Source organism: Pedobacter xixiisoli (assembly GCF_900215335.1).
Taxonomy (GTDB): domain Bacteria; phylum Bacteroidota; class Bacteroidia; order Sphingobacteriales; family Sphingobacteriaceae; genus Pedobacter; species Pedobacter xixiisoli.
Map to the genome: position 1 here is coordinate 780658 of NZ_OCMT01000004.1, position 43554 is coordinate 824211.

The following is a 43554-nucleotide window of genomic DNA, read 5'->3' on the forward strand; positions in this document are numbered from 1 at the left end:
GAAAGGCTTTATCAACACTTCCATTTACTACGAGGTGGGCAATGGGCAAGAGCCTAGAAGAGAAATTACCTATTTAGAAGTTTTGCCCGGACAAGGAATTTACGCTTGGAATGATTATAATGGAAATGGTATCAAGGAACTAAACGAATTTGAGATTTCTCGTTTCCCAGACCAAGCCAAATATATCCGTATTTTTACCGCTGGAACAGAATATGTTCGTACTAATTTCACCGGCGTAAATCAGAGTATTCGTATTACGCCAAGTGCCATTTTAAAAGGCGGCAAAGGCTTTCAAAAATTTGTAAGCAGATTTACCAACCAACTTTCCTATAAAATAGATAGAAAGATTTTAGCAAGTGATGGCTTCGAGGTTTACAATCCTTTTCATACGGGTATAGACGCTGCAAATCTCATTTCTTTAAGTTCTTTTTTAAGGAATACACTTTTCTTTAATCGCAGTAATCCGAAGTTTGGTGTAGATTTTAATTATTTAGCGGATGGAGGTAAAAGCTTTTTGAGCAATGGATTTGATAGCCGTAAACGCAACGAAAGAGGACTGAGGATAAGAACCTCTCCTGTGAGAAGTACCAATATCAATTTCACGGTTAATCAAGGAAATAAGAATTACAATTCGGAGCTTTTTGCGCAGCGTAATTACCAAATCAATTACTTTGAGCTTTTACCAGAATTTAATTACCAGTTCAGCACCGATTTAAGATTGACATTTGCTGGCGTTTATGGAAGTCAGCGTAATGCTAGCGAGTTTGGTGGAGAGAAGAACCAGAATGTTACTTTTACTACGGAGACTCGCTATAATGTGCTTAAAAAAGGCGTGTTGACTGGTAAAGTGAGCTATATCAATAATCAATTTACAGGAGAAAGCAACAGTACCATTGGTTACGAAATGCTATCGGGTTTACAGATTGGAAATAATTATACTTGGGGTTTGGGCTTGCAGCGCACGATCGGTAATGGTATACAGTTAAACATTAGTTATGAAGGTCGTAAATCTCCACAAGTTAATGTAGTGCATACAGGTAATATGCAGGTAAGGGCTTATTTTTAGAAATCTTTCCGTCATTTCGACGATAGGAGAAATCTTTGAAGAGGACAAGGTATCTTTGTTTAGATAGAAATTACAAAGTTCAAAGATTTCTCCGCTCGCTATACTGCGGTCGAAATGACGATAAAAATTTACTTCCCCTCCTTATTATAACTCATCATCCAGTTAATTCCGAATTTATCGGTTAGCATGCCGAAATAATCTCCCCAAAAAGTGTCCATTAGTGGCATGGTAATTTGTCCATCTGTACTCAAAAAATTAAAAATTCGGTCGGCTTCTTCTCTGCTGTGTGCAGAAATAGAAACTGCAAAATTGTTTCCTTGCTTAAAAGTTGGAGCCCAGTCGCCGCCTACATCACTGCCCATTAAAACAGAACTTCCAATAGGTAATGATACGTGCATCACTTTGTTTTTATCGGTTTCTGGTACTTTATAGTCTTCGCTTGAAGGCATTTCTCCAAAACGACCGATGTAGGTAAATTCGCCGCCAAATACTGATTTGTAAAAATTGAATGCCTCTTCGCAGTTTCCATTGAAGTTTAAGTAGGTGTTGGTTGTTGTCATAAGATTCTAAAATTTGGTTACCTAAACTTATACAATTAAATCAGTAAAAATGTTAGCGAAGCTTTAAATTTCGATTAAACAAATTAGCGTCGTATCTATAATACTGCTATGATGAGTTTGATAAATAACTTCTATTATTTAGTTGGTAAACCTAAATTTGTATAGTCCCAAGCTCTATCGGCAGAAACTTGCCACTCACTATCTACAGCTGTAGTGCCTTTAGCCTTGTTCCAATCTGTTGTGGGGTTATTTACTGTAGCTTTTCTGAAGAAAGTCCTATTTCGGGTATCAGTTTCGCCAGCGATGGTCCACACGAAGTTGTTACGTGCGCTGCTAGAACCAGTACTGGTTACCCTAGCCACTTGCGGACTGCCAAATACGTCAATAATTTTGTAGTTGGCCGTTCCCAAAACAATAGTTCCGGCAGCATCTTTTTTAAGTAAGGCGATAGCACTGTTGCCGCTTAATTGCAGAGGATTGCTTGCATTTGTAGATGTTCCCCAAGTTATGTCTCTTTTTATCACTGTGGCATCTGCAGATTGAGCGGCAATTACATAGCATTTGCTTTTATCTAATTTTGATGTCAACACTAAAAAATTGCCTGCAGGAAATGTCCAATCTGTCAATGTAGCAGCATCTGTTGTTGCGAAATAGCCTATGGCATAATTGCTTAAATCAATACTTTCATTTGTGCCATTATAAATCTCTACGTAGTGAGGTCTAGTTCCGTTTGCATTAGCATCCGTATTTATCGCCGTTGATATTTCGGAAATCAACAAATCTGAATTTCCTGCTGGCGATGGAGGAGCTATAGGTGTAAATTCTATTTCCGAAGAGCAACCAAATGCAGTTGCAATACTTAAAAGTAGGACTGGAATATATCTTTTCATGTCTTGTATTTTTATGTTAGTAAACGATTTTCAATTCCTTACAAAAGAATTTGAACCGCAAAATTGTTAATCCATTTTTTGGTTTTGGCTACTGGCGAGTTGATTTCGATATAATTGGTATTGATACCAATGCGTAAAGCGTTATTCTTTAGAAATTTGTTTACACCGAACGTAGCCCATTTCTGATCTACTATCTTAGATCCAGTAACACCAAACTCGGGTTTAATAATAGCATATCGCCCATCAACAGCCCAGCCCGATTTAAATACATAAGAAGATTGTAGATTGTAGGCGCTTCCTAAATTATAGTAAGTGCTGGCTACTTCGGGAGTGAATTGGCTGGTAGCAGCTGCATTAGTGAACAAATCTTTGCCATTTACCGTGCTAACCACGTATTCTCCAACTAGCGCAAATCCATTGCTTTTGAAGGCAAAATCTGCAACTAATTTTCTATAGTCTGCAAGTGTTGCTACACCGCTATTGTCGAAAATACCTGTAATTAATCCTGTTTCGCTACCTATTGGACTACTTGCTTTTTGATTGTAACTTGCTGCCACACCAACTACTAATTTTGGCTTGGCTTCTCTATAAAGGTCATGTCCGATGAAAGCGTTGTTTTTAGTGAAATCACCAAGAGGCATAATATCTAATCTACCACCGTACTTAAATCCCTGCTTACTAGGTTGCGATGTAAAGAAATTTTGCCCTTCTCCAGTAGTTACCGATAAAGAAGGATAAATCCTCATTTGATGAATGTTAAAATTGGTTTCTACGAATAAACCGCCCTCACGTGTTGCACCAACAAAATTGTGCATCAAGCCCCCATACAAAATGCCGTCGCTTGATTTTCCTGCCAAGCTCTGCGCCATAGTTTGGGCATAACGTTCATCGGCCATGGCTAAACGATTATTGGTTTGGGTTTGCTTTTGTCCTAATACCAGTTTTACCCTTTTGTGCACATCAAAACCAATCCAGCCTTCTAGTATAGGCGATGTTCCGGTAAAATCGGTTACAAAACCAGCAGAAACCTTATGTCTGGCGTTGGTTGCGGTTAAAGCTATTCTCGCTAAGTTGATACTCATGCGAGTGTTGTTGGTTTTCTTAGATAGAGAATCTATTCTACCAAATTGAGCACCCGACTGTAAGGTGCTAAGCAAGTTAATTACCGTGCCTTCGCCTTTCCCGAGCCTTATGAAAGTGCCTTCGCCATTCACATACACAAACGTAGAATCGTTTTGTGCAAGCTGTGCTTTTGCGTTGTTACCGATGAACAACAAGCTAAAGCAAAAGAAGAATAATATTTTTTTCATCTGATTTTAGTTTTTAATGATTGGAAGCTTTAAGGTTTAGCAATCTGCCACCCATAACTTCATTTCAGTATATTTTATAGTTGAATGGTAAATTGTATCTGACTGTAATAAGTGCCATTTTGTGTGCTAGTTTTTAAACTTTGCCTCAACTGGCTATAACCTAATTCAAATTGTATTTTTAAGGCATGGGCCGATAGGTATTTGGTGGTTACAAAGGTGTAAGCCTTATCGTTGTCGGCGAAAGTTGCGGTAACATTGTCTTCTTTTAATGCCGAGAACCTACCGCCAAAAGCCCAGTTAGATTGGAGCAAATAACCTGCTTGTACATTAAATCCTCTACCTAAATTTAAGCGAGATAGTACCGTGTTTTTAATTTGATCGGCGGTTTGTGTAGAAGAATAAGGATTAAAAGTTCCATTTAGCCTAAATTCACCAGCAATGTTGTCTGGTACTTGTGCTTTAGTAATTACAAAACCACCCATAGAGTAAAAACCGTTGTATTTAAAGAGATAGTCTGCTGCGAGTTTGCTGTACTTAGGTAGTAAGATGTTTTGTTCGGCATCGCCATATAACCAACGGCCACCATTAGTGCCTTTGGCCGAAGTTGCACCGTCATTATAACTATAAGCTACCCCAACTACTAATTTTGGTTTTTCTTCACGGTAGAGGTCGTCCATATAGAACTCTCCACCACGAGAAAATTTGTCAAAAGGCAAATAGTCTAATCGAGCACCATATTTAAAGCCCCCAAAGTTTTTTTGTAGGGCGCTACGGCTATCTCCGGTAGTAATGGATAAGTAAGGTTTTAGTAAATGAGAACCACCAAGTCGGTAATTCCCTTTATATCTAATTCCGAAATCGAAAATAGCATCAAAAGCATCAGAAATTAAACTCCTGTCTATAAACCCCAAGCTTTCGCCCTCTATCCTTGTTTCCCTACCATCTACGTAATCAGCTCTTAAACCAAAGTTGAATACGTGGGTTCGGCTTGGTCGATATTCTATGTTCGCTTCTTGTAGTGTAGGGTTAAAGGTTCTAACTCCGGTGGTGGTACTGGTGTGGTTAGCGGCAAAGTTGATCCTTGCATTTAAGCTAATTTTGTTATCGAAGAGATTTGAAAATACATTTAATCTAGCTCTATTGATCGCAAACATTGCATTTGGATCAGATAAGTTCTTGTTGATTGAATTCACAGCATACAGCGTCTGCAATGAGGGGCTGAGATTAAAATTTCCCTTTCCAGAAATGAAAGTGATTCCGTCGCCCAACAAATATCCTTTCTTTAATCTCAAAAGGTGTGTATTGCCTGGGCTTTCGGTAAGGGTATAGGTAGAATCTCGGGTGTATAAATCGTCGCTTTGCGCATAGGCAAAATGACCTAAACTTATACCCAAAAAAGTACCTAGCAAGGTTAATAATTTTGGTTGATTTATCATTTGGTTTATTGTTGGATGTCCATAAAGAAATTAGCAAAAGCAAATTTTCCTATATTACCGTTTTCGTGACCCACATTCGGTACATAAATCTCAGTCCAATTCAAAGGCAATTTCATTTCTTCTGCTTTTGCCTTAACGGTTTTAAAATAGTTTTTGCCTCGGTCAAATCTTGTTTTACCTTGTGCTTCGGCATCATCGGTTACGTTATAAGATTTTTCGTCTGTAGAGGTGTCGTTCATACCCAATATCACGAAAGTTTTGGTCGCAAAGAACTTAGCGAGTTGCGGTTGGTCTATAGGCGCATTTTTTATCCCGTAAGGAAATTCGGTTTCCGTATTTGGTAATGTATACCAACCTGCATTGGCAAATGCTGCCTTTATGATTCGAGTTTGCTTTACAAACATCATGAAACGATGTACAAACTGTGCGCCCCCAGAGTGCCCGTACAGGTAGTAGCCCTTGCTGTTGCTTTTAGTTTGTGCAACTACGTGATCGAACAAGGGCTCAATTAACGAGAAACTCCACTTTTCTGGAGATAGGAATGTCTTTTTGTTCTTTTCGTAAACGTTGCCTAAGTTATATTTTTCCGCTCCACGATAATCCTCTTGATCAAACTCCGGAGCGATGATTTTACAGCCAAATACAGTAGCAGCATTAACCAAGTCGTCTAGGTAGGCAGAAGCATCTCGATTGGCACCATGCAACATCACTACCACTGGCATATCTGACGCATTGGCTTTAGGGCTAAAGTAAAACACTTTTATTGGGCTTCTTAATTTGCCATTATTATCAAAATAAAACATTTGCTTGCCCACCGTGCTGCTGTTGATTTGTGCAAATAATGAGGTGATACCAGAGAAAGTTAATAGGGTTAGGAACAAAATGTATTTCATTATATTCGGTTTTATGGTAATTAAAATAATAGTTAGCTGCTAATTTAATTAAGCTGCTCCAGTTTTCTCTACCAGTTGTTTATATTGTGCGATGTCAATTTCCTTTTCGCTTTTTGAAATTACAACAGTCGCTACGGTATTGCCAATAACGTTAATGATAGCTCTTCCTTCGCTCATGAACCTATCTACACCGACCAATAATGCCATGCCTTCTAGCGGAATAATATTTAAAATGGTTAGTGTTGAGGTGAGCACTAAAAAGCCACTACCAGTTACACCAGCGGCACCTTTACTGGTGAGCAGTAAAATGCCTATTACGGTAAGTTCTTGACCTAAAGTTAGGTTTACGCCAAATACTTGCGCTAGGAAAATAATGGCCAAGCTTAAATAGATACTGGTTCCGTCGAGGTTAAAACTGTAGCCAGAAGGGATAATTAAACCCACTACGTTACGACTACATCCTGCTTTTTCCAGTTTCTCCATGATGTTCGGTAATACTGCTTCACTACTGCTAGAACCCAAAACAATCAAAAGCTCGGCTTTAATGTAACCTAGAAGTTTCCACAAGCTAAAGCCATTGAATTTTAAGATGAGGTAAAGCACAACAAAAATGAACAAAAAGCCGGTTACATAAAAAGTGATCAGCAATTTACCTAATACAGCAAGTGTAGCAAAACCAAACTTCCCAATAGTATAAGCCATACCCCCAAAGGCACCTATAGGCGAGACTTTAATGACCATGTGCAATATGTTGAACAAGATTTTGTTGATCTTTTCTAAACCAACAATAACAGAAGTTCCTTTCTCACCCATTTTTGCTAAGGCAATGGCAAATAAGATCCCGAAGAAGAGAATTTGTATAATATCGCCTTTAGCAAAAGCTGCAATGGCATTGTCTGGTACAATATGTTTGATAAATTCTGTCCAATCAATACCTTGGGAAGAAGCAGCTGCTTTTGCTGCGGGTTGGGCTTGTACAGCTGCGCTATTTACGCCGCTTCCTGGTTTCACCCAATTACCAACTGCCAAGCCAATGATAATGGCACCAGTAGTTACTATTTCAAAATAAATTAAGCCTTTTATTCCTACACGCCCAACTTTTTTCAAGTCGCCAGCTCCAGCAATGCCCAGCACAATACTAATGAATATTACTGGTGCAATAATCATTTTGATCGCATTGATAAACATGTCTGCCAACAGCTTGGCGGTGGTAGAAAAGCCTGGGAAAAAGTGACCGACAATTACGCCTAGTACAATGGCAATAAGCACCTGTACATACAAGATTTTAAGATACTTCAAGATAAGTATAGTTTAAGTAAGTTAATATTTGGTTAACCTAGCCGCGGTTGTTGCATCGCTTTTAAGGAATGCTACGGTAGAGCAGGGCTTATCCTAAAGTTAGGACGATATTTGTTGTTAAAAGGCAAGAGCTGTCTTTTAGAAAGTTTATTTTTTATTTCTGAAATACATTTGAATTTTTCCGAAATAATTGTATCTTTTTGATAGTTAATGCTTTGATTCATTTTTTAGTGAGCTTTAAAAGCTTGAAAATGTAACAGTATGCATTAGCAGTATTATTGATATATTTAGCATCAACTTTCAGTTTATTAACGAATTTGCTGAAATTACAACGCATGTTGGCTAAGGGGTAAGAAATTTATATGGCTTTAAAATCTGGGAAAGATGAAATTGAGTATCTGTTAAGTCAGGTATTTAAAAAATACGAAACCGAAACTGGTAGTAAACTTAATCTGAATACCAATCGTAGAAACTACGAAGATATTGCAAGGATGCTAAGTAACATTAGCAATCAATTGCCTTTTACAGCGGAGGAATTAGGGCACGGGTATTATCCTGAAGACAGAAGCTCATCTAAGACTGAATATCCTTATCAAAAATATGATGTTACTGGCGGACAAATTAAAGACGCCTATAATGGCTTGGTGGCTAAGCCTCGCTCTTTTTTGGTTGATGCTTGCTATATTTATTTGTATGCCATGGGCAGAAATAGATTTGAGGAAAATATAGCTGATACAAATTTGCTAGAAACGGAAGAAGGTGCTCAGCCGCAAATTGTTAACCGAACGAAAGGTGCTAACGTAAAAATGCTAGCTATTGTTATGGTGTTGATAATGGTTCTTGCGATTGCTGTTTTTCAGTGGATGGCGAGTAAAAGTGAGTTGGCAACTTTGAAAAAAGATTTGGTTATTACACCGTATCAGCCAACACAAAAAGAAATTGCGAAATTAGAAGGTGTTTGGATGGTATATATCGGTTCTCCTCAGGCACGCAAGTCAGATAGTAATAGGTTCCATAAGTTTGTGAGGAACATTGTGAATGTGAAATATAAGGATGGTTATTTCTTGTTTAATCGGTATGGAGCAGGTTTTGATCATTATGGATATATGCAATACGAAAGTCCCGATGTCATTTCTATCCGCTCGTATGTTAAAGGCAGCGAAAATAAAATAGAAGCTCCAAGGCTATCACTTATGCGGCTATCGGGAAACAAAGACAAAATTATGGTGATTTCTGCCTCATGGAATTTTGATGCTGGAGCAAACAACGATATTATTGGAATTCGTGAAGTTTATATCAAACAAGGTAATGATGGCGAAATCAAAGAAGTCATTAATACCATGGAAAATCATGCCTGCAATTGTAAAATCGTACAATGGAAAACAGATAAGGGAGAAAAAGCTTTCTACCTCAGAAACGAATTTTTAGACACGATCAAAGACGAAGCACTAAAAAAACTGATTGATGAGAACAGTATTCTGTTGAGATACCCAGATAGCGTTACAGTGTTGAAACGCTAATGTATTTCTTTATTGGTCTTGTCATTCCGAAAATGGAGCTTCTTAAACTTATTTGGCCAGATCTTCAGAATGACAAGTACCCATTTTTCTATTTAAACTCGCTTGTGGTATGGAAATTAATATCTGGATAATCACGTTTAGTCATGTCAATCATGAAATCGTTATCAGATAAATAAACAGGATTTCCTTCTTTATCCGTACCAATGTGCTGTTGTTTGCGTTTCACAAACTCATCTAAGGTTTTCTTGTCATCGCTGGTTACCCAACGTGAACGGCTGTAGGTTAAAGTACGGAAACGACATTTTGCACCATATTCGTGCTCTAAACGGAAGTTAATTACCTCAAACTGTAACTCGCCCACAGCACCAATCACCTTACGGTTACCTGGCTGCATGACAAAAAGCTGCGCCACACCTTCATCAGTTAATTGTTCAATACCTTTTTCCAGTTGTTTGGTACGCATTGGGTCCATATTCTCTACTTCCTTGAAAATAGCGGGAGAGAAGCTAGGGATGCCTTTAAACTGCAATTTTTCCCCTTCGGTTAACGTATCCCCAATTTTAAAGTTGCCACTATCATACAAACCAACTACGTCGCCTGGCCAAGCTTCTTCTACTAAACTCTTCTCATTGGCCATAAAGTCCATTGGGTTGGCAAACTTCATTTTCTTGCCCTGACGGGTATGGTAATAAAATTTATTACGCTCAAATTTACCAGAACAGATACGCAAGAAAGCAATTCTATCACGGTGCTTAGGATCCAAGTTAGCGTGGATCTTGAAAACAAAACCACTGAAGTTCTTCTCTTCTACCAGCACATCACGCTCTTCCGCTTCGCGGTGTCTTGGGCTAGGAGCAATTTCAATGAAAGTATCCAAAAGTTCCTTGATACCGAAGTTATTAATGGCCGAACCAAAAAATACAGGTGCTAACAAGCCTTCCTTGTATAACGAAACATCTAAATCGCCGTATACGCCGTTTACCAATTCGGTTTCATCCTTTAAATTGCCAACTTCTTTTTCTTGTAGATAGTCAAGTAGGGCAGCATCATTTAAATCATTCACTTTTACTACCGAATCTGTTACTTTCGTTTTATCAGAGTGGAAGAGGTTTAGCTGATTGTGGTAGATACTGTAAACACCCTTAAAAGTATGTCCTTGTCCAATAGACCAAGATTGTGGGCACAAGCTGATGTTCAGTTTTTCTTCAATTTCATCCAATAAATCGAATGCTTCTTTACCCTCACGGTCCATCTTGTTGATGAAGATGATAACTGGAGTATTACGCATTCTACAAACCGACATCAATTTCTCCGTTTGTTCCTCCACACCTTTCACACAATCAACCACCAAAACAACGCTATCTACTGCCGAAAGTGTACGGTAAGTATCTTCCGCAAAATCCTTGTGACCAGGTGTATCCAAAATGTTGATACGCTTGCCGCTATACTCAAAACCCATTACCGATGTGGCCACCGAAATACCACGTTGGCGTTCAATCTCCATAAAATCAGAAGTATTGCTTTGGTTGGCCTTGTTACGTTTTACGGCGCCTGCGGTATTAATCGCACCTCCAAAAAGCAAAAACTTTTCAGTAAGTGTGGTTTTTCCCGCATCGGGGTGACTAATAATAGCAAAGGTTTTTCTTTTTTCTATCTCTGGGTGTAGCATATTTATGGAATTGTAAATGGAAACAAAAGGGAATTGGCTGCGGGGTTATAAAAACCTTAATGCGAATAATATAGCCGTGTAATGTTTCATTGGCGCAAATGTACATAAAAAGCATGAGGGTAGAAAATGGGTATAAATCTTTGTTTTGAAAAGCAATTGTAGAAGGTTTTCGGTTCCTAAAGTCCCACTTTCAGTTCAATCTTTTTGTTGGCACTGCCGCTCATAATTGTCATGCTGAGCTCGTCGAAGCATCTACTAATTAACAAACAACCCTTCGACAAGCTCAGGGTGACACCATCAAAAAGTATTTTCCTTCAATCGGGTTTAATTAACAACCTGTCGCACTGTAAACGTTGGCAGTTTTACCTGCTATATCGCATAATTGAAATTGACAATTTGAGGGAAGTAGTTTGCTATGCTTGTTGGCGGGAACGCCAACAAATACTGTAGAAGTGCTTACAATTCAATTTTGTGTTCTTTGTGACTTTGTGGTTATTTCAAGTTGCTGTGTTAAACACCCAAAAATTCCCGCTAATCTCGTATATTAGAGCTTAAATCAACTTATTATGATCATTTTAGGAATTATCGCTATTGTTATATTTCTTATTGGAATAGGCATTTACAACTCTCTTATTGGAAAGAAAAACCAAGTGACCAATGCTTTCTCTGCTATAGACGTAATGCTTAAAAAACGTTACGACTTAATCCCCAATTTAGTGGAAACCATTAAGCAGTATATGGCTTATGAAAGCGAAACACTAACCAAAATTACACAAATGCGTACACAAGCGGCTAATGGAAATATCACCGATGCTGAAAAAGTACAGCTAGACCAGCAATTAAGTACTACAGTTAGAGGAGTAATGGTTAATGTAGAGAACTATCCAGACTTAAAGGCAAACACCAACTTCTTAAACTTGCAAAGCACTTGGACAGAGAGCGAAGAACAAATTGCTGCTGCACGCAGAACTTACAATGCTGCGGTAACTACTTACAATAATGCGGTAATGATGTTCCCTAGTAGCATTTTCGCAGGTATGCTGGGTTATCAAGCTATGCCAGTATTAGAAACCCCAGCCGAAGAACGTAAGAATATTAGCGCAAAAGAATTATTCAATAACTAATGCAGCTACATAGTCAGCCAGAAATGGTTTCAGTTTTTAATGAACTGGAAACGTCACGACTGCACATTGCCAAGCAACATTCCAGAGCTTATTGGAGCATGGGCATTGGTGCAGCGTGCTTGCTCGGTGGTTTTTTGTTCGGTTTGATAGAAGTTGGTGTGGTATTGCTAATTGCTGGACTAGTCACTGGTTTGATCATATTGGCATTAGTAGGCAATAAAACCAATGCCTATAAGTTAGATTTTAAGCATAAAATTATCGGTGCAGCCTTAAAACAGTTGGATGATAGCTTGCAAATCAACCCACAGTCTGGAATTAGTCAGCGAGACTTTATAGATAGCTGCTTATTTTCACAAACGCCAGACAGGTACAAAACCGAGGATTTGGTTTACGGTAAGATCGATAAAACCCAAATTCATTTTGCGGAAGTACATGCCGAATATAAAACTGAAACCCAAACTAAAAATGGAAAGCAAACGCAGTGGCATGATATCTTTAAGGGAATTATCTTCTGCGCAGATTTCAATAAGAACTTTAATGGTTTAACTGTGGTGCGACCAAAAGGTTTTACAGGTGCATTTGGCAAATGGATTTCTCAGAATATTTTAGGCAACAAACGCATAGTTGAGCTGGAAAATGTGAATTTCGATAAGATGTTCACTACCGAAAGTGGCGACCAAGTAGAAGCTCGATATATTCTAACTCCATCATTAATGGAAAAACTGTTGGAGCTAAACCAATATGCAAATTCAACTATTTCGGTGTCATTTGTTTGGTCTAATGTTTACATTGCTTTTCCATTGAACCATAATTATTTCGAGGCGCCAATTTTCAAATCGTTGCTAAATGCAGAGGTCTTAGAAAAGGATTTAAACATGTTGAGATTGATGTGCCATGTAGTACAAGAATTAGATTTGAATACAAGAATTTGGACTAAGCAGTAAAACTATTCTTGCCGTCATTGCGAGCTGTTTTAGACTTACGAAGTTTCCAAAACTTCGTAAGTTTTCTAAATGCTTAGAACAGGTTTTCGTTAAGTAGACCTGATTGCAGCGGATCCCGATTTTTCATAGGGATAGCGAAAAGTAGGACTGCCCTTAATTAAAGCTGCTACATTTGCTCTTCTAAAAATAAAAAAGTCCCTTAACATTACGCTAAGGGACTTGGTCTTTATTCTTTGCTCTTTTATCCTTGTTCTATTTCGACAAATACATCGATTTATCTTTCACTAACTTCAAGAAGTAAGGATCTTCCAAATCTTTAATGAAACGGATAGCCTCTCCTGTAGATTTCATCTCTGGGCCTAATTCTTTGGTTATCTCTGGGAATTTATTGTGAGAGAAAACAGGCTCTTTAATTGCGTATCCCTTAAGCTTGCGCTCGATGTTAAAATCTTTTAATTTATTTACTCCAAGCATTACTCTGGCAGCAATGTTAATGTAAGGCACATCGTAAGCTTTAGCGATGAAAGGTACCGTACGAGAAGCACGTGGATTAGCTTCGATTACATACACCTTCTCATCTTTAACTGCAAACTGGATGTTTAATAGACCAATTACATTTAAAGCTTTTGCAATTTTCTTCGAGTAATTTTCCATGTCGGCAATTACCTTGTCAGATAAACTGAACGGAGGTAAAACCGCACTTGAATCTCCCGAGTGGATACCCGCAGGCTCGATGTGCTCCATTAAACCAACGATGTGTACATCAGTCCCATCGCAGATAGAGTCAGATTCTGTTTCTTCTGCTCTATCTAAGAAGTGGTCAATTAATACACGGTTGCCCGGTAGGTCGCCTAATAATTTAACTACTGCACTTTCTAAGTCTTCGTCGTTAATAACGATACTCATACCTTGTCCACCCAATACGTAACTAGGACGAACCAATACTGGGTAACCTACTTCGTTAGCTACCACAATAGCTTCCTCTGCGTTTTCGGCAACTCCGTATCTTGGGTAAGGAATGTCTAACTCTTTCAATAAGTCTGAGAAACTACCACGATCTTCTGCTTTATCCATGTCTTCATAAGAAGTACCGATAATGCGGATATTATTTTCGTGAAGTTTTTCAGCCATTTTCAAGGCTGTTTGACCACCTAACTGAACAATAACGCCAATTGGATTTTCTAAATCGATGATTTCACGTACATGCTCCCAGAAAACAGGCTCAAAATATAATTTATCAGCCATGTTAAAATCTGTACTTACCGTTTCTGGGTTACAGTTAATCATGATGGCTTCGAAACCATTTTCTTTTGCTGCCAATAATCCGTGTACACAAGAGTAATCAAACTCAATACCCTGACCAATACGGTTAGGTCCCGAGCCTAATACAATCACTTTCTTTCTGTCAGAAACTATAGATTCGTTGGAGCCCAGCTCGTCTCCATCAGATAAAACTTCTCCAGATACTAAAGAAATTTGTTGTGGAGCTTCTTCGAAAGTAGAGTAGAAGTAAGGCGTTTGTGCAGCAAATTCGGCAGCACAAGTATCCACCATTTTGTAAACTCTTCTAATGTTAAGCTCTTTACGGCGGTTATAAACTTCGTCTTCTGTAACGTTACCTAAAACGTATGCAATTTGTATGTCAGAGAAACCTTTTTGCTTCAAGTTGAAGAAGAAATCTCTCGGAATATTAGTTAGCGAGTAGCGTTTTAGTTCTGTTTCTAAAGCTACTAACTCTTGTATTTGATTTAAAAACCACTTGTCAATCTTAGTTACCTTGCGGATAGATTCTAATGGTACACCCATGCTCATCGCATCCTTAATTAAGAAAAGACGGTTCCAGCTTGGGTGCTGCAAGCCATACATAATTTCTTCGATATCACGTTTTTGACGACCATCTGCGCCTATACCGGCACGTCCAATCTCTAAACTCTGACATGCTTTTTGCAGTGCCTCGATAAAATTACGACCAATGGCCATTACCTCTCCAACAGCTTTCATCTGTAAACCAAGCTCCATGTTGGCGCCTTTAAATTTATCAAAGTTAAAGCGAGGGATTTTTACAATTACGTAATCTAAAGTTGGCTCAAAGTAAGCTGATGTAGTTTTGGTAATTTGATTTTCGATTTCATCTAAGTTATACCCGATAGCCAATTTTGCTGCAATTTTAGCGATTGGATATCCGGTTGCTTTACTTGCTAACGCTGATGAACGAGATACACGTGGATTAATCTCGATGGCAATAATATCGTCGTTATCTGGGTTTACCGAAAACTGTACGTTACAACCACCTGCGAAATTACCAATAGCACGCATCATTTTGATGGCTTGGTTACGCATTTCTTGGTAACAACGATCTGATAAGGTCATTGCAGGGGCAACTGTAATCGAGTCTCCAGTGTGGATACCCATTGGATCGAAGTTCTCGATAGAGCAAATGATGATTACGTTGTCGTTGCTATCTCTCAATAACTCTAACTCATATTCTTTCCAGCCTAAAACTGCTTGCTCTACCAAAACCTCATGGGTTGGCGAAGCTTCTAAACCGCGTTTAAGGGCTGCGTCAAAATCTTCTTTTTTATGTACAAAGCCACCACCATAACCACCTAGCGTGTACGAAGGGCGAATTACTAACGGAAATCCAATTTCTTGTGCTGCTTCTTTACCTTCTAAAAACGAGTTGGCAATTTTTGAAGTAGCTACGCCAACACCAATATCTACCATTAACTGACGGAAAGACTCTCTGTTTTCAGTTTTATCAATCGCAGCAACATCAACACCGATAATTCTAACATCGTGTTTTTTCCATAGACCTCTTTCCTCGGCATCAACGCAAAGGTTCAATGCTGTTTGTCCACCCATGGTAGGTAAAACTGCATCAATAGTAGGTAAATTAGGATTGTTTTTGTGCTCAATTAAAATCTCTTCAATCGATTCGAGTGTTAGAGGTTTTAAATAAACATGGTCACCAATTACCTTGTCGGTCATGATGGTAGCCGGGTTAGAGTTAATGATCGAAACTTTAACTCCTTCTTCTTTTAAAGAAAGTGCGGCTTGAGAACCAGAGTAGTCAAATTCGCAGGCTTGGCCAATAATAATAGGTCCAGATCCGATGATCAATACTGAATTGATGGAAGTGTCTTTAGGCATGTGGGGTTTTTAAAAAAAAGTCTAAAGTGATAGTCTAACTGACCGATAGCTGGGAGAGTTCCTCTTGCTATAAATGAAAATCCCAACTTCTCTGTCGGGATGCAAAGATACAATTTGCCGCTCAATTTTTGGATGATTATTTTAAAATATATTGAAGCTTTTAAAACCTCCATTATTCAATATAGTGCTAGATGTTTTAATGTAGTGCAATAGGACGAAAACAACTTGTTGTTGTAGCTGTTTAGATAAGCAGTGTTTAATCTAAAAAGAGATAATATGAAAATAAAATACTTAGGGCTTTTGGCAATGTCTGCTTCGCTTTTCGCCGCTTGTAATAGTGCTAACAAATCAGATAAAACGGCTGATACGGTGCATGCTACTACAGATGTAGATACTTTAAATCTTCCAGCGCCAGATACCACGGCATCAAAAAATAATTTTAGCAAGGTAATAGATTGGCCCGCTAACAAAATGCCAATTGCACCAGAGGGATTTGTAGTCAGCAAGTTTGCAGAGGGAATGAAAAGCCCTAGGAATATTGTTGTTGCTCCTAATGGCGATATTTTAGTGGCGCTTTCTAATTCTGAGCGTAGCACAAAAGAAGCCATTGCCAATGCCATTTCTGGTAAAGCTAAATCTGAAGTAGGCGGCAAGAGTGTGAATACCATTATGCTTTTTAGGGATAGTAACCAAGATGGTAAACCTGATTTAACTAGCACTTTTCTTTCAGGCCTAAATCAGCCTTATGGAATGGCTTTTATTGGAGATTCGTTTTATGTAGCTAATACAGATGGTTTGTGGATGTTTCCTTATAAATCTGGCGATACGAAAATCACTGGTGCAGGAAAGAAAATTGTGAGCTTACCAGCTGGCGGCTACAATAACCATTGGACTAGAAATCTGTTGGTGAGCAAAGCGAAAGATAAAATCTACATTTCGGTTGGTTCGGGTAGTAATGTTGGAGAAAATGGAATGGAGCACGAAGTAAGAAGAGCTGCGATTTTGGAAGTAAACCCAGATGGTACTACAGAAAGAACTTTTGCAAGCGGTCTGCGTAATCCAGTTGGGATGGATTGGGCACCAACTACCAATATGTTATGGACTGCCGTAAATGAAAGAGATGGTTTAGGAGATGAGTTAGTGCCGGATTATATTACCAGCGTTAAAGATGGCGGATTTTATGGATGGCCTTATGCTTATTTTGGTCAGCACGAAGACCCAAGGTTGAAAGGTGTAAATCCGGAATTGGTGAAGAAAACCTTAGTGCCTGATGTAGCCCTTGGTTCTCATACGGCTTCCCTAGGTTTGGCATTCTATACCAACAATAAATTTCCAGCTAAATATCAGGGTGGTGCCTTTATTGGTCAGCATGGTTCATGGAATAGGTCTCAATTAACTGGATATAAAGTTGCTTTTGTGCCATTTAAAGATGGCAAGCCAACTGGCCCAATGCAAGATTTTTTAACGGGCTTTATTGCTGATGCTTCAAAAAGCGAAGTTTATGGCAGGCCAGTGGGGGTGGCCGTAACACCAGATGGGGCATTGCTTGTTGCAGATGACGTAAGTGGAGTGATTTGGCGTATTTCGACTAAATGAAGCAGTATAACTAATTGATTGTTAGTTATTTATTTTATTTGTCTGTTTTATTGTACAGTGTATGTTTTACAGGCCTATAGTTAGAATAGTAAACGACGTTCATTGACTTAATATCATGCCATCATTACTAAAATAAAAAATAGCATAGTGTGATTTAAACACCAACTAGGGCAATAAAGGTCATGTTTACGTCATGAAACCTCTCTTTTAAAATTATTGGCAGAAATGTTGTAATAAAAGAAAACAATTGAAGTTAATTAGATGTTGTTGTTACAGATTGGATGATTGATACAACAGTTAAAATAAAAATTTTGATCTAAAGCATCCTCGAAAGAGGGTATTCTTCATAAATAGTTTGTTTGGTTTATTTTCCGGTAGGGGTTGTTCCCTACCGGATTTCTTTTTTATAGACCTTTTTTGGTTAGCCACAGATGCACAGATATCCCCTGTTAATGTTTGATTCCCTTTAAATTAGTGGTTAAAAATTGTAATAGTATAATACGTATTACTTGAGATTAACAAATAAAATCTGTGCATCCCGAAAATCGGGACAAGTACTGTGCTAAAAACAAATTACCGCTATATTTGATCAATGGTTTTACTCGAAGCCGCCGCTATTTGGCAACAATTAATTCAGCAACTTCAACAAACTTCTTGGTTAGAGTGGTTTGGCTTTATCAGTACCATTGCCTGTATTTATTTGGCGGCAAAGGAAAACATATGGAATTGGCCCATTTCTATATTAAGTATTGTCATTAGCGCCATTTTGTATTTTGAGAGCCATTTGTTTGGTGATTTTGCCTTGCAGTTCTATTTTCTGTTTACTGCTTTTTATGGTTGGTGGTTTTGGCTAAAGAAAAAAAAGGAGAACGAAAAACCCATAGTCCGGATTAAATCTCAAGATTGGATGATGATAGTAGGCATTGTCGCATTGCTTACCTTGGTTCTTGGATATTTATTGGATAAATATACACCAACAAACGTACCTTATGAAGATGGTTTTTGTACCGCAGTTAGTTTGGTGGCTCAAATTATGCTCACCAGAAAAATACTAGAGAATTGGATTTTATGGATTATTGTAGACATCTGCTACGTTCCATTGTTAATATATAAGAACCTCAATGTGTATGCAATTTTATATGCAGTTTTGGTAGTTATAGCTGTAAAAGGCTATTTAGATTGGAGAAAAACTTATCGTGGACAAAAGCGTGGAGAGCACTATAAAACAAATTAAGAAAATAGCCATTGTGGGGCCAGAAAGTACTGGGAAATCAACAATGGCTACATTGTTGGCGAAATACTACCTAGTACCTTGGGTGCCAGAATATGCCCGTTATTATTGTGAAGAATTAACAGAGCCTTGCACATTGCAAGACGAGACAAACATGTTTCATGGACAGTATGCATTAGAGCAGTCGGTGCTGGCAATGACCGAAACGGATTTTATTATTTGCGATACCACTTTTTTAACGGTGAAGATTTGGAGTGATGCTTTTTTTGGAGAAACACCCCAAATTGTATTGAATGCACTAAAGAAAAATCCTTACGATTTCTATGTGCTGTTAGATATTGATTTGCCTTGGCAGGATGATCCTTTGAGAGATTTTCCCAACCAACGTGAACATTTTATGGAGGTTTGGCACAAGGAATTGAAAGCACTGGGAGCAAACTATAAAGTTGTGTCCGGAGTAGGAGAAGAGCGATTTAAAAATGCGGTAGAAGCTATAGATGAATTTTTGCTAGCAACTGTTTAAGTTTTTTCGCATTGAAGTAGTGTATAAAAATGAAAAGGCGGTTAATCAATTAACCGCCTTTTCATTTTTATGTCTAATTTCCTTAAATAAATAAGGCAAGAATGTAATATAATATTGCTGCTAGGGCTGCCGAAACTGGGATAGTTAAAACCCAAGCCCAAACCAATTTAACTGTTACTCCCCATTTTACTGCAGAGGTACCTTTGGTTAAACCAGAACCAATAATAGATCCTGTAATGGTATGAGTTGTACTTACTGGAATTTTTAAGTGTTCTGTAAAGTAAAGCGTCAACGCACCTGCAGTCTCTGCAGTTACACCTTCAAATGGAGTTACTTTCGTGATTTTTGAGCCCATCGTTTTAACGATTTTCCAACCACCACTTAAAGTACCAACAGAGATAGCAGTATAACAAGCTAATGGAATCCAAGGTGGCATATGAGCTGCAATTTCTTCGCCATTAGCACCCTTACTAGGCAGTACTACGTGCAACCACTCCGGCATGCTTTCCATGGTAACGCCGCTTTGATGTACATAAACTAATACCGCTGCAGCAATAATACCCATTACCTTCTGCGAATCATTACCTCCATGACCTAAACTGAAAGCAGCAGAAGACAACAACTGCATTTTTCGAAGCCATTTTGTAGATTGGTGATGGCTCAAGAAACTGAATATTAAGCAGAATGAGCTAATCGTTAATACAATAAATGCTACTAAAAACCATTTGATGTTGTGAGATTCGAATACCACGCTCCAAAATTCAGACTCGAAACGAGGTTTAAGAATCTTGTCGTAAGGAACCATCTGGAAATACACAAACACAATTGTTGCAATCATCAGCGAAAGCGTAAAAACCTTTGGCCAAATGCTTTTCTTGGCCGAATGTAATAGCCATGCCGAAATTGCATAAGAAACAATTGCTCCAATAAGTGGTGCTAATACAATGAAGCCAACAATCACTAAAACACCAGACGGCATTTCTCCTGCCTTGCCTTCTTTGTACCAATTTACAACGTCCATGCCCGCATGGGCAACGGCAGCACCAGCAAAACCACCAATTAAGGTATGTGAAGAACTTGAAGGAATACCGAACCACCAAGTTAATAAATTCCATATAATGGCGGCAATAACCCCCGCTAAGATAACGGTCAGGTTAATTTCCATGGTATTGGCTGTCTTGGCAACGGTATCGGCAACGCCAAAACCAAATACCCAATAAGCCAAAAAGTTGAAAAATGCAGCCCATACCACAGCTTGGAAAGGTGTAAGTACTTTCGTAGCTACGATGGTTGCAATTGCATTAGCCGCATCATGAAAACCATTGATGTAATCAAAGATGAGCGCTAAAACAATAATTAGAATAAGTATCGTAAACATAGTGAATTACGCGTTTTTAACTAAGATAGATTCTAGCACATTTGCCGCATCTTCACATTTATCTGTAGCAATTTCTAAGGTTTGTAACACCTCCTTTTGCTTAATCAGTTCTATTGCATTAGTTTCAAATTCAAACAAGCGGGCAATAGCTAAGTTACAAGTGTAGTCAGCTTGGTTTTCTGCGCTATTGATTCTTACACAGGCATCTGCAATGATTCTGATGTTTTTAAAGCTTCTTAATTCTTTGATAGCTTTTTCAAGATCGGTACACATTTCAACTAATAACTCGGCCAGTTTTACCATTGGTTCGCCAATGTTGGTTACGTTGTAAAGTTCAATGTTTCCTGCCGATGCGTGAATGTAATCAGCGATATCGTCAATAGCACTAGCTAAAGAGTGGATGTCTTCTCTGTCGAAAGGTGTAATGAAGTTCTTGCTCAACTCGATAAAAATCGTGTGGGTAATGTCATCACCTACATGCTCAAGGCGTTCTACCTCTTTAATGGCCTCTTTTCTTTTTTCGATATCATCTGCAGTTACCACTACTAAAAGGGTCTCTGCAATTTTCCTAACATTGCTTCCTGCTTGTTCAAATAAAGGCTGGAATTTTTTGTCTTTAGGTGTAAAGAAGCTAAATATATTGCTCATACTCGTATTTAAATATGATGCAAAAGTAAAACCGCAATGTTAAGTTAATGTTAACTTTCGAGACAATTTTACGTGATTGTTAAGTGTTAACGAATTGTAGACAAGCGAAATGCCCTCCATTATGGTTAAATGGCTAAAACCAAGGATTATTTTTTACCGTAGTTCAACAAAGGTTCGTTGTTTTTTTGCAGCGTAAAGGCAAAGGTGGTACCAATATTGGGTGTACTACGTACCGAAATGGTTTGTTGGTGTGCTTCTAAAATATGTTTCACAATGGCTAAACCTAAGCCGGTGCCTCCTTCTTTTCTAGAACGATGAGAATCTATCCTGTAGAAACGTTCAAATAAACGAGGTAAGTGTTTTTCCTCAATTCCCATTCCGTCATCTGTAACTTCAATGAGGTATTGGTCGTGCAGTTCAAAAGTTTTAATAGATGTAGAACCATTTTCTCTTCCATATTTAATGGAGTTTTGAATGAGGTTCATCATTACCTGTCTAATTTTTTCACGATCGGCGTAAACCATGGTTGGAGCAGTGTATTTATCCTTGAAAATTAGCTTTGTTTTATTGGTAAGTGCTTTGTCTTCCAAAATTTCCATCACTTCCTTAACTAAAGGCACAAAGTCAAAACGTTGGTAGTTGATAGGAATTTCACCAGTTTCAAGTTTAGAAATAGAATCTAAATCATTAATCAGGTAGCTTAATCGCTCAATGTTATTCTCTGCTTTCTTTAAAAATTTAATCGCCATTTCTGGGTCGTCAACAATGCAATCTTGCAAAGTTTCTACATAACCCTGTATCGCAAATAATGGCGTTTTAAACTCGTGAGATACATTCGAAAGAAATTCTCTTCTAAATTGTTCCTGTTTTTTAAGCAATTCGATCTCTTTCTTCTTGGCTCCAGCCCATTCTTCAACTTCCTGCTGTACATCATTGATAGGGTCTGAGCTCACATATTCGCCAAGTGCTTCTTTTAAATCCTTACCTAATTTTAAGCTGTGTATTTGCTTGTATATCAGTTTGATTTTACTATAGATATATCTTTCTAATAAATAATAAAATACCAAAAAGCTTGTACCAAATGAAACGCCGAATGAAATTAACAAATAGTACCAGCTTTGTTGAAAATGATAATTAACCAAGCCAATAGATAAGCCTACTGCAAGCGCTGTAATAAAAACCAGTACACTAAATTTCATCTTATTTTTTTAAGTTGCCAATGTTAGATGAGAACTCGGCACGAGGGTTTGTTGTTGATATCGTTCGTGTCTCGGTTTCATATTGCTAAATTACAGCTAATAAGTTAAGATAATGTTAACTATTAAGTTATAATTTTAAATCACATATACACCTAGGATATTCTAGGTTTTGTAGGATTAATCTACAAGTTCTAACTACAACCTAATGGAAATTTCTTTTATCCAATTTTAATACTAGAACCCACTATGTTTCTATGTGGTTTTATAACTTTTCTGTAAGGTATTTCCAATAGCGCTTAGGTACGTGCTTAGTGTGTAATTTGGTGTTTTTACGAGCAACAATGTTAGTGCTTTTGAAATAGTCCTTCCACAAATCTGCATATAATGTTTCTTGCTCGTCTAGCATATGCTGATTTGATTTTTTTAATAAACTAACATCGATATCCATTTCAATTTCTTCTACCGTTTCTAGGTTATAGAAAACGCCATAATGTCTTTTGATGTCGTAAATAATCCACTGCTGGTCTGCATAACGGTTTTTAAAATGGTTAATCAGTAAAGGAATTACATTAAAATCTGGGTCTATCCCGCAATAAAAGAAACCATCAGCTGTTTTTTGAAAACGGATAAAAGCTTCCATTCTATGCTTTTCTCGTTCTACTTTTCTGGCGGTTTGTGCCATACTTAGCACTTGCGCATTGCCATAGTTCTTTTCTGCACCTGCCGGATGTTGGAATAGGTAAATGCAAAAATCAAAAACGTCTTGGTGTATTTCTGGTTTCTCTGAAAGATAGGAGCAATACACCCTGCGCATCCAATCTCGGCCCAGTCGTGTGGTCAGTCCTTTCCAAACCCGATCTGCTTTTGTTCGGTCAGTTAAAATCTCAAAAGATTTGCTAAAAGCATCTGGCTGATGTCTTTCTTTAGCTATGATTTTAGTTAATCCAGGTTTTCTTTCAAACCACTCAAATACCGAAGTAAGTATGCCTTCTAAACTGCCATCGAAAATGTAAATCATATGATTTTTTTTGAACCATTAAGAAGTGAAGAGGTTTAAGTATGTATTGCTTTTTCTTAAATCCTTCATGTTTAAATAGTTTAAAACAATAATAATTGCTCGTTAGGCGTCTTCAAATATTTGCTCTGACTTTCGGCCAAAATAAATCCCTTAATCTGTACTGCCTGAAAATCTTTCAGTTGATAAGGCGTATCTACACAAGTAATAAAATGTTTGGCTCTATTGTAAGCAATTCCAATCTTCTTCAATTGGTGGATATATAGCTTGCCGAATTTCCTTGCTTGTACAATTTTTTGTGCTGAACCTACACCAATACCTGGCACACGTAAAATCATTTGATAATCTGCAGTATTGATATCGATAGGGAAGTGGTGCATATTGCGCAAAGCCCAACTTAACTTAGGGTCAATGTCGGTGTCTAGATGCGGATTGGCATCGTTCAATAATTCACGGACATCGAAGCCATAAAATCGCATCAGCCAATCGGTTTGATAAAGTCTGTTTTCCCTTAGCAATGGTGGCTGCGTACCTAAAATTGGCATTCTGCTGTCATTGCTAATTGGAATATATCCCGAATAATAAACACGTTTTAACGAAAAGCTTTTGTAGAAATTGGCAGCGGTGTACATAATTTCTTTATCCGTTTCTGGCGTAGCACCAATTACCATTTGCGTGCTTTGTCCGGCAGGTACAAATTTGGGAACACTTTTGATAAGCTTTTTTTCTTCCTTAAACTGGATGATTTGATTTTTTACAAATCCCAGCGGCTTAATCACATCTTGATGACTTTTTTCTGGAGCTAAAAGTTTTAATCCAGTTTCTGTGGGCATTTCTAGATTAATGCTCATCCTATCGGCATAAAGGCCCGCTTCGGTAATGAGTTCGTCACTTGCGCCTGGAATAGTTTTGAGGTGGATGTAGCCATTGTAATTTTGTTCCAATCTCAGCTTTTTAACTACGCGGAGTAATCTTTCCATCGTAAAATCAGCATTTTTGAAAATACCCGAGCTTAAGAAAAGTCCCTCGATGTAGTTTCTTCTATAAAAGTTCATGGTAAGCTCCACCACCTCATCTACGGTAAATGCAGCACGCTCAATGTCGTTACTGCGACGAGAAACGCAATAAGCACAATCGAAAATGCAATGGTTAGTGAGTAGGATTTTAAGTAAAGAAACACATCGTCCATCTTCTGTATAGGTATGGCAAATGCCAGATTTGTGTCCGTTACCTACACCTTTATTGGTGTTTTTCCTGTCGCTACCACTCGATGAGCAGGAAACATCATACTTTGCTGCATCAGCTAATATGTTTAGCTTATCTCTTAATCTCTCAGACATATCAAACTATTTTACTAACAAATATAGTAAAATAGCTAATATTTTTAGTTTATTTTTTGCCTTCCCATTCTGCGTAGAATTGGTCAAGGTAGCTAAGCATAAAATCGTGGCGTTGTTGTGCCATTGTTTTTCCTGTTTGCGTTTTCATTAAATCTTTTAACAACAATAGTTTTTCGTAGAAGTGATTAATGGTAGGGGCGGTCGTATTTTTATACTCCTCTTTGGTCATCTGTAATTTTGGCTTAATTTCAGGATCATGAAGTACTCGGTTTTTAAAACCACCGTAGGTGAAAGCCCTAGCAATTCCAATTGCTCCTATAGCATCTAAGCGATCAGCGTCTTGCACTACGTTTAATTCCTTAGAGGAATAAGTAATTTCTCCAAAACTAGCTTTAAATGATAGGTTTTTTATAATCAGTTTTACTTCGTTTATGATTTCTGGTTGTACGTCAATACTTGCTAAAAAATCTCCAGCTTTTTGCGGCCCAATTTCTTCGTCGCCACCATTAAACTTACTGTCGGCAATGTCATGCAGCAAAGCCGCTAATGCTACAATAAGTGTATCGGCATTTTCAGTTTTATTGATGGTTTTTGCTGTTTTGTAAACTCGTTCAATATGGAACCAATCGTGCCCTGCTTCGGCATCGGCTAGAGTGGTTTTAACAAAGTTGATGGTTTGATTGATGATATCCTGCATTGGGCAAAGTTAGGGGATATCTTTTACTTGCGGTGATGAAAATTGGGGAAAATGTATCCCTAGGATATAATTGTCTGGATACTAAACAAAAAAAAGATGCTCGATTTTAGGTTATCGAGCATCTGGAATTGCTATGCGTTCTTGTAACTTTTAGTGTCTTTTTGAAGCTAGTAATTCATAGGTGTCTACATCAAGTAGTTTGGCGATGTGGAAAAGTCTGTCGAGAGTGATTTTGCTGTATCCTAACTCAATTTTGCTGTAAGCGTTTTGAGAAATGCCAATTTTAGTGGCTAAATACTCCTGCGAAAAATTCTTGTACTCTCGCACTTTTCTAATGCGTAAAGCGATGCGTTGCATCTCTTTTCTGTAAGTTTCGTTCATCATGTTGGTAGTTAATGTACTTAAAGCTAGTCAAATATTTTGCCAACCACAAGTTTCATTTATAGAACCAATACGATTACAACCACAGTGTTTAAGAATTATTTTTCGCTAGCGATTAGGGCGCTCACTATCTGGTCTTCTGCTGCCATCATATAGCTCATATTCCAGCATTCTGCAGTCTAGTTTACCATTATAAAACTCTATTTTTTTATCGGCTTTTAGCCCGATTTTTTTAGCTAAGTCAGGATTTCCTGTAAAAATATACCCATGATAACCTTTGCACTTGGTTTTCATAAAATCGCCCATGCGTTTGTAGGTTAATTCTAGCTTACTGTGTGTACCTAGTCTTTCTCCGTATTCTGGGTTAAAAATTACCACACCTTTGCCGTCTTCTGGTACATGTGTTTCTGCGAAATCACAAACTTCAAATTGAATAATTTGGTCCACACCAGCAGTTTTTGCATTTCTTCTACTTACTTCCACGGCATCCTCAGAAAGGTCGGTAGCAATAATTTGTAGGTCTATGTTTTTAATAACCTGGTCTTTTAATATCCTGCGCTCTGCGAAAAATACCTCTTCATCATAACCTATAATATGCATAAAGCCATAATTCATGCGATATAGACCTGGTCTACGGTTGGTAGCTAAAAGTGCCGCCTCAATAGCTAAGGTTCCAGAGCCACACATAGGGTTAACGAAAGGAGATTTTCTATCCCATTTAGTTGCCAAAACAGAACTTGCAGCAAGTGCTTCGAGCATTGGTGCTTTACCCGGAATTTTTCTATATCCGTGCTTGCTTAATGTCTCTCCACTGGTGTCAATAAAAATATCTGCATCGTTATCTTTCCAATATAAATGTACTACCGCTTTATTCGCATCAGATCCCGTATTAGGACGTATTCCTTTTTTATCTTTGATTCTATCTACTATTGCATCCTTTACTTTCAAATTAGCAAATAGGGGAGTAGTAATAAATGGGTTATCTACATTAGAGGTTACAGAGAAATAGCCCGAAAAATCAAGCAGTTCTTCCCACTCCATAGCTACCAAAGCGCTGTAAAGCTCTTCTGGGTTTTTTGCGTTGAAACTTTTTAAGCTGTATAAAACCTGACTTGCACAACGCAGGTTGAGGTTAAGTTTAATACACTCGTTAAGGGTAATGTTAAGTTCTAGCCCTGTAGGAAAAGCCCTTACTATATCATAACCTAATTCTTCTACTTCTGCTTGCAGGTAAGATGATAGTCTTTTATTGCAGGTAATAATTACCTTACTCTTGGTGTGGAAAACTTGTGTCATATGATTTGCGAAGTTATCAATAAAAATATAGAGATTTGGATGGAAGAGAAATATTATAGTACAGACATGGAAATTAAAGGTAAAGTGCACGAAATTGGTGCAGCACAGCAAGTAAGTGAAACGTTTAAAAAACGTGATTTGATTATTGAGTATGCAGAAAATCCTACTTATCCAGAATATATCAGATTTGAAGCATTACAAGACAAAACAGCTTTACTTGATAATTTGAAAGCTGGAGACGAAGTAGAGGTTTCATTTAACTTACGTGGTCGTCCTTGGACAAATAAAGATGGCGTAACTTCTTACTTTAACAGTTTAGTAGTATGGCGTATCACTGCATTGGCTAATACAGCGGGCGCTCCTGCAGCAGCTCCTCAATATGCAGCACCTGCTGATGTAAGTACAGCAGCGGGCGAAGATGACGATTTGCCATTTTAACATCGCTTTTTAAGGAAACACTTTATAATTTTAAGAGCCCTGATGTAAAATCGGGGCTTTTTGCGTTAATGTACTGTTAAAAAGTGTTAAAGAATAGACACATTACTCGCGGTCTTCGCTATTTTTGAAATAGTTGCGATGAAAAAGAAGAGCCTTTGGATAATTACTGCATTAATGACCTTTGCGTTGTTGGGCGTTTTTGTAATGCAAATGTATTACATTAGAGAGTCTTACAATTTGAAATCGCAGCTGTTTGAGCAGAATGTAAACCAAGCATTAAGTTCTGTTGTAAACAAGATTCAGAAAACGAATGTAATTAGTCGTATCAACAAAAAAGATTTTGAGTTTAAGGAACTGAAAGGCCGAAATATCAGAATGCAAACGGATAGTATTGTTGCTTTCCAGATTAAGCATAAAGAGAGCCAGGCATTAAGAAGACTTAAACAACGACAACAAGTTCTAGATTATTTAGGCATTCAAGACAGTTTGATTAGAGATAATTTTGCATCACCAGAAATTATATCTGAAGAAGATTTTGTAATCTTATCTAATCCAACTCCCAATGATAAAAACCCATTGAAACTTAATGTAGATGACATTAAAGGGCCAAATGGTGTGCTAATAAGTCGTAGGGTTATTCCTTCCTTTTTCAGAAAACGTGCTGTTTTAAATATCAATAGACTGCCCGATACCATTCGATATTTGGCTTTTGACCGAGTAACAGGCCTGCCCCAATTTATAAACTTACCCAGTATTGATCCTGAGTTGAGATATAAATTTAAGATGGAGGATGCTAAAATTGAATATAAGTATAAGACAGAACTAGAAAGGCTTTACGCAGATACTGCCATTGTTTATAATGCGGGTAATGTAAGCTTGCTGCAGGATGTGGCAAAAGAAATGGCCAACAAAGATATTCCTTTAGAAGAAAGGATGCCGAGCCAGGAACATTTGGATACCTTAATTAAAAGAGAACTGCTCAGCAAAAACATCGACTTGGATTACAATTATTGGGTAAAGCCATCTAATCACAAAGGGAAGGTAATCTATCAAAATGTTTCTTTGCCTAACGGCGATGTTTTGCCAAAAAACACCTTCCAGAAAGTAATTTTTGGCAACGATTTAATGATCAAAGATCCGGGGATGTTGTATTTGAGCTTTCCAAATAAGAACTCTTTGATATTTAACAACATGTTTGTCACCTTGTCTTCTTCTGTTGGGCTGTTGTTAGTACTTATTTCGATTTTTGCTTATACCATTTATGCCATTATCCGCCAGAAAAAACTTTCGGAGATGAAGACAGATTTCATCAACAACATGACTCACGAGTTTAAAACACCTGTGGCTACCATCATGATTGCTAGCGAGGCTTTGAAGGATCCTGATTTAACGCCAGACAAGGCGAGGGTAAATCGCTTGGCAGGTATTATTTATGATGAAAATGTGCGTTTGGGGAGCCATATTGAGCGGGTACTGAACGTCGCAAAATTAGATAATAAAGAACTTAAATTAGAACGAAATCCGGTAGCGGTGAACGATTTGATTTCTTTGGTGGTAGATAGTATGAACCTGCAGTTACAGAAGAAAGATACCGAACTAATCTTAGCTTTAGATGCGGACCCAGATGTGGTAATTGGTGATGAACTGCATCTTTCGAACATGATTTACAATTTGATTGATAACGCAAATAAATATAGTCCTGAAACTCCTAAAATCACTATTAAAACAAAAAACCAAGCCAATGGAATTTGTATTGAAGTGAGTGATGAAGGTATAGGGATGACCAAAGAACAAACTAAAAGAATATTTGATCAGTTTTATAGAGTGCCTACCGGAAACTTACATGATGTGAAGGGCTTTGGATTGGGACTAAGCTATGTAAACGATATCATAAAACAAATGAACGGTTCTGTTAAGGTAAATAGCGAGAAAGATAAGGGAACCACATTTGTAATTCATTTACCATTTAATTAAGCATACATTATGAAGAAAATATTGTTGGTTGAAGATGATCCGAATTTGGGTTTATTGTTGCAAGACTACCTACAAATCAAAGGTAATTTTGAGGTAGTTTTGTGTACTGATGGCGAGGAAGGTTTAAAGGCTTTCGGCAAACAGCAATTCGATATTTGTATACTGGATGTAATGATGCCAAAGAAAGATGGTTTTACTTTGGGGAAGGAAATTAGACAATCTGACCCGCATGTGCCGATTATTTTTGCCACTGCTAAATCTATGATGGAAGATAAAGCTTCTGCCTATGATTTGGGTGGCGATGATTATATTACTAAACCTTTTAGAATCGAAGAGCTTTTACTTCGTATCAATGCCTTATTAAAGAGGGTTTCTTCTGCGCAAACCGTACAGGAAGAAGAACCTAAGCAGTTCGAAATAGGAGATTATATTTTCGATTACACTACTCAATTGGTTCACTTTAATGGTTCACAACAAAAGCTATCTACCAAAGAAGCTGAGTTGTTACGTTTACTGTGTTTAAAGAAAAATAGTGTGCTGACTAGGGAAGAAGCGTTGATCCATATTTGGCATGACGATAATTACTTTAACGGCCGTAGTATGGATGTATTTTTAAGCAAGCTACGTAAATATTTAAAGGAAGATCCAAAGGTAGAAATTATCAATGTTCACGGAAAAGGATATAAGTTGGTGGTGAATTGAGTATGATGAACTGATTAATTGTTTATTCGGTTAATCGTTTATTGTGAAATAGTAAAAAAAAATCGGTTAACTGCTAGTCAAAGTAATTAGCCGATTTTTCAGTTTAAACAATTAACCTTGTTACATCATTGCCCATTTAAAGGTTTGGTGTGCCGATTTTCCCCAGCTTTTCAACGCCCCTTTTAAAATATCGTACAACTGTTTATTGTTCACTGCTTTTCCCTTAGTCGGGATTTTTAGTTTATCCTCGCCAACTGAAGCATCAGTTACTGAAGTTGCAAACCAGGTAACATGGTCGTGAGGTAAAGCTAGCCCTAAAATCATTCCCGGTAATCCGCTAAAAGACTCTGGGCCTCCACTTACTGCAATCTCTTCTGAATAGAATGCCACCACATAAACAGAATCCATTACTAAAGCGTTAGCTCTACGACAATTGTAGCCAGCAATATTTCTAAACTCGTCGGTAATTTTCCAGTTTATTTTTCTTGTACTATCACTTAGCAAATAGGTTTCGTCGTAAACTTTCTTTTGTGTTTTACTGGTGCCAGTTTTTAAATCGGTTAAAATTTTATTGGCTTGCTGAAATTCTATCATACTAGAAAACCAATTGCTAGAAGCCACAATAGCTTCTTCTTCGGGTATAAATGCAGTAGTCTCGTTAGAAAAAAACAGTTTGCTTTTAGCGGTTTTAAACTGAGGATTATTTTTTTGGTAGTTTTCAAAAACTGGAGTATAATAGCTTGCGTCGCCCCAAATTTTAATCTGATCTTTGATTAAGGCGTAAGCATTTACACGCTTTTCGTATTCAATAGTACCTTGAGTAACAAAACGAGCATTTTGTGCACTTGAACTAAAAGTTGCGAGCAACAAATATGTAATTACGATATATTTTAAAGTCTTCATTTCTTAGAGAATTAAATTAGTTTGCTTTTGGAGTTCCGCCGCCCATTTTGTTAAAATCCCAAATAAGTGAGAACATGAAATAGCGGCTGATATTGTTGTAGCTAGTTTGCGTTATCGAATTTGAAGAAGCAAACCTTCTGAAACCGACATTTTGTTTTAATAAGTCATTTGCACTCAGCATAAATTTCAAGCTTTCTTGTTTAAAAAATGCCTTGGTGATTGATGCATTGATTACAAAACGGTCGAAACTATTATCAAAAGCATCAGAACTTGGTTGGTAGGTATATTCTCCGTTAGCGCTTAAGCTAATCTTCTTTGGAAGCTTTATGCTGCCGTCCATGTATCCGGTATATCCCCATCCCTTGTTTGAACTGCTTGCCAGCGAAGATTCCTGCGAGTTATAGCTAGGTCCAAACGAGACATAAAAGTTAGTTTTCTCATCGTATTTGCTTAGGTTAACAGCAGGATTAAGAGAAAGGCTTTTCGTTTTATTTAAAATATCATTGGCGTAGTTATACTGTGTGGCACCATTAAAATTTAAATTCAAACCTCCATTGATGTCTCCTAGAAATTTAAGTTTTCTGTTGAAGCCAGCATATGCATAATAGTTATAAGGGAGTTCGTCTTGAAGGTTAACCGCCTTAAAAATAGTTCTGCTGCCAATAATGTAATTGTTGTTTACAATTTGGTTGCTGGTGAAATTTACACCACCACTCACATAAAAATTCTGGTTGGTAATTATTTTATAAGTGTTGTACCTAAAGCTAATTCTATTGGTATAAGATGGAGTCAATTGGTCATTACCCTGAAACTCGTTATTTGGGTCATCGTTGGTTCTGATAGGTTGCAACTGGGTAACCGAAGGTTGTGTAGTTGTACCACTATAATTTATACTAATTGATTTTTGAGCGGAAAACTTGTATTGGTACATGGCCTGTGGTAACCAGTTGATGAAGTTTCTTTGAAAACTCTGGTTGCTTAGCAGTTCCTTTTGATCGAAATTGATAAAGCTGGTTTTTGTACCGAAGTTAATTACTGTTTTTCCTTTTTTATAGTTGAAAATTGCACCTACTTGATTCACTAACTGGTCTGACTCAAAATCATTACTATAGTCTAGGTTCAGTTGGTCATATACACCCACTCCATTATTATCGTAAGTTCTCCTGTCCGCATTGTTGGTAGTATAAGTTAAGCCGTAGTTAAGTAACAGGTTAAAGAATTTAGTTATCGGCTCGTTGTAAGTGATATTTGAAGAAAGCCTGTTGGTAACCACATCATTGTCTCTAAACTGATCCGTTACCTCATGACGGTCAAAAAGTCCATCATCATCAAAAAGTTCGTTATCTGCAAAGAGATAACCTGTGCTATTGTTTTTGTTATACGCCTGACTTAAACTTACCGAGTAGTTTCTGCCAATTTTTTTCAATTTTTTGGTATAGAAAGCACTTAAGTTAAATAATTGTTGCTTGCTATCGTTACTTGTATTCCTTTCAGAATTATATACACTTAAAACTTCATTCTTTTTTCTTTGAGATTTTGTGATCACATCACTTTGTGCATTTTTCAAAGTACCATCAATTACTATTTTTAAGTTTGATGTAGTGTCTAGCTTTACGTTATAAGTAGCATCAATCTTTTGTCTAAACATATCATTTTCGGTAGTTGCATCTGTATTGGTGTTTAAGATTTGATCTGGAAAACTAGTTTGATCTAACGTATTCTTTCTTATTTTTACTTTAAGCGCCCCAGCCTTATAGTTGGTGTTCAGGGAGTGTTTGTCTTTATTCCATTTATTTTCATAATGTATGCCGCCGTTATGAGCTGTCGGAATCCCTTCGCCCCAATACTGCCCTCCAGCATCTAAGTCGTCTCCGCCAGACATAAACATCATTCCATCATCGGTAACTTCCATGTTGCTATTAGCCCCGAACTTACCGGCATCTTCCCAACCTAAACCAGTTTTTCCAGTATTACTAGAAGTGAAATAAGCCGCAATTTTTTCTTTGTTTTTAAACTTGTTGATCATGGCCTGTATCTGATAGAAATCATCAGTTCCATAACCTACGTCAACTTTGCCGAAATAACCTTGCTTCTTATCTTCTTTCAACATAATGTTTAAGGTCTGCTTTTTCTGGCCATCATCAACACCTGTAAATGCCGCTTGGTCGCTTGCTTTCTCAAATAGTTGTACTTTGTCAACCATATCAGCTCTTAGGTTTTTGGTTACCAAAGTAGGGTCGTCTCCAAAAAACTCCTCGCCATCAACTAATACCTTTTCAACGGTTTTACCTTGAGCAGTAATTTTCCCCTGAGCATCAACAGTTACCCCTGGAAACTTTTTCAGCAAATCTTCTACTCGGTCGTTAGGTTGTATTTTATAGGCAGAAGCATTAAATTCTGTGGTATCGCCTTTAATTTTAATGGCAGCCGCTTGGCCTTTAATGATAACCTCGTTTAATAATTTAGCCTTGGTTTTCATATCGATTACTTTAAAATCTACCGTGTTGTTAGTAGCATCGATACTGAATTTATTTACAAAATCTGCATATTCTGGATAAGTAACCAAGAGGATAAAATTTCCATTTTTGAGATTCTGGAAACCGAAATTTCCATCTTGAGCTGCCCTAGTAAATTTGTAAAGTGTAGAATCTTTAGCATTTAGCAAGCTAACGGTAGCATTTTTTAGCTTAGCATTTGAGGAGAGATCTGCAATTACACCTTTAACAGAGCTGGTTTGTGCAAATGCAGCACAGGTAATTAGCATAAATGCCATTACGGTGAGTAACGTTCTTTTCATCTTAATAGTTTGGTACCTTACTAAAATATAAAACTAAATCTTTAGTTTAAATTGTTTTAACACTTTTAACGTTTATTAACAGTGTTGTTACGAAGTATAGGTTGTGAAGAAAAAGTTGAATAGTAAATAATAAGGTTATTTTTGTAAATAAGATAGGAGAGTTGTGCTTAACTTTCTTAACATTTACGAACACGAACTGATTTGGAAGAACACGAACATCTGCAACCTGCCGAACTAGCTGCGAAATTTGTTAATCAAACTTCGAGACACATTTTCTTGACCGGAAAAGCGGGCACAGGAAAGACTACCTTTTTGCGGAACATTATAGCCAGAACTCATAAAAAGGCAGTAATTGTTGCGCCAACTGGTATTGCTGCTATTAATGCGTCTGGGGTTACCATACACTCCTTGTTTCAGCTGCCGTTTGGAACTTTTGTGCCACGCATTACACCAGACCAAAACTTGCCATCGGGAGTGCCTTATAATACCCCAAAAAGTTTGGTAAAGCATTTAAGCATGAATGCGATAAAGCGTAGAATTTTACTAGACATGGAGCTGTTGGTGATAGATGAGGTGAGTATGCTCCGTGCAGATTTGCTAGATGCTATAGACTTCGTTTTACGTTATGTGAGAAGGAATAATGAGTTTTTTGGTGGAGTTCAGGTGCTTTTTATTGGCGACTTATATCAGTTGCCGCCAGTAGTTAGAAACCAAGAACAGGAAATTTTAGGGAAATTTTACCAGAGTGCTTTCTTTTTTGATGCACTTTGTTTGAAAGCGAATCCGCCAATTTATATAGAGCTAGATAAAATTTACAGACAGGCAGACGAAACGTTTATTAGCCTGCTCAATAATTTACGAAATAACGTAGCTACGGAAGAAGACATCGCCCTACTGAAAAGTCATTACCAAGAAAACTACAAGCCCAATTTAAACGATAATTACATTACACTTACTACACACAATAGTAAAGCTGATGGGATGAACCGTAGCAGTTTGAAAGAACTGAAAGGAAAATCTTACTTCTATAACGCTACGGTTGAAAAGGAATTTGCCGAAAGTGCTTATCCGATAGAGAAAACTTTGGAACTAAAAATTGGTGCACAAGTAATGTTTATTAAAAACGATCCCAAAGGCGAACAGCGCTTTTTTAACGGAAAGTTGGCGGTAGTTACTGATTTACGTGATGATTACATCGAGGTTTTGCCAGAGGGAAATAAATACCCAATTAGCCTAGAGCAATACGCTTGGAAAAACATCAGATATACCACCAACAAACATACTAACGAGATTGAAGAAGAGGAGATAGGAACGTTTACCCAATATCCACTGAAACTGGCTTGGGCCATTACGGTGCATAAAAGTCAAGGTTTAACTTTTGATAAAGCGATTGTAGACATTGGTGATGCTTTTGCTCCAGGGCAAATCTATGTAGCGCTATCGCGATTGCGCTCTATCGATGGTTTGATATTGACATCACACCTAAATAATAGAGGAATGAAAGCCGACCAAAATGTGGCTTACTATTCACGTACCAAAGACCAGCAAGAGAGTTTACTTACACAAATTACCAAAGAAGCTGATGCTTTTTTAAAGCAGTCATTGCTACAGGCTTTCAATTTTACTTTGTTGGATAATTTTGTCTACGAGCATGTGTTTAGTTATAGTAAGGATGAGAAGCGTTCGGTAAAACAGACCCATTTGGCTTGGGCAGTAAAACTACAACAGGAATTAATGGCGGCAAAAGTTCATGCGGATAAGTTTTTAAAACAAATTGACCGTCTTTTGGTGTTGGGACAGACTGCAGATTTGGAAACGTTGATTACTCGAACTGAAGCTGCAAGTAATTATTTTACACCTATTTTGGTAGCTCAAAGTAATGCTGTTTTCGAGCATATCGAAGTAGTAAAAGAGCAGAAGCAAACCAAAGAATACCTTCATGAGCTGATTGATTTGGAAGCGATGTTTTACGAGCAGTTTAAAAAAATTGTTCGTGCTAAGGCAATGCTTGGAGCAAAAGTAGAAGGTGTAGAAATTAGTAAAGATGATTTAAATCAACTTTATGGTCTTTCTAAACGTGAAGAGCAAATGAAAAAAACCTACAGTTTGCCTAACAAAGAAGAGTTGGAGCGAACAGGAGGGGAAGCTAAGCCGAGGGCCAAAAAGAAAACGGAAAAGGAAAAAACGCCAAAAGTAGATACGAAGGAAGTGACGCTTGCCTTATTTAATGAAGGCAAAACGCCAACCGAAATTGCAGCTGAAAGGAAAATGACCAAAGGAACAATTGAGGGGCATTTGGCGCATTACATTGTGCAGAATCAAATTAGTGCAGATAAAGTGATTGCTAAACATAAGTTAGAAGTTTTGTTGAAAGCTATTCGAGAGATTAAAAGCATTAAGCTTAACGAAATCCGCGACCATGTAGGGAAGTCGTTTGATTTTGGAGAGATAAAGATTGCGATTGCCGCTTTTATGGCGGAGGGAGAGTAGAAGTCCCACCCAGTCTCCCCAAGGGGAGGAGTTGCAAAGCGCTATAAACAATATGCCGTCATTTCGACGATAGGAGAAATCTAGCAATTTGTCCGTTATAGTTTTTAGATTTCTGCTATCGTCGAAATGACGAGGAGCATAATAATATCTACAAACAAAAAACTCCGAACTTTCGCTCGGAGCTTTAATCAAATTATAATAGGGTATGTTCGCACTATTCCTTCCAGCCGCCGCCTAAAGCACGGTATAAACTCACGATAGCTTGTAATTTTTGCAACCTATCATTTACACCATTTAATTGAGCAGATAACAAACTTTGTTCAGAAGTTAAAACATCGGTATAGTTAGTTGCCGAGCTGTATTTTAACAACTCTTTGGTATAATCAACTGCTTTTTCTAAAGATTCAATTTGTTTCGCTCTCGAAGCTTCTTTCTCTACTGCAGTTTGGTAAGCATACAATGCATTTGATACTTCGGAACCTGCAGTTAATACCGATTTCTGGAAAGCAAAATACGACTCTTGTTGAGCAGCCTTCGCTGAAGTCAACCTCGCTTTGTTTTGTCCTTTATTAAAAATAGGCTGAGTTAAACCACCAACAATGCTATAGAAAATAGAATTATTAAAGAAGTTCTCCAATTTCAATGAAGATAGACCACCGTTAGCTGTTAAAGTTAACTGAGGGTAGAAATAAGTCTTTGCTAAATTGGTGTTCTCAAAAGCAACCCTGAAAGCCAATTCCGCTTGTTGCACATCTGGTCTGTTTTTTAGCAACTGAGATGAAAGACCTACTTGCAAGTCTTTATAATCTTGCTGTACATCAAAGGTACTTCTCGCTACTGAACCCGCACCTCTGCCTAATAAAAGGTTTAGGGCATTTTCAGTTTCTCTAATACTTCTTCTTAAATCTGGAATACTTACTTCGGCAGCATATCTGTTTGCCTCGCTTTGTACCACAGCAGCACCGTTTACAATACCTGCTTCTTTCAATTCTTTAATTGCTTCCACATTTTTAATGCGGCTTGCCAAGGTTTGCTCCGTGATTTTCAATTGCGTATCTAAAGCCAACAAGGTGTAATAGTTAGTTGCAATAGAGCTAACCAATTGCGTTTGTACGGCACGCTTAGCAGCATCGGTTTGTAAATAAGAGGCCAATGCCGAACGCTTTGCGCTTCCCAATTTACCCCAAACATCAATTTCCCAAGCGGTACTTAATTGCGCTCTGTATAATTGTGTTTCTAAAGGGATGTTAATACTGGGAGGTAAGTTTAAAGCCGCCCTAGATTGTTTATTGTCGGTTGCGTTTACATCCAGATTTAAGCTCGGTAAAAATGCAGTTTTGCTCAAACGTAAATTCGCTTCAGCGCTCTTCATTCTTTCTATGGACGCTTTTAAATCTAAATTGTTTTCAATTCCTTCTTTAATTAAAGCTTGTAATTGCGGGTCGGTAAACAAAGTTGATGTCGGCAAATTGGCAATAGTTGCTGTGTCTGTTTGCGCTACGTCCCTGTACAAACCATCCGCTTTTAGCTCTTCGGGAGTTTTATATTTTTGAGTTACACAAGCTCCCAAGCTTAAAAGGAGGGAACCTGTAATAAATATCGATATTTTCTGATTTCTTGTCATGTTGATATGCTGAATTAGTCTTCAGGAGTGTCTGATTTTTCAAAGTTCAAGTGCGTTTGTCTTTCCATTACACTTTCGTCGTAAGGAGATTTGCTGCTCACTTTTTCTTGTAAGGTTTGGAAAACGATAAACAACACTGGGATAATGAAAACCCCAAATATAGTTCCGATTAACATACCGCCAACTGCACCGGTACCAATAGAAGTGTTACCTGCAGCACCTACACCTGTAGAAAGCATTAAAGGTAAAAGACCTAAGATAAATGCGAAAGAGGTCATCAAGATTGGTCTTAACCTTGCCGTTGCACCTTCTAGCGCAGCTTGTAAAATGGTCATTCCTTTTCTTCTTCGCTCTGCGGCAAATTCTACAATTAGGATGGCATTTTTCGCCAATAAACCAATCAACATAATGAGGGTAATTTGCGTGTAGATGTTGTTATCGATTCCAAAAATCTTATCGAAAAGAAACACACCAGCCAAACCTACCGGAAGTGATAGGATTACCGCTAATGGTAGCACATAACTTTCGTACTGCGCACAAAGTAGGAAGTAAACGAAAATTAAACACAGCATAAAAATAAATATCGTTTGGCTTCCCGCCGATTGCTCTTCACGAGACAATCCAGAGAATTCATAACCATATCCTTGTGGCAAAATTTTAGCCGCTTCTTCTTCTACAGCTTTCAAAGCATCACCCGAACTGAATCCAGGTTTAGGATTACCCGTTACGGCAATTGAAGTGTAAAGGTTAAACCTAGAAATCGCCTGTGGCCCGTAAACTCTTTCGGTAGAAATGAAACCTGTAATAGGAGCCATGGTGCCGCTTGGTGTACGTACATAAACAGAATTTAAACTTTCTAAATTGCCACGATATTTCGGGTCTGCCTGATAAACGACCCTATATTGCTTCCCAAATTTATTGAAGTTGGAAGCGTAAACACCACCGTAGTAACCTTGCATTACGCTCATTACATCGCTTACATTTAAACCTGCTTGTTTGATTTTAGCTACGTTAGCAGTAATTAAGTATTGCGGGAAATTAGGGTTAAATGAAGTAGCTGCGTATTGTATTTCGGGGCGCTGACTCAGTGCCGCTAAAAATTCGTTACTTATTCTAGAGAAATCGGCAATGGTACCACCGGTTTTATCTTGCAACTGGAACTCGAAACCACCACCGGTACCGAAACCTTGAATGGTTGGAGGTGCAAAGAAGATGATTTTCGCTTCCTTGATGTTGGCCGTTTTCGCAAAAAGTTCACCAATAATGGTTTTTACATCGCGTTTACGCTCATCCCAAGGTTTTAAACGGGCAATTACCATTCCGTAAGAACTACCAGAACCACTGATCATCGCTCTACCAATTACTTTAAGTGTAAGCCTTACTTCTGGAACCGTCGCTACAATGCTGTCAATTTTCGTAATTACCTCGTTGGTTCTTTCTTGCGAAGTACCTGGAGGCAACGAAATATCTGACATGATTGAACCTAAATCTTCGTTAGGTACGAAACCTTTAGGCGTAGTATTCATCGCCCAAACTAATGCTACAATAAATGCTAGCAAACCTAATCCCGCTATCCATTTTTTCTTAGCCAAGAAATAAACCGAACCCTTGTATTTGCGGGTCATGGTATCGAAAGAAGTATTGAAAGCTGCGTAGAAGCGCTTCATAAATCCTTTCTTTTCGCCGTGGTCGTCTTTGTGTGGTTTCAATAATAACGCACATAAAGCCGGACTTAAGGTTAAGGCATTAATTGCCGATAAGATAATCGATATCGCTAGAGTTAAACCAAATTGTTTATAGAATACACCTGATGAACCACTGATAAAACTTACTGGAACGAATACCGCTGCCATTACCAAGGTGATGGAAATGATGGCTCCGGTAATTTCTTCCATCGCATCTTGCGTTGCTTTTTTGGCAGATTTGTAACCTTGGTCGAGCTTGGCGTGTACGGCCTCGACGACTACAATGGCGTCATCTACTACAATACCAATGGCCAGTACCAATGCGAATAACGTTAATAAGTTAATGGTAAAGCCAAATAAACTCAGGAAGAAAAATGTACCCACAATAGCTACAGGTACCGAAATGGCTGGAATTAAGGTAGATTTAAAATCCTGAAGGAAAATAAATACTACGATAAATACCAAGATAAATGCCTCAACTAAAGTGTGTAATACCTTTTCGATAGAGGCATCTAGGAAGTCGTTTACGTTGGTTAAAATATCATATTTCACGCCGCTTGGAAAATCAGCGCTTGCTGCTTTTACGGCTTTCAAGGCGCCATCAATTACTTCCTTCGCATTTGAACCCGCAGTTTGGTTTACCATAAAGCCTAAACCAGGTTTCTTGTTAAAGCTAATAGAACTGGCATAGCTTTGCGCACCCATTTCTATTCGGGCAACATCTTTCAGTTTTAAAATTTGTCCGTTTTCGGCAGTTCTAATAATGATGTCGCCAAATTGAGTTTCGTCTTTTAATCTACCTGTATATTTTAAAGTATATTGAAAAGATTCTGCTGCTTGTTCTCCAAGTTGTCCAGGTGCGGCTTCAATGTTTTGGTCGGCTAATGCCGCACTAACATCACTAGGGATTAATCCATAAGCAGCCATTACATCTGGTTTTAACCATAAACGCATGGTATAAATAGATTGACCAAAAGCTGCCACATCTCCTACACCAGTTACCCTTTTAATTTGAGGAATGATATTGATTTCAGCATAGTTTTGTAAGAATTTTTGGTCGTATGCAGGGTCATCACTATAAAGCGAGAAGATTAATACGTTACTGGCTTGTCTTTTAGCCGTGATTACACCTGCTCTGGTTACTTCGGCAGGTAGTAAACTGGTAGCACGAGCCACACGGTTTTGTACGTTTACCGCAGCTAAATCTGGGTTGGTACCTAGTTTAAAGTTAATGGTAATTGTAGCAGAACCATCGTTTCCGGCTGATGAAGTCATGTAGGTCATGTCTTCCACACCGTTAATTTGTTCCTCCAGCGGAACCACCACACTGCTCATTACCACATCGGCGTTAGCACCTTGGTAAGAAGCAGATACTTGCACCGTTGGTGGTGCAATTTCTGGGTATTGCGAAACAGGCAAAGTGATAATCCCCAGTACACCCAAAATCAAAATAATGATGGAGATTACGGTAGAAAGTACTGGCCTGTCGATAAATTTTTTAAACATAAGAATCGAATTACGATTTTAAGATTTACGATTAGACTTTCGTCATTTCGAACGCAGAGAGAAATCTAGCAAGTTGTATAATTAATATCGTTAGATTTCTCCTCGTTCCTCGTCGAAATGACGGGCGTATTTATTTACTTATTTTTAGCTTCTGCAAATACAGAATCGGCAGGTTTAACTTGTGGCTTGATCTTGTCTCCATCTTTTAAAGAAGCAAAACCTTCTAACACAATTTTATCGCCGTTTTTTAAACCTTTAGTTACCACAAAGTAGTTTCCTTTAGTTAATTCCATGATTTCTACGTTGGTAGTTTTTACGCCCGCGGTGTCGTTAACTAAGTAAACAAATTTCTTCCCTTGGATATCTGTAGTCGATTTTTGAGGGACTAATAAAGCGTTTTCAACGAATTGAGGAATACGGATAGAAGCGCTAGAACCAGAACGTAACAAACCATTTGGATTAGGGAAAGTAGCTCTTAAGCTTGAAGCTCCTGTTTGTGCATTGATTTGTCCGCTGATGGTTTCGATTTTACCTTTTTCTGCATATACAGAACCATCTGCCAAGACTAAAGTTACATTAGGAATTTGCTTGATTTTATCTTCTAGCGTGCGGCCTTTCGTATTTCTGGCAATCTGCAATAACTGTTTTTCGTTTAACGAGAAGTAAGCATAAACCTTGCTAATGCTCGAAACCGTAGTTAATGGCTGCTGACTAGTACTACTTACCAATGCACCAACTTTATAAGGAATAGTACCAATTACACCATTTACAGGCGAATTGACTACGGTGTAACCTAAGTTCACTTTTGCATTTACTAAAGCTGCTTTGGCTTGTGCTAGATTTGCTTTTTTAGAAGTAAGTGTCAAAGCAGCATTTTCTAAATCGAACTTACTGATGATGTCCTTTTCTACCAAAGGTTTAGTTTTGTTGTATTGTAGTTGTGCTGCATTTACTTCGGCTTCTGCACTTCTGATCGCTGCTTCTGCGGTTCTCACTTCTTGCTGATATTGAGGTGCGTTGATAGCAAATAAAGGTTGACCTTGCTTTACTGTTGCACCTTCGTCTACGTAAATCTTCTCGATAAAACCATCGATTCTTGGTCTGATATCTACGTTTTGTTGACCTTCTAGCATTGCTGGATAGTCGCTTTCCAACGTAGTGTTGAATTCGTTAATTTGTACCACTGGGTAATTTTGGGGGCCAGCAGGAGGTCCACCTGCTTTTGGGTCTTTGCCACCAGAACTACATGACGCCATAAACAAGGCTGCTAAACCCGTTAGCGATAATAAAAGTGATGATTGTTTCATTGAAGTATGCATTTGTGTTTAATGGTAATGAAGCTGTCAAGAGTTTGTATTTTATCTTTAATGAAGGTAACTCTTGAGGGGTTCATTGTGTATATATGTTGATTTTTGAAGGTTCTTAGTTGAAAATTTGATCTAAAATAATTTGTTTTCTCTCTGCAATGAGTGTGTTGTATTTTTCTTGGGAAATATCCAATAACTTTTGGTATAAAGGTTTCATGATCACTGGAAACGACATTAGTGCAAAAAGATTAAACATGAATTGGATAGGGTCGCCTTTTTTAATAGTTCCTTTATCCATTTCTTCACCAACTTCTTTTAGAAAATGAACTAGGGCAGCACTTTTCTTTTTTTCTTTCAGGGCGAAGTTTTTACTACAAATTTCCGTAATTAGAAATGATTCTCGATAAGGATATTTCAATAGCTCTTTCATATACACATCAATAAAAAGGCTTATTTTAGCTTGAAAATCGATTTTATCATATAAAACCTTATCTAACTGAGATTTTAAACTGTCTACTGCTTCGCGGTATACGGTTTGAAAAAGTAAATCCCTAGAACGGAAATAGTAGTTAATGAGCGAACGGTTAACGCCAGCCGCATCCGCAATTTCTTGGGTTGTAGCGTGCAAATAACCTTTGCTAAAGAATAGCTCTTTTGCAGTTTGTTTAATGAGTTCTTCTTTATTCAAACCTAATTAACTTTAATGTTTAACAATTTTGTTAAACAACAAAAGTAGTTTCAAGTTTGATTTGCAAAGTCAGAGAAATCTCATTTAATCATTTGATTGATTTTTGTTACAAAGAAAAACCTTAGCACAGTAAGCTCTAAAACTTGTTTTTTGAATTTTTCGTTCCTAATTTTCTTGTAACCAAACTATAAACCTATGAAATTATTTTGTTCTCAAAGGAGTATTCTCCTTTGCGTGGCTATACTCGCCATCGCAGTTCTCTTTAATTCTTGCCG

33 protein-coding genes (1 of these 33 only partly in view) are annotated in these 43554 nt (G+C 37.8%); 11 read left to right on the forward strand and 22 right to left on the reverse strand.

Annotated features, from left to right (window positions below):
- Positions 1–1066, forward strand: partial view of a hypothetical protein gene (locus CRO54_RS19455; RefSeq protein WP_240775143.1) — the final stretch only. Its footprint begins 2348 nt before the window's first position; 1066 of the gene's 3414 nt are visible here — the last part of the coding sequence; its start codon lies off the left edge, out of view; its stop codon occupies positions 1064–1066.
- 128 nt (positions 1067–1194) lie between these two features.
- Here the strand turns inward: CRO54_RS19455 and CRO54_RS19460 are convergent, their stop codons facing one another.
- From CRO54_RS19460 to dctA, 6 genes are all read right to left on the reverse strand, one after another.
- Complete coding sequence (locus CRO54_RS19460; protein ID WP_097133739.1) at positions 1195–1626, reverse strand: VOC family protein; 432 nt, start codon at positions 1624–1626, stop codon at positions 1195–1197.
- A 134-nt stretch (positions 1627–1760) separates the two neighbouring features.
- The gene (locus CRO54_RS19465; protein ID WP_097133740.1) at positions 1761–2516 is read right to left on the reverse strand and encodes a lamin tail domain-containing protein; all 756 of its coding nucleotides are present in this window, start codon (positions 2514–2516) and stop codon (positions 1761–1763) included.
- A gap of 38 nt (positions 2517–2554) precedes the next feature.
- Entirely contained in the window at positions 2555–3826 is a 1272-nt protein-coding gene (locus CRO54_RS19470; protein ID WP_138765856.1) for a hypothetical protein, read from the reverse strand.
- 74 nt (positions 3827–3900) lie between these two features.
- Positions 3901–5262: a hypothetical protein gene (locus tag CRO54_RS19475; protein ID WP_097133742.1), complete on the reverse strand. Its 1362-nt coding sequence runs from the start codon at positions 5260–5262 to the stop codon at positions 3901–3903.
- Between the two features lie 5 nt (positions 5263–5267).
- The gene (locus CRO54_RS19480) at positions 5268–6155 is read right to left on the reverse strand and encodes an alpha/beta hydrolase family protein (protein ID WP_097133743.1); all 888 of its coding nucleotides are present in this window, start codon (positions 6153–6155) and stop codon (positions 5268–5270) included.
- Positions 6156–6203: 48 nt separating this feature from the next.
- On the reverse strand, positions 6204–7454 hold the full coding sequence (gene dctA / locus CRO54_RS19485) for a C4-dicarboxylate transporter DctA (protein WP_097133744.1): 1251 nt from the start codon (positions 7452–7454) through the stop codon (positions 6204–6206).
- Positions 7455–7816: 362 nt separating this feature from the next.
- On the opposite strand from dctA, the gene CRO54_RS19490 reads away from it, so the two are divergent.
- On the forward strand, positions 7817–8974 hold the full coding sequence (locus tag CRO54_RS19490; protein WP_097133745.1) for a hypothetical protein: 1158 nt from the start codon (positions 7817–7819) through the stop codon (positions 8972–8974).
- An 88-nt stretch (positions 8975–9062) separates the two neighbouring features.
- Here the strand turns inward: CRO54_RS19490 and CRO54_RS19495 are convergent, their stop codons facing one another.
- A complete protein-coding gene (locus CRO54_RS19495; RefSeq protein ID WP_097133746.1) occupies positions 9063–10643 on the reverse strand; it encodes a peptide chain release factor 3 in 1581 nt (526 codons plus the stop codon).
- Positions 10644–11209: 566 nt separating this feature from the next.
- On the opposite strand from CRO54_RS19495, the gene CRO54_RS19500 reads away from it, so the two are divergent.
- Both CRO54_RS19500 and CRO54_RS19505 read left to right on the forward strand, forming a co-directional pair.
- Positions 11210–11767: a LemA family protein gene (locus CRO54_RS19500; RefSeq protein WP_097133747.1), complete on the forward strand. Its 558-nt coding sequence runs from the start codon at positions 11210–11212 to the stop codon at positions 11765–11767.
- Positions 11767–12711 carry a DUF3137 domain-containing protein gene (locus CRO54_RS19505; RefSeq protein ID WP_097133748.1) on the forward strand — a complete coding sequence of 315 codons (945 nt, stop codon included), beginning with the start codon at positions 11767–11769 and terminating at the stop codon, positions 12709–12711. Before CRO54_RS19500 ends, CRO54_RS19505 begins: the two co-directional genes overlap by 1 nt.
- 252 nt (positions 12712–12963) lie before the next feature.
- Here the strand turns inward: CRO54_RS19505 and carB are convergent, their stop codons facing one another.
- Positions 12964–15861: a carbamoyl-phosphate synthase large subunit gene (gene carB, locus CRO54_RS19510; RefSeq protein ID WP_097133749.1), complete on the reverse strand. Its 2898-nt coding sequence runs from the start codon at positions 15859–15861 to the stop codon at positions 12964–12966.
- A 276-nt stretch (positions 15862–16137) separates the two neighbouring features.
- On the opposite strand from carB, the gene CRO54_RS19515 reads away from it, so the two are divergent.
- The 3 genes from CRO54_RS19515 to CRO54_RS19525 all read left to right on the forward strand — a co-directional run bounded on the left by CRO54_RS19515 (position 16138) and on the right by CRO54_RS19525 (position 19211).
- Positions 16138–17457 carry a PQQ-dependent sugar dehydrogenase gene (locus CRO54_RS19515; protein ID WP_097133750.1) on the forward strand — a complete coding sequence of 440 codons (1320 nt, stop codon included), beginning with the start codon at positions 16138–16140 and terminating at the stop codon, positions 17455–17457.
- A 592-nt stretch (positions 17458–18049) separates the two neighbouring features.
- Complete coding sequence (gene pnuC / locus CRO54_RS19520) at positions 18050–18691, forward strand: nicotinamide riboside transporter PnuC (RefSeq protein WP_097133751.1); 642 nt, start codon at positions 18050–18052, stop codon at positions 18689–18691.
- Entirely contained in the window at positions 18666–19211 is a 546-nt protein-coding gene (locus CRO54_RS19525; protein WP_262710550.1) for an AAA family ATPase, read from the forward strand. Before pnuC ends, CRO54_RS19525 begins: the two co-directional genes overlap by 26 nt.
- An 82-nt stretch (positions 19212–19293) precedes the next feature.
- On the opposite strand, the gene CRO54_RS19530 is transcribed toward CRO54_RS19525, so the two are convergent.
- The 8 genes from CRO54_RS19530 to CRO54_RS19565 all read right to left on the reverse strand — a co-directional run bounded on the left by CRO54_RS19530 (position 19294) and on the right by CRO54_RS19565 (position 27165).
- Positions 19294–20589 (reverse strand): inorganic phosphate transporter, encoded by a 1296-nt coding sequence (locus CRO54_RS19530; protein ID WP_097133752.1) that lies wholly within the window; start codon positions 20587–20589, stop codon positions 19294–19296.
- Positions 20590–20595: 6 nt separating this feature from the next.
- Positions 20596–21237 carry a DUF47 domain-containing protein gene (locus tag CRO54_RS19535; RefSeq protein WP_097133753.1) on the reverse strand — a complete coding sequence of 214 codons (642 nt, stop codon included), beginning with the start codon at positions 21235–21237 and terminating at the stop codon, positions 20596–20598.
- A gap of 146 nt (positions 21238–21383) precedes the next feature.
- Positions 21384–22436, reverse strand: coding sequence for a sensor histidine kinase (locus CRO54_RS19540; protein ID WP_097133754.1), 1053 nt, complete (start codon positions 22434–22436; stop codon positions 21384–21386).
- A 262-nt stretch (positions 22437–22698) separates the two neighbouring features.
- Complete coding sequence (locus CRO54_RS19545; RefSeq protein WP_097133755.1) at positions 22699–23454, reverse strand: TIGR03915 family putative DNA repair protein; 756 nt, start codon at positions 23452–23454, stop codon at positions 22699–22701.
- A gap of 80 nt (positions 23455–23534) precedes the next feature.
- On the reverse strand, positions 23535–24791 hold the full coding sequence (locus CRO54_RS19550; RefSeq protein ID WP_097133756.1) for a putative DNA modification/repair radical SAM protein: 1257 nt from the start codon (positions 24789–24791) through the stop codon (positions 23535–23537).
- 49 nt (positions 24792–24840) lie between these two features.
- Entirely contained in the window at positions 24841–25488 is a 648-nt protein-coding gene (locus tag CRO54_RS19555) for an HD domain-containing protein (protein ID WP_097133757.1), read from the reverse strand.
- A gap of 150 nt (positions 25489–25638) precedes the next feature.
- Positions 25639–25869 (reverse strand): helix-turn-helix domain-containing protein, encoded by a 231-nt coding sequence (locus CRO54_RS19560; RefSeq protein WP_097133813.1) that lies wholly within the window; start codon positions 25867–25869, stop codon positions 25639–25641.
- Positions 25870–25977: 108 nt separating this feature from the next.
- Positions 25978–27165, reverse strand: coding sequence for a THUMP domain-containing class I SAM-dependent RNA methyltransferase (locus CRO54_RS19565; RefSeq protein ID WP_097133758.1), 1188 nt, complete (start codon positions 27163–27165; stop codon positions 25978–25980).
- Between the two features lie 66 nt (positions 27166–27231).
- Here CRO54_RS19565 and CRO54_RS19570 point away from each other — a divergent pair, with 66 nt between their 5' ends.
- From CRO54_RS19570 to CRO54_RS19580, 3 genes are all read left to right on the forward strand, one after another.
- The gene (locus CRO54_RS19570; protein WP_097133814.1) at positions 27232–27603 is read left to right on the forward strand and encodes a DUF3127 domain-containing protein; all 372 of its coding nucleotides are present in this window, start codon (positions 27232–27234) and stop codon (positions 27601–27603) included.
- A 138-nt stretch (positions 27604–27741) separates the two neighbouring features.
- Positions 27742–29577 (forward strand): sensor histidine kinase, encoded by a 1836-nt coding sequence (locus tag CRO54_RS19575; protein WP_097133759.1) that lies wholly within the window; start codon positions 27742–27744, stop codon positions 29575–29577.
- 9 nt (positions 29578–29586) lie between these two features.
- On the forward strand, positions 29587–30279 hold the full coding sequence (locus CRO54_RS19580) for a response regulator transcription factor (protein ID WP_097133760.1): 693 nt from the start codon (positions 29587–29589) through the stop codon (positions 30277–30279).
- A 120-nt stretch (positions 30280–30399) separates the two neighbouring features.
- Here the strand turns inward: CRO54_RS19580 and CRO54_RS19585 are convergent, their stop codons facing one another.
- Positions 30400–31182: a GLPGLI family protein gene (locus CRO54_RS19585; protein ID WP_097133761.1), complete on the reverse strand. Its 783-nt coding sequence runs from the start codon at positions 31180–31182 to the stop codon at positions 30400–30402.
- Positions 31183–31198: 16 nt separating this feature from the next.
- Positions 31199–33979, reverse strand: coding sequence for an outer membrane beta-barrel family protein (locus CRO54_RS19590; protein ID WP_097133762.1), 2781 nt, complete (start codon positions 33977–33979; stop codon positions 31199–31201).
- A gap of 201 nt (positions 33980–34180) precedes the next feature.
- Between CRO54_RS19590 and CRO54_RS19595 the strand changes: the two genes are divergently transcribed.
- The gene (locus CRO54_RS19595; protein ID WP_171047934.1) at positions 34181–36469 is read left to right on the forward strand and encodes a helix-turn-helix domain-containing protein; all 2289 of its coding nucleotides are present in this window, start codon (positions 34181–34183) and stop codon (positions 36467–36469) included.
- A gap of 214 nt (positions 36470–36683) precedes the next feature.
- Here CRO54_RS19595 and CRO54_RS19600 read toward each other — a convergent pair whose 3' ends face one another.
- From CRO54_RS19600 to CRO54_RS19615, 4 genes are all read right to left on the reverse strand, one after another.
- Positions 36684–38093, reverse strand: a complete 1410-nt coding sequence (locus tag CRO54_RS19600; protein ID WP_097133763.1) for an efflux transporter outer membrane subunit — start codon at positions 38091–38093, stop codon at positions 36684–36686.
- A 14-nt stretch (positions 38094–38107) separates the two neighbouring features.
- Positions 38108–41284 (reverse strand): efflux RND transporter permease subunit, encoded by a 3177-nt coding sequence (locus tag CRO54_RS19605; protein ID WP_097133764.1) that lies wholly within the window; start codon positions 41282–41284, stop codon positions 38108–38110.
- A 134-nt stretch (positions 41285–41418) separates the two neighbouring features.
- Positions 41419–42591 (reverse strand): efflux RND transporter periplasmic adaptor subunit, encoded by a 1173-nt coding sequence (locus CRO54_RS19610; RefSeq protein ID WP_097133765.1) that lies wholly within the window; start codon positions 42589–42591, stop codon positions 41419–41421.
- Between the two features lie 115 nt (positions 42592–42706).
- Positions 42707–43279, reverse strand: coding sequence for a TetR/AcrR family transcriptional regulator (locus CRO54_RS19615; protein WP_097133766.1), 573 nt, complete (start codon positions 43277–43279; stop codon positions 42707–42709).
- Positions 43280–43554 lie beyond the last annotated feature (275 nt).

Excerpts from the sequence above, each read along its gene's own strand:
- CRO54_RS19610 (WP_097133765.1), bottom strand. The coding sequence starts at position 42,591 with ATGAAACAATCATCACTTTTATTATCGCTAACGGGTTTAGCAGCCTTG.
- CRO54_RS19600 (WP_097133763.1), bottom strand. The coding sequence starts at position 38,093 with ATGACAAGAAATCAGAAAATATCGATATTTATTACAGGTTCCCTCCTT.
- CRO54_RS19530 (WP_097133752.1), bottom strand. The coding sequence starts at position 20,589 with ATGTTTACGATACTTATTCTAATTATTGTTTTAGCGCTCATCTTTGAT.
- CRO54_RS19565 (WP_097133758.1), bottom strand. The coding sequence starts at position 27,165 with ATGACACAAGTTTTCCACACCAAGAGTAAGGTAATTATTACCTGCAAT.
- CRO54_RS19545 (WP_097133755.1), bottom strand. The coding sequence starts at position 23,454 with ATGATTTACATTTTCGATGGCAGTTTAGAAGGCATACTTACTTCGGTA.
- CRO54_RS19560 (WP_097133813.1), bottom strand. The coding sequence starts at position 25,869 with ATGAACGAAACTTACAGAAAAGAGATGCAACGCATCGCTTTACGCATT.
- carB (WP_097133749.1), bottom strand. The coding sequence starts at position 15,861 with ATGCCTAAAGACACTTCCATCAATTCAGTATTGATCATCGGATCTGGA.
- CRO54_RS19535 (WP_097133753.1), bottom strand. The coding sequence starts at position 21,237 with ATGAGCAATATATTTAGCTTCTTTACACCTAAAGACAAAAAATTCCAG.
- CRO54_RS19470 (WP_138765856.1), bottom strand. The coding sequence starts at position 3,826 with ATGAAAAAAATATTATTCTTCTTTTGCTTTAGCTTGTTGTTCATCGGT.
- CRO54_RS19500 (WP_097133747.1), top strand. The coding sequence starts at position 11,210 with ATGATCATTTTAGGAATTATCGCTATTGTTATATTTCTTATTGGAATA.
- CRO54_RS19580 (WP_097133760.1), top strand. The coding sequence starts at position 29,587 with ATGAAGAAAATATTGTTGGTTGAAGATGATCCGAATTTGGGTTTATTG.
- CRO54_RS19550 (WP_097133756.1), bottom strand. The coding sequence starts at position 24,791 with ATGTCTGAGAGATTAAGAGATAAGCTAAACATATTAGCTGATGCAGCA.
- CRO54_RS19515 (WP_097133750.1), top strand. The coding sequence starts at position 16,138 with ATGAAAATAAAATACTTAGGGCTTTTGGCAATGTCTGCTTCGCTTTTC.
- CRO54_RS19570 (WP_097133814.1), top strand. The coding sequence starts at position 27,232 with ATGGAAATTAAAGGTAAAGTGCACGAAATTGGTGCAGCACAGCAAGTA.
- CRO54_RS19460 (WP_097133739.1), bottom strand. The coding sequence starts at position 1,626 with ATGACAACAACCAACACCTACTTAAACTTCAATGGAAACTGCGAAGAG.
- pnuC (WP_097133751.1), top strand. The coding sequence starts at position 18,050 with ATGGTTTTACTCGAAGCCGCCGCTATTTGGCAACAATTAATTCAGCAA.
- CRO54_RS19475 (WP_097133742.1), bottom strand. The coding sequence starts at position 5,262 with ATGATAAATCAACCAAAATTATTAACCTTGCTAGGTACTTTTTTGGGT.
- CRO54_RS19605 (WP_097133764.1), bottom strand. The coding sequence starts at position 41,284 with ATGTTTAAAAAATTTATCGACAGGCCAGTACTTTCTACCGTAATCTCC.
- CRO54_RS19575 (WP_097133759.1), top strand. The coding sequence starts at position 27,742 with ATGAAAAAGAAGAGCCTTTGGATAATTACTGCATTAATGACCTTTGCG.
- CRO54_RS19590 (WP_097133762.1), bottom strand. The coding sequence starts at position 33,979 with ATGAAAAGAACGTTACTCACCGTAATGGCATTTATGCTAATTACCTGT.
- CRO54_RS19480 (WP_097133743.1), bottom strand. The coding sequence starts at position 6,155 with ATGAAATACATTTTGTTCCTAACCCTATTAACTTTCTCTGGTATCACC.
- CRO54_RS19555 (WP_097133757.1), bottom strand. The coding sequence starts at position 25,488 with ATGCAGGATATCATCAATCAAACCATCAACTTTGTTAAAACCACTCTA.
- CRO54_RS19585 (WP_097133761.1), bottom strand. The coding sequence starts at position 31,182 with ATGAAGACTTTAAAATATATCGTAATTACATATTTGTTGCTCGCAACT.
- CRO54_RS19465 (WP_097133740.1), bottom strand. The coding sequence starts at position 2,516 with ATGAAAAGATATATTCCAGTCCTACTTTTAAGTATTGCAACTGCATTT.
- CRO54_RS19505 (WP_097133748.1), top strand. The coding sequence starts at position 11,767 with ATGCAGCTACATAGTCAGCCAGAAATGGTTTCAGTTTTTAATGAACTG.
- CRO54_RS19490 (WP_097133745.1), top strand. The coding sequence starts at position 7,817 with ATGGCTTTAAAATCTGGGAAAGATGAAATTGAGTATCTGTTAAGTCAG.
- CRO54_RS19540 (WP_097133754.1), bottom strand. The coding sequence starts at position 22,436 with ATGAAATTTAGTGTACTGGTTTTTATTACAGCGCTTGCAGTAGGCTTA.
- CRO54_RS19495 (WP_097133746.1), bottom strand. The coding sequence starts at position 10,643 with ATGCTACACCCAGAGATAGAAAAAAGAAAAACCTTTGCTATTATTAGT.